55 protein-coding genes and 1 pseudogene (1 of these 56 cut by a window edge) are annotated in these 55,966 nt (G+C 67.4%); 17 read left to right on the top strand and 39 right to left on the bottom strand.

What is annotated here, in order from left to right; all coding sequences use genetic code 11:
- From G3N92_RS01175 to G3N92_RS01110, 14 genes are all read right to left on the bottom strand, one after another.
- Positions 1-225: the start of a PDR/VanB family oxidoreductase gene (locus G3N92_RS01175; RefSeq protein ID WP_206125612.1), read on the bottom strand. It extends 810 nt beyond the left edge of the window; 225 of the gene's 1,035 nt are visible here — the first part of the coding sequence; its start codon is at positions 223-225; its stop codon lies off the left edge, out of view.
- An 83-nt stretch (positions 226-308) separates the two neighbouring features.
- The gene (locus G3N92_RS01170; protein ID WP_206125611.1) at positions 309-1,853 is read right to left on the bottom strand and encodes a Rieske 2Fe-2S domain-containing protein; all 1,545 of its coding nucleotides are present in this window, start codon (positions 1,851-1,853) and stop codon (positions 309-311) included.
- A 257-nt stretch (positions 1,854-2,110) separates the two neighbouring features.
- Positions 2,111-2,818, bottom strand: coding sequence for a GntR family transcriptional regulator (locus tag G3N92_RS01165; protein ID WP_206125610.1), 708 nt, complete (start codon positions 2,816-2,818; stop codon positions 2,111-2,113).
- Positions 2,819-2,889: 71 nt separating this feature from the next.
- On the bottom strand, positions 2,890-3,921 hold the full coding sequence (locus G3N92_RS01160; protein WP_206125609.1) for a proline racemase family protein: 1,032 nt from the start codon (positions 3,919-3,921) through the stop codon (positions 2,890-2,892).
- Between the two features lie 12 nt (positions 3,922-3,933).
- A complete protein-coding gene (locus G3N92_RS01155) occupies positions 3,934-5,415 on the bottom strand; it encodes an aldehyde dehydrogenase family protein (RefSeq protein WP_206125608.1) in 1,482 nt (493 codons plus the stop codon).
- A 60-nt stretch (positions 5,416-5,475) separates the two neighbouring features.
- A complete protein-coding gene (locus G3N92_RS01150; protein WP_206125607.1) occupies positions 5,476-6,765 on the bottom strand; it encodes an FAD-dependent oxidoreductase in 1,290 nt (429 codons plus the stop codon).
- The gene (locus tag G3N92_RS01145; RefSeq protein WP_206125606.1) at positions 6,762-6,965 is read right to left on the bottom strand and encodes a hypothetical protein; all 204 of its coding nucleotides are present in this window, start codon (positions 6,963-6,965) and stop codon (positions 6,762-6,764) included. Before G3N92_RS01145 ends, G3N92_RS01150 begins: the two co-directional genes overlap by 4 nt.
- 52 nt (positions 6,966-7,017) lie before the next feature.
- Positions 7,018-7,896 (bottom strand): dihydrodipicolinate synthase family protein, encoded by an 879-nt coding sequence (locus tag G3N92_RS01140; protein ID WP_206125605.1) that lies wholly within the window; start codon positions 7,894-7,896, stop codon positions 7,018-7,020.
- 33 nt (positions 7,897-7,929) lie between these two features.
- Entirely contained in the window at positions 7,930-8,595 is a 666-nt protein-coding gene (locus G3N92_RS01135) for an amino acid ABC transporter permease (RefSeq protein WP_206125604.1), read from the bottom strand.
- A 10-nt stretch (positions 8,596-8,605) separates the two neighbouring features.
- Positions 8,606-9,277: an amino acid ABC transporter permease gene (locus G3N92_RS01130; RefSeq protein WP_206125603.1), complete on the bottom strand. Its 672-nt coding sequence runs from the start codon at positions 9,275-9,277 to the stop codon at positions 8,606-8,608.
- A gap of 7 nt (positions 9,278-9,284) precedes the next feature.
- On the bottom strand, positions 9,285-9,986 hold the full coding sequence (locus G3N92_RS01125; RefSeq protein ID WP_241014492.1) for an amino acid ABC transporter ATP-binding protein: 702 nt from the start codon (positions 9,984-9,986) through the stop codon (positions 9,285-9,287).
- 287 nt (positions 9,987-10,273) lie between these two features.
- On the bottom strand, positions 10,274-11,104 hold the full coding sequence (locus G3N92_RS01120; protein WP_206125601.1) for a transporter substrate-binding domain-containing protein: 831 nt from the start codon (positions 11,102-11,104) through the stop codon (positions 10,274-10,276).
- Positions 11,105-11,430: 326 nt separating this feature from the next.
- Positions 11,431-11,802: a DUF779 domain-containing protein gene (locus G3N92_RS01115; protein WP_206125600.1), complete on the bottom strand. Its 372-nt coding sequence runs from the start codon at positions 11,800-11,802 to the stop codon at positions 11,431-11,433.
- A 110-nt stretch (positions 11,803-11,912) separates the two neighbouring features.
- Positions 11,913-12,395 (bottom strand): MarR family winged helix-turn-helix transcriptional regulator, encoded by a 483-nt coding sequence (locus G3N92_RS01110; RefSeq protein ID WP_206125599.1) that lies wholly within the window; start codon positions 12,393-12,395, stop codon positions 11,913-11,915.
- Positions 12,396-12,616: 221 nt separating this feature from the next.
- Here G3N92_RS01110 and G3N92_RS01105 point away from each other — a divergent pair, with 221 nt between their 5' ends.
- Positions 12,617-12,988, top strand: a complete 372-nt coding sequence (locus G3N92_RS01105; RefSeq protein ID WP_206125598.1) for a lysozyme inhibitor LprI family protein — start codon at positions 12,617-12,619, stop codon at positions 12,986-12,988.
- 57 nt (positions 12,989-13,045) lie between these two features.
- Here the strand turns inward: G3N92_RS01105 and G3N92_RS01100 are convergent, their stop codons facing one another.
- Together G3N92_RS01100 and argG are read right to left on the bottom strand one after the other, a co-directional pair.
- Positions 13,046-13,594 (bottom strand): hypothetical protein, encoded by a 549-nt coding sequence (locus G3N92_RS01100; RefSeq protein WP_241014485.1) that lies wholly within the window; start codon positions 13,592-13,594, stop codon positions 13,046-13,048.
- A gap of 188 nt (positions 13,595-13,782) precedes the next feature.
- Entirely contained in the window at positions 13,783-15,135 is a 1,353-nt protein-coding gene (gene argG, locus G3N92_RS01095; RefSeq protein WP_206125596.1) for an argininosuccinate synthase, read from the bottom strand.
- Between the two features lie 338 nt (positions 15,136-15,473).
- Between argG and G3N92_RS01090 the strand changes: the two genes are divergently transcribed.
- From G3N92_RS01090 to G3N92_RS01045, 10 genes are all read left to right on the top strand, one after another.
- Entirely contained in the window at positions 15,474-15,848 is a 375-nt protein-coding gene (locus G3N92_RS01090) for a hypothetical protein (RefSeq protein WP_206125595.1), read from the top strand.
- A gap of 116 nt (positions 15,849-15,964) precedes the next feature.
- Positions 15,965-16,888, top strand: a complete 924-nt coding sequence (locus tag G3N92_RS01085; RefSeq protein ID WP_206125594.1) for a LysR family transcriptional regulator — start codon at positions 15,965-15,967, stop codon at positions 16,886-16,888.
- Positions 16,889-16,898: 10 nt separating this feature from the next.
- Positions 16,899-17,573: a response regulator transcription factor gene (locus G3N92_RS01080; RefSeq protein WP_206125593.1), complete on the top strand. Its 675-nt coding sequence runs from the start codon at positions 16,899-16,901 to the stop codon at positions 17,571-17,573.
- 373 nt (positions 17,574-17,946) lie between these two features.
- Complete coding sequence (locus G3N92_RS01075) at positions 17,947-21,192, top strand: efflux RND transporter permease subunit (protein WP_206125592.1); 3,246 nt, start codon at positions 17,947-17,949, stop codon at positions 21,190-21,192.
- The gene (locus tag G3N92_RS01070) at positions 21,182-22,393 is read left to right on the top strand and encodes an efflux RND transporter periplasmic adaptor subunit (protein ID WP_206125591.1); all 1,212 of its coding nucleotides are present in this window, start codon (positions 21,182-21,184) and stop codon (positions 22,391-22,393) included. The genes G3N92_RS01075 and G3N92_RS01070 overlap by 11 nt, the downstream gene beginning before the upstream one ends.
- Complete coding sequence (locus G3N92_RS01065) at positions 22,386-23,903, top strand: efflux transporter outer membrane subunit (RefSeq protein WP_206125590.1); 1,518 nt, start codon at positions 22,386-22,388, stop codon at positions 23,901-23,903. The genes G3N92_RS01070 and G3N92_RS01065 overlap by 8 nt, the downstream gene beginning before the upstream one ends.
- A 303-nt stretch (positions 23,904-24,206) precedes the next feature.
- The gene (locus G3N92_RS01060; protein WP_206125589.1) at positions 24,207-26,588 is read left to right on the top strand and encodes a M23 family metallopeptidase; all 2,382 of its coding nucleotides are present in this window, start codon (positions 24,207-24,209) and stop codon (positions 26,586-26,588) included.
- 3 nt (positions 26,589-26,591) lie between these two features.
- Positions 26,592-27,059, top strand: coding sequence for a hypothetical protein (locus G3N92_RS01055; protein ID WP_206125588.1), 468 nt, complete (start codon positions 26,592-26,594; stop codon positions 27,057-27,059).
- 182 nt (positions 27,060-27,241) lie between these two features.
- A complete protein-coding gene (locus G3N92_RS01050; RefSeq protein WP_206125587.1) occupies positions 27,242-27,670 on the top strand; it encodes a MarR family winged helix-turn-helix transcriptional regulator in 429 nt (142 codons plus the stop codon).
- 74 nt (positions 27,671-27,744) lie between these two features.
- The gene (locus tag G3N92_RS01045) at positions 27,745-29,052 is read left to right on the top strand and encodes a chloride channel protein (RefSeq protein ID WP_206125586.1); all 1,308 of its coding nucleotides are present in this window, start codon (positions 27,745-27,747) and stop codon (positions 29,050-29,052) included.
- 244 nt (positions 29,053-29,296) lie between these two features.
- Here G3N92_RS01045 and G3N92_RS01040 read toward each other — a convergent pair whose 3' ends face one another.
- Positions 29,297-30,472 carry a porin gene (locus G3N92_RS01040; protein WP_206125585.1) on the bottom strand — a complete coding sequence of 392 codons (1,176 nt, stop codon included), beginning with the start codon at positions 30,470-30,472 and terminating at the stop codon, positions 29,297-29,299.
- Positions 30,473-30,804: 332 nt separating this feature from the next.
- Between G3N92_RS01040 and G3N92_RS01035 the strand changes: the two genes are divergently transcribed.
- Both G3N92_RS01035 and G3N92_RS01030 read left to right on the top strand, forming a co-directional pair.
- The gene (locus tag G3N92_RS01035; protein ID WP_206125584.1) at positions 30,805-31,104 is read left to right on the top strand and encodes a DUF4148 domain-containing protein; all 300 of its coding nucleotides are present in this window, start codon (positions 30,805-30,807) and stop codon (positions 31,102-31,104) included.
- Positions 31,105-31,221: 117 nt separating this feature from the next.
- Positions 31,222-31,377, top strand: coding sequence for a hypothetical protein (locus G3N92_RS01030; RefSeq protein WP_206125583.1), 156 nt, complete (start codon positions 31,222-31,224; stop codon positions 31,375-31,377).
- A 97-nt stretch (positions 31,378-31,474) separates the two neighbouring features.
- Here the strand turns inward: G3N92_RS01030 and G3N92_RS01025 are convergent, their stop codons facing one another.
- The 4 genes from G3N92_RS01025 to G3N92_RS01010 form a co-directional block, all read right to left on the bottom strand.
- Positions 31,475-32,167 carry a response regulator transcription factor gene (locus tag G3N92_RS01025; RefSeq protein WP_206125582.1) on the bottom strand — a complete coding sequence of 231 codons (693 nt, stop codon included), beginning with the start codon at positions 32,165-32,167 and terminating at the stop codon, positions 31,475-31,477.
- Between the two features lie 64 nt (positions 32,168-32,231).
- Positions 32,232-33,545, bottom strand: coding sequence for a HAMP domain-containing sensor histidine kinase (locus tag G3N92_RS01020; protein WP_241014488.1), 1,314 nt, complete (start codon positions 33,543-33,545; stop codon positions 32,232-32,234).
- A 97-nt stretch (positions 33,546-33,642) separates the two neighbouring features.
- On the bottom strand, positions 33,643-34,320 hold the full coding sequence (locus G3N92_RS01015; RefSeq protein WP_206125580.1) for a response regulator transcription factor: 678 nt from the start codon (positions 34,318-34,320) through the stop codon (positions 33,643-33,645).
- Between the two features lie 253 nt (positions 34,321-34,573).
- On the bottom strand, positions 34,574-34,816 hold the full coding sequence (locus G3N92_RS01010) for a hypothetical protein (protein ID WP_206125579.1): 243 nt from the start codon (positions 34,814-34,816) through the stop codon (positions 34,574-34,576).
- 336 nt (positions 34,817-35,152) lie between these two features.
- On the opposite strand from G3N92_RS01010, the gene G3N92_RS01005 reads away from it, so the two are divergent.
- Both G3N92_RS01005 and G3N92_RS01000 read left to right on the top strand, forming a co-directional pair.
- Entirely contained in the window at positions 35,153-35,455 is a 303-nt protein-coding gene (locus G3N92_RS01005; protein ID WP_206125578.1) for a DUF4148 domain-containing protein, read from the top strand.
- Between the two features lie 44 nt (positions 35,456-35,499).
- Entirely contained in the window at positions 35,500-35,790 is a 291-nt protein-coding gene (locus tag G3N92_RS01000; protein WP_241014484.1) for a hypothetical protein, read from the top strand.
- Positions 35,791-35,934: 144 nt separating this feature from the next.
- Here the strand turns inward: G3N92_RS01000 and gor are convergent, their stop codons facing one another.
- From gor to G3N92_RS00975, 5 genes are all read right to left on the bottom strand, one after another.
- A complete protein-coding gene (gene gor / locus G3N92_RS00995) occupies positions 35,935-37,296 on the bottom strand; it encodes a glutathione-disulfide reductase (protein ID WP_206125576.1) in 1,362 nt (453 codons plus the stop codon).
- Between the two features lie 223 nt (positions 37,297-37,519).
- Positions 37,520-38,644 carry a porin gene (locus G3N92_RS00990; RefSeq protein ID WP_206125575.1) on the bottom strand — a complete coding sequence of 375 codons (1,125 nt, stop codon included), beginning with the start codon at positions 38,642-38,644 and terminating at the stop codon, positions 37,520-37,522.
- A 532-nt stretch (positions 38,645-39,176) separates the two neighbouring features.
- Positions 39,177-39,545, bottom strand: a complete 369-nt coding sequence (locus G3N92_RS00985; protein WP_206125574.1) for a glyoxalase superfamily protein — start codon at positions 39,543-39,545, stop codon at positions 39,177-39,179.
- A gap of 81 nt (positions 39,546-39,626) precedes the next feature.
- The gene (locus G3N92_RS00980; RefSeq protein ID WP_206125573.1) at positions 39,627-40,154 is read right to left on the bottom strand and encodes a chromate transporter; all 528 of its coding nucleotides are present in this window, start codon (positions 40,152-40,154) and stop codon (positions 39,627-39,629) included.
- Positions 40,151-40,747, bottom strand: a complete 597-nt coding sequence (locus tag G3N92_RS00975; protein WP_206125572.1) for a chromate transporter — start codon at positions 40,745-40,747, stop codon at positions 40,151-40,153. Before G3N92_RS00975 ends, G3N92_RS00980 begins: the two co-directional genes overlap by 4 nt.
- A gap of 102 nt (positions 40,748-40,849) precedes the next feature.
- Here G3N92_RS00975 and G3N92_RS00970 point away from each other — a divergent pair, with 102 nt between their 5' ends.
- Positions 40,850-41,728, top strand: coding sequence for a transcriptional regulator GcvA (locus tag G3N92_RS00970; protein WP_206125571.1), 879 nt, complete (start codon positions 40,850-40,852; stop codon positions 41,726-41,728).
- Between the two features lie 33 nt (positions 41,729-41,761).
- Here the strand turns inward: G3N92_RS00970 and G3N92_RS00965 are convergent, their stop codons facing one another.
- The 13 genes from G3N92_RS00965 to flgB form a co-directional block, all read right to left on the bottom strand.
- Positions 41,762-43,066: a solute carrier family 23 protein gene (locus tag G3N92_RS00965; RefSeq protein WP_206125570.1), complete on the bottom strand. Its 1,305-nt coding sequence runs from the start codon at positions 43,064-43,066 to the stop codon at positions 41,762-41,764.
- A 261-nt stretch (positions 43,067-43,327) separates the two neighbouring features.
- Positions 43,328-44,557 carry a flagellar hook-associated protein FlgL gene (gene flgL / locus G3N92_RS00960; RefSeq protein ID WP_206125569.1) on the bottom strand — a complete coding sequence of 410 codons (1,230 nt, stop codon included), beginning with the start codon at positions 44,555-44,557 and terminating at the stop codon, positions 43,328-43,330.
- Between the two features lie 14 nt (positions 44,558-44,571).
- Positions 44,572-46,563, bottom strand: coding sequence for a flagellar hook-associated protein FlgK (flgK, locus tag G3N92_RS00955; protein WP_206125568.1), 1,992 nt, complete (start codon positions 46,561-46,563; stop codon positions 44,572-44,574).
- Positions 46,564-46,684: 121 nt separating this feature from the next.
- Positions 46,685-47,437: a flagellar brake protein gene (locus G3N92_RS00950; protein ID WP_206125567.1), complete on the bottom strand. Its 753-nt coding sequence runs from the start codon at positions 47,435-47,437 to the stop codon at positions 46,685-46,687.
- A gap of 296 nt (positions 47,438-47,733) precedes the next feature.
- Positions 47,734-48,720 carry a flagellar assembly peptidoglycan hydrolase FlgJ gene (flgJ, locus tag G3N92_RS00945; protein WP_206125566.1) on the bottom strand — a complete coding sequence of 329 codons (987 nt, stop codon included), beginning with the start codon at positions 48,718-48,720 and terminating at the stop codon, positions 47,734-47,736.
- Complete coding sequence (locus G3N92_RS00940) at positions 48,720-49,913, bottom strand: flagellar basal body P-ring protein FlgI (RefSeq protein ID WP_277396128.1); 1,194 nt, start codon at positions 49,911-49,913, stop codon at positions 48,720-48,722. The genes flgJ and G3N92_RS00940 overlap by 1 nt, the downstream gene beginning before the upstream one ends.
- Positions 49,914-49,918: 5 nt before the next feature.
- Positions 49,919-50,602, bottom strand: a complete 684-nt coding sequence (flgH, locus tag G3N92_RS00935) for a flagellar basal body L-ring protein FlgH (protein WP_206125565.1) — start codon at positions 50,600-50,602, stop codon at positions 49,919-49,921.
- Between the two features lie 18 nt (positions 50,603-50,620).
- Positions 50,621-51,409 carry a flagellar basal-body rod protein FlgG gene (flgG, locus tag G3N92_RS00930; RefSeq protein ID WP_206125564.1) on the bottom strand — a complete coding sequence of 263 codons (789 nt, stop codon included), beginning with the start codon at positions 51,407-51,409 and terminating at the stop codon, positions 50,621-50,623.
- Between the two features lie 25 nt (positions 51,410-51,434).
- Positions 51,435-52,187, bottom strand: coding sequence for a flagellar basal-body rod protein FlgF (gene flgF, locus G3N92_RS00925; RefSeq protein WP_206125563.1), 753 nt, complete (start codon positions 52,185-52,187; stop codon positions 51,435-51,437).
- 32 nt (positions 52,188-52,219) lie between these two features.
- Positions 52,220-53,461 (bottom strand): flagellar hook protein FlgE, encoded by a 1,242-nt coding sequence (flgE, locus tag G3N92_RS00920; RefSeq protein WP_206125562.1) that lies wholly within the window; start codon positions 53,459-53,461, stop codon positions 52,220-52,222.
- Between the two features lie 35 nt (positions 53,462-53,496).
- The gene (locus G3N92_RS00915; protein ID WP_206125561.1) at positions 53,497-54,261 is read right to left on the bottom strand and encodes a flagellar hook assembly protein FlgD; all 765 of its coding nucleotides are present in this window, start codon (positions 54,259-54,261) and stop codon (positions 53,497-53,499) included.
- A 74-nt stretch (positions 54,262-54,335) separates the two neighbouring features.
- Complete coding sequence (flgC, locus tag G3N92_RS00910) at positions 54,336-54,761, bottom strand: flagellar basal body rod protein FlgC (protein ID WP_206125560.1); 426 nt, start codon at positions 54,759-54,761, stop codon at positions 54,336-54,338.
- Positions 54,762-54,804: 43 nt separating this feature from the next.
- Positions 54,805-55,293, bottom strand: coding sequence for a flagellar basal body rod protein FlgB (gene flgB / locus G3N92_RS00905; RefSeq protein ID WP_206125559.1), 489 nt, complete (start codon positions 55,291-55,293; stop codon positions 54,805-54,807).
- Positions 55,294-55,505: 212 nt separating this feature from the next.
- Between flgB and G3N92_RS00900 the strand changes: the two are divergent.
- Positions 55,506-55,966, top strand: a pseudogene (locus G3N92_RS00900) (flagellar basal body P-ring formation protein FlgA); the annotation flags it as partial.

The raw sequence follows: 55,966 nt of genomic DNA, 5'->3' as shown, positions 1-55,966 counted from the left end.
CGAATACTGGCGAATCGTGCCCTGCTTCAGATGGACGTCGATATGCGCGCCGGCCTCGAACGGCGGCAGCGGCGCGCCGGCCGGGCTGACCAGTTCGTAGGAGTTGATGCCGCGCCCTTCGTGGCGCACCTGTTTCACCCTCACTTCGAGGGTATCGGCGGCGCGCTGCGCGGCGCCGGCCGCCGCCTGCGCGGGGGCCAGTTCGGCTTCCAGTTCGGTTTCCATGCGATGTCGTTCCTTGTCCCTGGCCGGCGGCGCGCTCGCGCGCGGCGGGCGCGCCGCCGGGAAGGCATTGGCGGAGAAGCGGCTCAGCGCTTCAGCGATTGCTCGAGTTCGTCGAAGCGGCCCCGCACGAACGCGGCGCGCTCGGCGCCCTTCATCGGCTCGCTCTGCGTCAGGATCTCGACCACCGATTTGAGCACCTTGCGGCGGCGCGCCACTTCCTCCTCGACGGTCTCGCCCTCGGCGATCTCGAACACGTTGCCCGAGCAATAGCTGTTCGGCGCGCCGGCCAGCTCGCGGAACCATTCGACGAAGCCCTGCGCCGACGACGGCGGATTGGTGCCGCGCACCGCGTCGCGCAGCATCTTGCGGAACTGGTAAAGGCCCGCGTCGAAGCGCGTCGGATGTTCGAGCGAATGCACGGCGATCGGGCGCTGGCTGATGATCGCCTCGTAGTCGCCCGGCGCGTATTGCGCCTGCTTGTAGTGCGCGCGCTCGCGGTGGTTCGGCGGAATCGGCGGCAGCTCGTCGAGCTTGTACTTGCCGAAGCGCTCGGGGCGGCGCATCGCCACCTGGCCTTCGAGGAAATCGATCGACTCGTAGCCCACCAGATCCTTGTTGCCGACGCCGCGCGTGTCGATGCCCGGCCCCATCACGCGCCAGCCGATCATCTTGCTGTTCTCGTCGTCCACCGGCACCGTCCAGCGAATGATGTGGAAGCGGCTGAACAGCTTCTTCTGCGCGCCGTCCTCGGACGTGTAGGCGTGCAGGCTCAGGTTCGGCAGCACCTGGTGCTGCACGCGCACGAACAGGCGATCCTTGTCGACGCGGCGCGCGCCCGCGCAGGCCAGGCTGCGGCCGCCCTGCACCGGCACGAAATTCATGTCGGGCGCCACTTCCATCGAGGCCGCGCCCACTTCGTCGAACGTGGTGCCCTGGAAGTGTCCGCCCACCACGCTCTTGCCCGCGTGCAGCGCGGCCGTGTGGTAGTTGTCGGCCGCGTTGTCCTGCACCTGCAGCCAGTTGCAATGCTGGAAGTTGCTGTACGGCACCAGTTCGTCGCCGTCCATCACCGTGAAGTCGCCTTCCCACTCGGGGAACGGCGGCTCCTCCTCGGGCGGCCCCATGTAGGCGAACACCAGGCCGTTGCGCTCGACCGCCTTGTAGGCGCCCTGGCGGATCGAACAGGCGAACTTCTCGGCCTGCGTCTCCTCGCCCTTCGGGAACGGCACGTGCAGGCAAGTGCCGTCCACGTCGAACACCATGCCGTGATAGCAGCACATGATGCCGTGCTCCTGGATCGCGCCGTATTCGAGCGACGCGCCGCGGTGCACGCAGTGCGCATGCAGCACGCCCACCGCGCCGCTCTTGTCGCGGAACGCCACCAGTTCCTCGTTGAGGATCTTCAGGAAGCGCGGCGTATCGGTCAGTTCGAGCGACATGCACACCGGGTGCCAGAAGCGCCGCATGAATTCGCCGGTGGGCGTGCCCGGCCCGGTTTCCGTCAGCTCGGGATCGTGATCGGGAATCTTGTTCGTGTAATAGCCGCCGTAGGGAATCAGTTTCTTGGCAACCGGTGCCGCACCGCCCGCGGTGCGCGGCTCGTCCAGTTTGTCCGATTTGACGCTCATGACTTGCTTCCTCCAGTGATTGATGGGGACCGTCCCGCTCGAATTCTTTTTGAACTCTGAACTCTGTATACAGAGCGTAGTGTTCTGAATCCGGAATGTCTGTATGGGTTAACACCGAGAGGCGGCGGAATGCGGGGAACGCGAGCGCGCGACGATTCGCGCGCCGGCGGCGGCGCGCGAGTCAGACAAGGACAGGAAAAAGCGGGCGGGGGAAGCGGAAGAAGCGGGAACGCAGGATCGCGGCGGCGCGCGGCCGCTCAGCGCACCGACATCGATTCGGTCATGTTCTGCCGCATGTAATCGAGGAAGCGCTTCTGGAACAGCATGGTGTGTTCGTGCGCCATCTGTTCGGCGAGATCGGCGTCCTTGCGCTCGATCGCGTCGATCATCTCGGCGTGATCGGGGCCGAGCGCGGTGGCGCTGGCCGAGCTGATCGTGTAGTCGAAATGGAGGTGCAGCAGGCGCTGCCCCTCGCCGAGCAGGCGCTCGTAGTAGCCGACGAAATACGGGTTGTTGGCCGCCTGCGCGATGACCATGTGGAACGCCTTGTTGGTTTCCGACATCGCCTGGAAATCGCCGCTCGCGAGCGCGGCCATGTAGGCGGCGTCGGCCTCGCGGATGCGCGTCAGGTCGGCCGCGCTGCGATGCTGCGCGGCGAGCCGCGTGACGGCGCGCTGGATCAGGTCCAGCGCCGAGATGTACTTCGGAAATTCCTCGATCTCGAACGGCGTGACGAGCGTGGTGCGGTTCGGCAGGATCGTGACGAGCCCTTCGCTGATGAGCCGCGCGAGCGCGTCGCGCACCGGCGAACGCGACAGGCCGAACTGCTCGGCCAGCGACACCTCGTCGAGCGGCGAGCCCGGCTTCAGCTTCAAGGTCAGGATCTGCTTGCGCAACTCCTCGTAGATATATCGCCCGCCGTGCCGGCGCACCGTGGCTTCGGTATCCGCAGCTGCTTTGCTCATCCTCACACCGCCGTCGTCATGCGCCCGAAAGGCCGGGCGTGCGGCGCAGTTTAGCATCCCGCACCCTGGCCTCAGGCGCCCGGAAAGCCGTTGCCCCAGGTGTCGCTGAGCATGAATCCGGCCGCCAGCGGATCGTCGGGATCGACGCCGATCTGCTGGATGCCGTAGATCCACGCGCGGCCCGTCACGCGCGGCAGCACGGCCGGGCGGCCCGCCACGTCGGTGCGCCCGAGCAGCTCGATGCCGAATTCGCCGCCGATCGTCGAGCGCGACGTGAGCCGGCTGCCGGTGTCGGCCAGCCCGCGCGCCGCCAGCGCGGCGAGGTTCGCCGAACTGCCGGTGCCGCACGGCGAGCGATCCACGCGCCCGGGCGGCAGCGTGGTGCAGGTCTGATAGACAGTGTCGCTCACGCGGTGGCGGAACATCACGTAGGCCACCTCGTCGAGCTCGGGCAGCAGCGGATGGCGCACCGCCACCTGCTGGTTGACGCGCTGCCTGAGCGCCACGCCCAGCTCGGCCAGCGCGCGCGCGTGCTCCGGCGCGATCGTCAGCCCCACCTGCGCCACGTCGATCAACGCGTAATACACGCCGCCGAACGCGATGTCGGCGCGGATCGTGCCGAGCGGCCCCGCATCGATCGGCACGTCGAGCTGCTCGACGAAGGCCGGCACCATGTCGAGCGAGACGCCGGTGCAGCGGCCGTCGCGGCACGCCGCGCGTGCCGTGACGAGCCCGGCCGGCGTGTCGAGCACCACGGTCGTTTCGGGCTCCTGCATGTCCACCATGCCCAGTTCGAGCAGCGCCGTCACCACGCAGATCGCGTTGCTGCCCGACATCGGATGCGCCTTGTCGGCCTGCAGCACGATGAAGCCGGCGTGCGCCTCGGGCCGCGTGGGCGGCAGCAGCAGGTTGACCGACATCTGCAGGCAGCCGCGCGGCTCCAGCACCACGAGCCGGCGCAGGCTGTCGTCCACCGCGTTGATGTGGTTCATCTTGTCGAGCAGGGTCTCGCCGGGAATGCCCACCACCCCGCCCGTGATGACCTTGCCGATCTCGCCCTCGCAATGCACGTCGACGAGTTGCAGCGTCTTTTTCCAGCGCATGATCGGTCGTCCTTACTTGATGTACCAGCCCCACGGCTCCGGGCTGTCGTAGCGCGTGATCTGCTTGGTTTCGAGGTAGTTGTTCAAGCCCCACTCGCCCAGTTCGCGGCCGATGCCGCTCTGCTTCATGCCGCCCCACGGCGCTTCGGTGAAGGTGGGCTGCGAGCAGTTGATCCAGACGATGCCGGCGCGCAGCGCGCGCGCCACGCGCTCGCAGCGCGGCAGGTCGCGCGACATCACGGCCGCGCCCAGCCCGAAGCGCGAATCGTTGGCGGCGCGCACCGCCTCGGCCTCGTCGTCGAACGGACGCAGGCACACCACCGGCCCGAAGATCTCCTCGTTCCAGATCCAGCTGTCGGCCGGCACGTCGGCGAACACGGCCGGCTCCATGAAGTAGCCGCGCTCGAGATGTGCCGGGCGCGCGCCGCCCGTCACGAGCCGCGCGCCTTCGGCCACGCCGCGCGCCACGGCGTCCCGCACCTTGGCGTATTGCCCGGCGCTCGCGAGCGGGCCGAGCAGCACGCCGTCGTCCAGCCCGTTGCCGATCGCGATGCGCCGCGCCTCCTCGGCGAGCCGCGCCACCAGAGCTTCGTAAAGGCCGCGCTGCACCAGCACGCGCGAGGTGGCCGAACACACCTCGCCCTGGTTCCAGAAGATGCCGAACATGATCCATTCGACGGCGGCCTCGATGTCGCTGTCGTCGAACACGATGAACGGCGACTTGCCGCCCAGCTCCAGGCTGATGTTCTTGATGTCGCGCGCGGCGGCCTGCATGATCCGGCTGCCGGTGGGCACGCTGCCGGTGAACGCGAGCTTGTCGACGCCGGGATGCTCTGCGAGCGGCGCGCCGGCGTCGGCGCCCAGCCCCGTCACCACGTTCAGCACGCCCGGCGGCAGCCCGGCGTCCGCCGCGATGCGCGCCAGTTCCAGCGCCGTGAGCGGCGTCAGCTCGGACGGCTTCAGCACCATCGTGCAGCCGGCCGCCAGCGCGGGCGCCACCTTCCAGGCCGCCATCAGCAGCGGGAAATTCCACGGGATGATCGCGCCGGCCACGCCCACCGGCTCGCGGCGCGCCACCGAGCTGAAGCGCGCGTCGGGCAGCGCCACCGGCGTTTCGGCCTGCGCGTCGAGTTGCTCGGCCAGCCCCGCATAGAAATCGAAGCAGCCGGCCGCGTCGCCGAGATCCCAGCGCGCCTCGGGCAGCGGCTTGCCGTTGTCGCGCACTTCGATCTCGGCCAGTTCGTCGAGCCGCGCGCGAATGCCGCCTGCGATGCGGCGCAGCACCGCGCCGCGTTCCGCGCCGCTCAGGCGCGGCCACGGGCCGTCGTCGAACGCGCGGCGCGCGGCCTGCACGGCCAGATCGACGTCCTCGGCGGTGGCGGCGGCCACGCTGGCGAGCACGGTTTCGGTGGCGGGATCGACGGTGTCGAAGCGGCCGTTGCGTACGGGGGCCACCCAGCGGCCGTCGATGTGGAGATGCGGATAGTCGGTCATGGTCGGTACGTGGAAAACGGTGAGCAGTGCCGGGTATTCAACCCGATTCAAAAATCCTGTTCAAAACCGGTAGGCGCTGAACGGCGCGAGATCCGTGCCGGGCGCCCGGCCCGCCGCCAGTTCCGCGATCAGCCGGCCGGTGGTGGCGCCGAGCGTCAGGCCGAGCTGGCCGTGCCCGAACGCCATCAGCACGTTCGGCAGGCGGCGCGAGCGGTCGATCACCGGCTTGGTGTCGGGCAGGAACGGCCGGTAGCCCACGCCGTATTCGACGCCGGCCGTGCGCAGTTGCGGCAGCACGCGGCGGGCCTTGCCGAGGATGATGTCGGCGCGCCGGAAGTTCGGCTTCGCGCCCGCGCCGGCGAATTCGATGGTGCCGCCGATCTGCAGGCCGCGCGTCATCGGGCTGAAGCAGAAGCCGCCGTCGGCGTAGATGATCGAATGGCGCAGGTCGACGCCCGGATCGGGCAGCACGGCCTGATAGCCGGCGATGCCCGCCAGCGGCACGTTCACGCCGAGCACGCCGAAGAAGCGCCGCGCGCCGGTGCCGGCGGCCACCACCACGTGCGCGGCGGCCACGCGTTCGCCGTTCGCGAGCGTGACGCCGGTGGCGCGGCCGTCGGCTTCGTCGATGCGGCTCGCCTCGGTACGGACGCGCCGGCCGCCCTGCGCGACGAAGCTGCCGGTCAGCGCAGCCACGAAGCCCATCGTGTCATTGACGGCGCGCCAATCCGGAAACAGCAGCCCGTGCGCGAACTTGCCGGCCAGCGCCGGTTCGAGATCGCCGATCTCGTGCGCGTTCAGCCGCTGCGACGCGAAGCCGAGCGCCGCGCGCAATTCGAGGTTCGCCTGCTCGTGCGCGATGCCGGCCGGATCGTCGAACAGTTCGAGCACCGGCCGCTCGCCGAGCAGCGCGGCGTCGCCGCAGGCGTCGAGCAGCGGCGCGTAATCGGCGTACACGTCGTGCGTCAGCGTGGCCAGCGCCCGCGCGATCGATTCGATGCGGCCGCGCCGTGCATTCAGCACGAAGCGCACGAACCACGGCAGCATGCCGGGCAACGCGCCGGGGCGCAGCGCGAGCGGGCCGGTCTGATCCATCAGCCAGCCCGGAATCTTCATCAGGATGCCGGGCTTCGACAGCGGGATCACCTCGCTGACGGCCATCTGGCCGCAGCTCCATTTCGCGGTGCTGTCGCCGGGCGCGGCCGGATCGATCAGCGTGACGGCGTGGCCCGCGCGCTGCAGATACAGCGCGCAGCACACGCCGACGATGCCGCCGCCGATCACGACGGCCGCTTCGCGCGCCGACGCCTGCGGCGCGGTGCGGGACAGGTCGACGGGAACGGCGCTCACGTCGCGCACTCCGGAAGGCTGAAACGGCGGGCACGGGAATCCGCGCCGCCGATCGCGTACTCGCCGCGGCTCGCGCTCCCGGCGCGACACGCGACGCCATCGACGCAACGCCCGACCAGCGCGGGCGCGCCGCCGGCGATCGTGCGCACCGCCCTGCCCGCGGCGCGCCCCTCGATGCTGCTGAAGCTCTGCTTGCTCATCCTGTGTCCTTGCAGAAAAAGCGGGCCGGCGCGAATGACGCCGGCCCCGCCATCACGCTTGCACGGCCTCGAACACCGCGCGGAATTCGGCCTTTTCCTCGTCGGTCAGCGGTTGCAGCGGCATGCGCGCCGCGCCCACCTTGAAGCCCGCCAGCTCGCAGCCGTATTTCACCTTCTGCACGAACTTGCCGGCCTCCATGGCCGCCATCACCGGGAACAGCGAGCGCATCACGTCCTGCGCGCCGCGAATGTCGCCTGCGCTGAACTTGTTATAGAAGTCCACCACCGGTTTGACAAAGCAGTTCGCCGGCCCGCAGATCCAGCTCGACGCGCCCCACAGGAAGAAATCGAGCGCCTGATCGTCGGAGCCGCACGACAATTGATAGGCATCCTTGTAGTTCTCGCCGATCTCGATCGCGCGCAGCAGGTTGCCGCTGCTCTCCTTCACGCCGATCACGCGCGGGTTGTCGCGGAACGCGTCGAGCACGCCGAAGCCCACTTCCACGTTGGTGCGCACCGGGTAGTTGTAGAGCACCACGTCCACCTCGGGCACCGCGTCGAGAATCGCCTGGTAGTGGCCGATCAGTTCGGATTGCGAAGGCAGCGCGTAATACGGCGGCGCGATCAGCACGGTGTCGTAGCCCGCGTCGCGCACGAGGCGCGTCTGCTCGATCACCTCGCGCGTGCACGAGCCGTTCGCGCCGCCGATCAGCAGGCCGCGCCCGTTCGCCACCTCCTTGACCGTCTTCAGGATCGCGCGGCGCTCGTCGTGCGCGAGCGCGTAGTACTCGCCCGTCGAGCCGAGCGGCACGAAGCCCTTCACGCCCGCGGCGAGCTGAAATTCGACGATGCGCGCGAGCGTGTCGTGGTCGACCGCGCCGGTCGAATCGAACGGCGTCACGAGGGCGGGCAGGATGCCTTTCATCTGCATGGGTTTCTCCAGAAAATGCCGGAACGCACCGGCTCAGTAGCTGTAGCGCCGCAACAGGCGCGACTCGATCACGCCCACCAACCGCGTGAGCGGAAAGGCGACGAGGAAATAGATCAGGGCCACCACGGTCAGGAATTCGACCGGCTTGGCCGTGCTGTTCGATATGTTCTGGCCGACGAACATCAGGTCCGCCACGCCCACGGAAGAAATCAGCGCGCTCTCCTTGAACAGGCTGACGCCGTTCGACAGCAGCGGCGGAATCGCGCGCAGCAGCGCCTGCGGGAAGATCACGTAGAGGATCTTCGCGTGCGGCGTGAGGCTCAGCGCGATGCAGGCGTCGTGCTGTTCCGACGAGATCGACTTGAGCGCGCCGCGAAACGTCTCGCTGGTGATGGCCGCCATGTAGAGCGTCAGCGAGATCACCACCGACGCATACGGCGGGATCGGAATCCGGAACACCACCGGAAAGCAGAAGAACACCCAGAACAACTGGATCAGCAGCGGCGTGCCGCGAAAGAATTCGACGTAGAGCGAGGTGGCCGCCTTCAGCGCGCGCGACGGCGCGAGGCGCAGCAGGCTCAGCGCGAAGCCGGCCAGGCTGCCGATCGCGGCGCAACTGGCGGTGAACGCGATGGTCAGGCCCAGGCCCTTGAGCAGCACGAACCAATACGGCAGCACCGCGGTGAAATCGAGTTGCATGTCGCTCTCCTCAGCGCTCGAGCGCGAGATCCTGCCGCCGCTCGAGCAGGTGCACGAGCCGCGCGATCGGCAGGGACAGCGCGAAATAGATCAGGGCGATCACGGTGTAGGTTTCGAGCGGCCGGTACGCTTCGGTCGCGAGGCTCTTGCCCACGTACATCAGGTCCGCCACCGCCACGATCGCCACCAGCGCGCTCTGCTGCAGGCTGCCGATGCCGTTGGTCATCAGCACCGGCGTGGCGCTGCGCAGCGCCTGCGGCAGCACCACGTACAGCGTGCGCTGCCACGGCTTGAGGCCGAGCGCGATGCAGGCGTCGAGCTGCTCCTTCGGCACCGCCTGCACGCCGGCCCGGTAGGCTTCGGCGTTGAACGCGGTCAGGTTCAGGCCGAGCGCGAGCACGCCCATCGCGATCGGATCGATGAACACGTCGACCATCATCGGGATGCAGTAGAAGAACCAGACGATCTGCAACAGCGCCGGCGTGCAGCGGAAGAATTCGATGAACAACTGCGCGGGCCAGCGCAGCGCGGCCCAGCGGCTCATCGCCAGCAGGCACAGCGCGAAGCCGAGCACGATGCCCATCAGGTTCGAGGCCAGCGCCAGCTCCACGGTCACGCGCAGGCCGCCGAGCAGCGCGCCGGCGCTGCCTTCGAGGAAACGGAAATCGAATTGGTAGTGCATGGCGGCCTCAGTCGAGATGCAGCACTTTTTCGAGGAATTCCCGCGTGCGGGTTTCCTTCGGGCTACGGAACATCTCGGCCGGCGCGCCCTGCTCGACGATTTTGCCGCCCGCGCAGAACACCACGCGCGTGGCGATGTCGCGCGCGAAATGCATGTCGTGCGTGACGATGATCATCGCCATCTTCTGCTCGGCCAGTTGCAGCATCACGTTCTGCACCTCGATCACCATCTCGGGATCGAGCGCCGACGTGACCTCGTCGAACAGCATCAGCTTCGGCTCCAGCATCAGCGCGCGGGCGATCGCCACGCGCTGCTTCTGGCCGCCCGACAACTGGCTCGGATACGCATGCAGCTTGCTTTCGAGGCCGAGCCGCGCGAGGTACTGCCGCGCGCGCTCGATGGCCGCCGCCTTCGACAAGCCGCCCACCTTCACCGGCGCGAGGATCAGGTTGCCGAGCACCGACAGGTGCGGAAACAGCGTGTAGTGCTGGAACACCATGCCGATCTGCTTTTGCAGCGCGGCGTCGATGCGCTTCGCGCCGCGCACGTTCGCGCCGTGGATATACGGCCGGCCGGCGAAATCGATGCGCCCGCCCTGAATGCCTTCGAGGCCCATCATCACGCGCAGCAGCGAGCTTTTGCCGCTGCCGCTCGGGCCGATGATCACGAGCCGGTCGTCGGCGCGCATGTCGAGATTCATGTGATCCATCACGACGAGGTGCTCGCCGTAGGATTTGACGACGTCGCGCAACTGCACGAAATCGGCGGCCGGCTGGGCCGGGAAATCGAGCACGGCCGGCGCGGCGGCGGGCCGCGCCAGCGCGGATCGGGATGACAGCATGATGAGTCTCCAGCAGGGCGCGCCTGGGGCGCGCGGGCCAATCGGGAAACGGTCGGATTCGGCCGGACCGCGGTCGGAACGCGTCTGCCGCGCGCGGCGCATGCGTCGCAGTCCGAAGCATGTCCGGCGGGCCGGCGCGATGCGATGCGGCGCGCCTACTTCTTCGGCAGCATCGCCTGCACGGATTGCTGGATCAGCGCCGCCATCGCGCCCGATTTCACCTGCTCGGTCACGTAGCGGTTCAGCACGGCCAGATCGGCGGGCGGCGTGTCCTTGCGCAGGCCGAAGCCGATCTCCTGTTGCGCCACGGCCGGCTCGGGATGGATCACCGCGGCCCAATCGGGATGCGCCTCGGTCAGCAGCATGTTGGTGATGTTCGCGTCGGCCAGCAGATCCGCGCGCTTCGACATCAGCGCGAGCCGCGTTTCGTCGTTGCCGGGCAGGCGCATGATCTGCGCCTGCTTGAGCAGCGCCGTGATCGCCTTGTCCTGCGCGGTGCCCGACATCACGGCCACGGTCACGCCCGGCTTGTCGAAATCGGCCAGCGAACGCGCGCCCTTCGGGATCTTCGGGTTCTGCCGCTGGTAGACGAACGAGACGTTGTAGCTGGTGGCCGGCGCCGAGAACGCAATCGCCTGCTCGCGCTCGGGCGTGTCGTTGAGCGCCATCGACAGATCCCATTTGTCCGATTGCAAGCCGGCCACGATGTTGTCCCAGCTCGTGTCGACGAACGCCACCTTCACCTTCAGGACGTTCTGCCCGAAGTTGCGGCACAGCTCGGAGAAGAAGCCGCTGTACCGGCCGGTGATCGGGTCGCGCATCACGTAGGGCGGCGCCACCGCCGCGCCGCAGCGCAGCACGCCCGCTTTCCTCACGCCTTGCCAGGCGCTCGTGTCGTCCGCGTGGGCGGGGCCGCCGAACGCGATGAAGCCGGTTGCCGCCAGGCACGCGAACGCGCGGCGAGTGATGCGGGACAGCCGAAGCATGGTCATCTCCGAAACCAGGGAACAACACGTTGAACGCCACATCGAAACAGCACGCAATTCTGTGCGTTTTGATGTGTGCAAAGTTGTATGCAGTGTAGAGAAACAAAAATCGGGCTGTCAACTAGGCGATTGCACCGAGTTCGGCGAAAGGGAAAATCGGCGATGACGCGCGCGGGGGCGCGTCGCGCCCGGGCGGGGAGAGGGGAATCAGACGGAATGCGGCGGAACGGCGGGAACGTGCCGGCGCGGCGGCGCGCGAGCGGCCGCCGGGGGCAAACGACGTGGGAGATGAAACGAACGTAGCCGGCGGGCGCGCCGGCCCGGTGCTAGCGCAGCGCGTCGAGCCGGCTCAGCTCGTCGTCGGTGAACAGCCGCGAGCGCGTCAGGAAGCGCAGGCCGCTCGTGCCTTCGAGCGAGAACATGCCGCCGGTGCCGGGAATCACGTCGATGATCAGCTGCGTGTGGCGCCACGACGCGTACTGCGCGTCGCTCATGTAGAACGCCATGCCCTCGATCTCGCCGAGCCGCACGTCGCCGCTGCCGACGATCAGTTCGCCTTCCTGAAGACACATCGGCGCGCTGCCGTCGCAGCAGCCGCCCGACTGGTGGAACATCAGCTGGCCGTGCTTGCGGCTCAGTGCCTGGATCAACTGGCGGGCGGCGTCGGTGGCGACGACGCGCGGCGGCGAATCGGACATGGTGTCTCCTCCCGGCGCGATGCGCCAACGGTGGCGGGCGGCGCTGTCCAGCGGTTCAGCCGCCCATCCGTCCGATAGTAGGCAGCGCGGCCCCGGCTCGACAGGCGGGGTTAACCCGCTGGATCGGCCGCTGGGTCGGCCGCTGGGTCGGCTGGCTCGGCCGCCTCGTCCGAATGCGCCTCGTGAAGCGCTTCGAGCGCCTGCACGAGCTGCTTGCTGGCCGTGCCGGCCAGGTACTTCTGCACTTCGCCCGCCACGCGCGCCTGCGCCACCTGCCAGTGTGGCTCCGCGCTGCGCAGCTTGGCCACGCCGCTGTCGCTGAGGCGCGCGACCTTGAAGCGCGCGTCGCCTTCGGAAAACACGCTCACCCAGCCCGACTGCACCAGCACCTTCATGTTGCGCGAGATGGTGGTCTTGTCGAGCTTGGTGGCGGCGGCGATCTCGGTGAAGGTGGCCGACTCGAGCCGCGCCAGCACGCGCAGCAGCGCGAACTGCGTGGCCTTGAGGCCGGTGGGGCGCAGCACCTGATCGTAGATGCCGGTCAGCGCATTGGCCGCGCGCCTGAACTGCGTGCAGTAGCAATCGGGGAGCATGGGTCGGCACGTCGGCGCCGCCGCGGGCGCCGTGAACGGACGTTGGTGAAGTTGCGCCGACGTTACACGCGATGCCCGAGGGCGTCAAAGCGGAATGTCGTTCGGCGGCGAACCGGCACTCGCGGCACTCGCGGCACTCGTGGCACTCGTGGCACGGGTCGAACTCGCCGCGGCGCGCGCAGTCTCACCTCACCGATCCCGCATCCTCGAACGGAGCCGCCATGCCCCCGCCTTCGCGCCCCCTCGCCCGCCCCCTCCGCCGCGCCTGCCTGGCCGCCCTGCTGGCGCTGTCGTCCGCCGCGAGCTACGCCGCCAGCTTCGACTGCGCGCAGGCCAGGCAGCCCGACGAGCGGGCGATCTGCGCCTCGCGCAGCCTCAGCGAGCAGGACGTGGAGATGGCGGTGCGCTTCCAGATGCTGAGCGGGCTGGTGGCGATGGGCACGCGCGGCGACATGGGCGTGGCGCAGCGCGACTGGCTGCAACGCCGCGCGCGCTGCGGCGCGTCGCAAAGCTGCCTCGCGGCCGCGTATCGCGACCGCATCGCGGTGCTGAAGCAGGACTACGAGCAGTTGAAGCGCCGCGGGCCGTTCTGAGCGCCACGCCCAGGCCCCGGCAAAACAGCGAGGCCGCCTTGCCGGCGGCCTCGGTTCTCACATCATCTCGGCCAGCACGGCCGGGTCGCCCGTCTGGATCCGCAGCCGCCGCGCCTGACGCGGCATCACGACGTACATCGCGGCGACGATGCCCACCACGAACAGCGCGAGCTGCAGCAGCAGCATCCCGCCATGCGACGCGAGCGCGGCGTGCCTGACCGGGTAAGTCAGCAGATTGGCGACGACCGACACGAGCATCGACCAGCCCAAGGTGGTCAGCCCAAGCATCACCGCCTGCCAGAAGCCGTAGCGCTCCGGTACGGTCAGCCCGTGCCTGGCGAACCCGCGGCGCGTCATGTAGCCGAACACCGGCAGGCTCAGCACCACGATCAGCGCGACCGACGCGATCACCAGCAGCAGGCCCAAGCCGAACGCGCCGTTGGGCCCGAGCTTCGACAACAGGCCGCCGCTCCGGCCGGTCAGCACGTAAAACACCACCACGATCACAATCACGCCGATCGTGATCGGCACGGTCGCCAGCGTGACGCGCCAGAAGCACGACCACCACACGGCGAGACGCTGGGAAAACGACAACGGGGGAGTCATGGTGAACATCGTGGCCTCGGTTTCATTCTGGTTGGAGTCGGACAGCCTGATGCAGTGCGCCGCGCACGCGCGCGGCGCCACGCGAAACCGGCGGCGCGCACCCCGTGCCGCGGCCTCACGCGAACCGGCCCGGCGGCGCGTCTCTCGTGCGCGCCGCCGGGCCGGGATGCTACGAACGGCCAGCGGGCTTATTCGCCGGCTTTCTTGTCCTGCACGTCCTGCTTGATCTGCGGCAGCGCCGACGCCTCGCCCGGCGTCAGCAGCCCGACTTGCGCGTACACGCGCAGCTTGTCGCGCGTATCGGTGATGTCGAGGTTGCGCATCGTCAGTTGGCCGATCCGGTCGCGCGGCGAGAACGTCGAGGCCACCTTCTCCATCGACAGACGCTCCGGCGCGTACGTCAGGTTCGGCGAACGCGTGCTGAGGATCGAGTAGTCGTTGCCGCGGCGCAGTTCGATGCGCACTTCGCCCGTGATCGCGCGCGCCACCCAGCGTTGCGCCGTTTCGCGCAGCATGATGGCTTGCGGATCGAACCAGCGGCCTTGATACAGCAGGCGGCCGAGGCGGCGGCCGCTTTCGCGGTACTGCTCGATCGTGTCTTCGTTGTGGATGCCGGTGACGAGGCGCTCGTAGGCGATGTACAGCAGCGCGAGGCCCGGGGCTTCGTAGATGCCGCGGCTCTTCGCCTCGATGATGCGGTTCTCGATCTGGTCGCTCATGCCGAGGCCGTGGCGGCCGCCGATGCGGTTCGCTTCGAGCAGCAGTTCGACCTGGTCGGCGAATTCCACGCCGTTCAGCGCGACCGGGCGGCCTTCCTCGAAGCGCACCGTCACTTCCTCGGCGGCGATCTTCACGTCGTCGCGCCAGAACGCCACGCCCATGATCGGGTTGACGATCTTGATGCCCGAATCGAGGCTTTCGAGATCCTTCGCTTCGTGCGTCGCGCCGAGCAGGTTCGAATCGGTCGAATAGGCCTTCTCGGCCGACATCTTGTAGCCGAAGCCGGCCTTCGTCATGAATTCCGACATTTCGGCGCGGCCGCCCAGCTCGTCGATGAACTGCTGGTCGAGCCACGGCTTGTAGATCTTCAGATCCGGGTTGACGAGCAGGCCGTAGCGGTAGAACCGCTCGATGTCGTTGCCCTTGTAGGTGCTGCCGTCGCCCCAGATGTTGACGCCGTCTTCCTTCATGGCGGCCACCAGCATCGTGCCGGTCACGGCGCGGCCGATCGGGGTCGTATTGAAATAGGTGACGCCGGCCGTGGAGATGTGGAACGCGCCCGATTGCAGCGCGGCGATCCCCTCGGCGACCAGTTGCGCGCGGCAATCGATCAGACGGGCGTTTTCGGCGCCGTATTCGCGGGCACGCTGCGGAATCGAATCGTAGTCCTCTTCGTCCGGCTGGCCGAGGTTCGCGGTGTATGCGTACGGCACGGCGCCCTTGATGCGCATCCAGTGCAGCGCGGCGCTGGTGTCGAGGCCGCCGGAGAACGCAATACCGACCTTCTGGCCAGTCGGGAGATTTTCAAGAATCGTGGTCATGACGGAAAACCGTTAAATCGTGATCGAAAGGGAATGCGCGTAACCCGTAAGTATCGGCGGTGCCTGATTATGAGGCAAGTTTTGTCGCCGCCCGGCGAAACCGCCGAAAACCGGGGCAAATCGGCCGAAATCGCGCGAAATCGGCCCCGGCCGCGCATGATTCACCGGATTTTCGCCGATTTCCGGCCCGCGAGCCGCCGGCGCGCCCGTTCGGCGTCGCGTGCCGGCCCGCGCATTCTCCTTAAACAAAGTTTCATCCGACGATACGGTTGTTTCAGAAATGGAGCCAGGACGCGGCCAGATAATTGGCCCATCGTGATCTCGACAGGGAGCCGGGAATGACGCGTCCGATGAGCATCGAACTGATCAACGAGTACGGCAAGAGCGCCGTGCTGGTGTCGATCGAGAAAGCCTCGGTGATCCTCGATCCGGCCGACGTGGACGCCGTGATCCAGTACCTGAGCCTGCTGCGCGCCTCGATGCAGCCGCCGGTGCCGGAGGCGCCGTCGCGCTCCGAGCAGTACGTGGTCGAAATGGACCCGTGCTGGTACACCGAGCAGCATGCGCTGTACGGCGGCGCGGTGCTGTTCCTGCGCCACACGGGCCTCGGCTGGAGCGGCTTCGCGCTGCCGCCGCTGAGCCTGGAACGCCTGCACGAATCGCTCGGCCGCCATCTCGAGGATGCGCGAGAGGCGACCAGCCTGCCCAACTGAGCCGGCCGCGGTTGTCACCCGCGCCCCGATTCTGAAAAAAGCTTCATGTTTCGGGCGCGGTGTTGTTAACGCGCGCCGCCGATCATGACCGCACCGCAAATGTTGCCCGCACACCCATGAACCAGCTCCAGGCGATGCGCGTCTTTACGCGCGTAGTGGATCTCGAAAGCTTCAACCTGGCCGCGCGCCAGCTCGGCATGTCGGCCGCGGCCGTCACGCGCAGCGTCGGCATGCTCGAGGCGCACCTGAACATGCGCCTGCTGAACCGCACGACGCGCAGCCTGTCCCTCACCGAAGCCGGCCGCGAATATCTCGACGGCTGCCGCGTGATCATCGAAAAGCTCGACGAGGTCGAATCGAACCTCGTGCGCGCCACCCGCGACCCGCGCGGCACGCTGCGCGTGGCCGCGTCGATGAGCTTCGCGGCCGGGGGCCTCGGCGAACTGCTGGCCGCCTACCGGCTCCAGCATCCGCGCGTGGGCTTCGACGTGACCACCTTCGACACCCACATCGACATGGTCGAGGGCGGCTACGACGTCTGCTTCTCGGACGACCGCCGGCTCGTCAGCGCCACGCTGGTGTCGCGCTCGCTGACCACGGTGCGCGAGGTGCTGGTGGCCTCGCCCGACTACCTGGCGCGCCACGGCACGCCGGCCGATCCGGCCGCGCTCAACGATCACAGCCTGCTGACGGTGTCCGACGGCGCCGCGCGCACCTGGGAATTCGCCGATCACGACGGCGTGTGCCGCGTCTACACCGGCCAGGCGCTCGCCTCGAGCGGCAGCGCGATGGTGCGCGTGGCGGCGCTGAGCCACATGGGCATCGCATTGCTGCCCGAGCCGCTCGTCACGCCCGACGTCGAACGCGGCGAACTGGTCACGCTGCTCGACCGCTATGCGGCCAACGGCGGCCCGCGCAACATCTCGATCCTGTATCCGGGCCGGAATTATCTGTCCATGAAGGTGCGCAGCTTCATCGATTTCTCGGTGGGCCGCTATCGCGGCGCCGACCGCGCCGCCCCGCTGCGCGCCGTCGCCTGACCCGTCTCACATGTCGAAAATCCTGACGATCGAGGACGATGTCCTGATCGCCGACAGCATCGCGCGCCAACTGAACGCGCAAGGCCATACCGTCGACGTGGCGCGCACCGGCCGCGAAGGCATCGCCAAGGTGATGGCGGGCGAATACGACGCCGTCACGCTCGACCGCATGCTGCCCGATCTCGACGGGCTGACGATCCTCTCGACCATGCGCGGCGTCGGCCTCGACACGCCGGTGCTCGTGATGAGCGCGATGTCGGAAGTCGATCAGCGCATCGCCGGCCTGCGCGCGGGCGGCGACGATTACCTCGTCAAGCCGTTCTCGCTCGACGAGATGGTGGCGCGCCTCGAAGTGCTGATGCGCCGCCGGCCGCGCAACGCGCACGCCGAAACGGTGCTGCGCGCGAACGGCATCGAGCTCGACCTCGTGCGCCGCAGCGCGGCGCTCGGCGCGCGCGAGCTGGACCTGCTGCCCACCGAATTCCGCGTGCTCGAATTCATGATGCGTCACGCCGGCCGCGTGCTGACGCGCACGATGATCTTCGAGGGCGTGTGGGGCTGCCGCTTCGATCCGGGCACCAACCTGATCGACGTGCACGTGGGCCGGCTGCGCCGCAAGATCAACAAGCCCGGCGAAGCGCCGCTGATCCGCACGATTCGCGGCGCGGGCTACATGCTCGGCTGATCGTCCTTCCAATTTTTTTGCGGCCCGGCTTGCGGCGGATCGCGGCGCCGGGCGCATCCGCGCTCGCCGGTGTTCATCCGCTGTCATCCTCTGTCATCCGGTTGCGCACGCAACCATCTGCCTCAACGTCGCCGGGCCACGCGCGAGCAGCGATTTCCACGCGTGTTTTCACGCCCGCTTCATGTTCGCGTGCCAGCGAACGCCGCGCCGCCGCGCCCGGCGCGGCGGCCATGAAACTTCTTTCATGTTTTTAGCGACCGGCTGTTAGGGCGTGCTCCCCAGAATGCAGTCGTCGGCGCCTGTCCGCGTTTTCCCGAATGCGGCGGCGCCCGCGCCATTCAACCGAACGACGCTTTCTACGGAGCAGCATCACATGCTGAAAATCGTCCGGCTCGCCCTTGTCAGGCCCTACACGTTCATCGTGCTGGCGCTGCTGATCTTGCTGGCTGGCCCGCTTGCGGCACTACGCACGCCCACCGACATCTTCCCGGACATCCGCATCCCGGTGATCAGTGTCATCTGGAACTACTCAGGCCTGCAGCCGGACGATATGTCCGGACGGATCGTGACGTACTACGAACGCACGCTCGGCACGACCGTCAACGATGTGCAGCACATCGAATCGCAGTCGTTCCGCAGCTTCGGCATCGTCAAGATCTTCTTCCAGCCGACCGTCGACATCCGCACCGCCACCGCGCAGGTCACCTCGGTGTCGCAGACGGTGCTCAAGCAGATGCCGCCCGGCATCACGCCGCCGCAGATCCTGAACTACAACGCCTCGACGGTGCCGGTGCTGCAGATCGCGCTGTCGAGCAACACGCTCGACGAGCAGAAGCTCGAGGATTACGCCGAGAACTTCATCCGCCCGCAGTTGCTGTCGGTGCCCGGCGTGGCGATCCCGACGCCGTACGGCGGCAAGACGCGTCAAGTGCAGATCGACCTGAATTCGCAGGCGCTGCAATCGAAGGGGCTCTCCGCGCAGGACGTAGCGCACGCGCTCGCCCAGCAGAATCAGATCATCCCGGCCGGCACGGAGAAGATCGGCCAGTTCGAATACAACATCACGCTCAACAACAGCCCGCTCGCGCTGGACGAGATCAACAACCTGCCGATCAAATCGGTGGGCGGCGCGACCATCTATATCCGCGACGTGGCGCACGTGCGCGACGGCTTCCCGCCGCAAACCAACATCGTGCGCGTGGACGGCCACCGCGCGGTGCTGATGAGCATTCTGAAGAACGGCTCGGCCTCCACGCTCGACATCATCTCCGGCGTGAAATCGAAGCTGCCGCTGATCGAGCAGACGCTGCCGCCGGGCCTGAAGCTCGTGATGCTCGGCGATCAATCGACGTTCGTGAAGGGCGCCGTGAGCGGCGTGGCGCGCGAAGGCGTGATCGCCGCCGCGCTCACCTCGCTGATGATCCTGCTGTTCCTCGGCAGTTGGCGCTCGACGCTGATCATCGCGGCCTCGATCCCGCTGGCCGTGCTGTCGGCCATCGCGCTGCTGGCCGCCACCGGCGAGACGCTGAACGTGATGACGCTCGGCGGGCTCGCGCTCGCGGTGGGGATTCTGGTGGACGACGCCACGGTGACGATCGAAAACGTCAACTGGCACCTGGAGCAGGGCAAGGACACGCGCACCGCGATCATCGACGGCGCGCGCCAGATCGTGATGCCGGCGCTGGTCGCGCTGATGTGTATCTGTATCGTGTTCGTGCCGATGCTGATGCTCAACGGCATCTCGCGCTTCCTGTTCGTGCCGATGGCGAAGGCGGTGATCTTCGCGATGATCTCGTCGTTCGTGCTGTCGCGCACGTTCGTGCCGATGCTCGCGCAATACCTGCTGAAGCCGCACGCATCGGGCGGCCACGCCTCGGGCGAGCTGGCCGCGATCATGGATCCGCACGGCGGCCATCATCACGCGCCGCCGTCGCGCAACCCGCTGGTGCGCTTCCAGCGCGCGTTCGAACACCGCTTCGAGCGCATCCGCGGCGGCTATCGCGTGCTGCTCGGCCTCGCGCTGACGCGCCGCAAGCCGTTCGTGATCGGCTTCCTCGCGATCGTGGCGGTGTCGTTCCTGCTCGCGCCGTGGCTTGGCCGCAATTTCTTCCCGACCATCGATTCGGGCGAGATCTCGCTGCACGTGCGCGCGCCGGTCGGCACGCGCGTGGAGGAAACCGCCGCCGAATTCGACCGCATCGAGAACACGATCCGCGGCGTGATTCCGCCGTCGCAACTGGTCAAGGTGCTCGACAACATCGGCCTGCCGAAGAGCGGTATCAACCTGACCTACAACAACAGCGGCACGCTCGGGCCGCAGGACGGCGACATCCTGATCACGCTGTCGAAGGATCACGCGCCCACCGCCGGTTACGTGAAAAAGCTGCGCGAGCTGCTGCCGCGTGCGTTCCCGGGCACCACGTTCTCGTTCCTGCCCGCCGACATCACGAGCCAGATCCTGAACTTCGGCGCACCCGCGCCGGTGGACCTGCAGGTGTCCGGCCCGAACCAGGCGGCCAACCTGCAATACACGCAGGAACTGCTGCGCAAGATCCGCCTGATTCCCGGCATCGCCGACGCGCGCATCCAGCAGGCCACCACCTATCCGCAGTTCAAGGTGTCGGTGGATCGCACGCGCGCCGATCAGCTCGGCATCACCGAGCAGGACGTGACGAACTCGCTGGTCGCGTCGCTGTCCGGCACGAGCCAGGTCGATCCGACCTACTGGCTCAATCCGAAGAACGGCGTGTCGTATGCCGTGGTCGCGCAGACGCCGCAGTACCGCATGACCTCGTTGTCGGCGCTGCAGAACCTGCCGGTGACGGGCTCGGGCGGCCAGTCGCAACTGCTCGGCGGCCTCGCCACGATCCAGCGCGGCATGACCGACGCGGTGGTGTCGCACTACAACATCAAGCCGCTGTACGACATCTACGCGAACACGCAGGGCCGCGACCTCGGCGCGGTGGCGACCGACATCAATCACATCATCAAGGCCACCGCGAAGGACGTGCCGAAGGGCTCGACGGTGACGCTGCGCGGCCAGGTCTCGACCATGAACGATGCGTTCGCGGGCCTGCTGCTCGGCCTCGCCGGCGCGATCCTGCTGATCTACCTGCTGATCGTCGTGAATTTCCACTCGTGGGCCGACGCGTTCGTGATCGTCTGCGCGCTGCCCGCCGCGCTGGCCGGCATCGTCTGGATGCTGTTCGTCACGCACACGCCGCTGTCGGTGCCGGCGCTGACCGGCGCGATCCTCTGCATGGGCGTGGCCACCGCCAACGCGATCCTGGTGATCAGCTTCGCGCGCGAGCGGCTCGCCGAAACCGGCAACGCGCTGGTGGCGGCGATGGAAGCCGGCTTCACGCGGTTCCGCCCGGTGCTGATGACGGCGCTGGCGATGATCATCGGCATGGCGCCGATGGCGCTCGGCCTCGGCGACGGCGGCGAGCAGAACGCCCCGCTCGGCCGCGCCGTGATCGGCGGCCTCGCCTGCGCCACGCTGGCGACGCTGTTCTTCGTTCCTGTCGTGTTCAGCATCGTGCACCGCCGCGATAAGAAACCGCACGACGCCCCCAGCGATTCCTCCCCTTCCGCGTCCGGAGCGCAACATGTCCACTGAGATCGATATCAAGTCGCCGAAACGGCTGCCCAACCTCAAGCTGATCGCCGCGATCGCCGCGCTGGTCGCGATCGGCACCGCCGCGACCGGCATCGTCGACCGGATCCATGCGAAGCAGGAGATGACGACCTGGTCCGCCACCCAGGCGGTGCCGACGGTGGTGGCCTACACGCCGTCCACCGCCGCCGCCGGCTCGGCGCTGGTGCTGCCGGGCCATCTGTCGGCGTTCGAGAACGCGCCGATCCACGCTCAGGTGTCGGGCTACCTGCACGCCTGGTACGCCGACATCGGCGCGCACGTCAAAGCGGGCCAGTTGCTCGGCCTGATCGACACGCCCGAGCTCGACCAGCAGCTCCAGCAGGCGCGCGCCGATCTGCAGAGCGCGCAGGCCAACGAGAAGCTCGCCGCCTCCACCGCCGCGCGCTGGACCAAGATGCTGCAGCAGGATTCGGTGTCGCAACAGGAAACCGACGAGAAGACCAGCGACCTCGCCGCCAAGCAGGCGATCGTCGCGGCCGCGCAGGCCAACGTCGGCCGGCTGGACGCGCTCGAGGGCTTCAAGCGCATCACCGCGCCGTTCGACGGCGTGGTGACGGCGCGCAAGACCGACATCGGCCAGTTGATCTCGGCCGGCAACGGCGCCGGCCCCGAGCTGTTCGCGGTGTCGGACGTGCATCAATTGCGCGTGTATGTCAGCGTGCCGCAGAGCGAGGCCGCCGCGATCCACGCCGGCATGAGCGCCACGCTGACGGTGCCCGAGCATCCGGGCCAGACGTTCCAGGCGAAGCTGGTGGACACCGACGATTCGATCGCCGATTCCACCGGCACCCTGCTCGTGCAGCTGATGGTGGACAACAGCGACGGCAAGCTGATTCCGGGCGAATACACCGAGGTGCATTTCGCACTGCCGAAGGACGGCCACACGCTGACGATCCCGGCCAGTTCGCTGATCTTCCGCCAGAACGGCCTGCAGGTCGCCGTGGTCGGCAAGGACAATCACGCGATCCTGAAGAACGTCACGATCGGCACCGATCTCGGCACCCACGTGCAGATCGCCACCGGCCTCGATGCCGACGACCGCGTGATCGACAACCCGCCCGACTCGCTGTCGTCGGGCGACCCGGTGCGGCTGAGCACGCCCGGCGGCAACGGCTCGGCGACCGCCTCGGCCGCCGCCTCGACGGAGCATGCGAATGGCTAAACGCCGGCTTTGCGCGGTGCTGGCCGGCATCGCGTTCCTCTCCGCCTGCTCGTTCGCGCCGACCTATCACGCGCCCGCCACCGCGCTGCCGACGCAGTTCAAGGAGGCGGGCGGCTGGCAGACGGCCCGGCCCGCCGACCGCATCGCGCGCGACGGCTGGTGGCAGGCGTTCCGCGATCCGGTGCTCGACCGGCTCGAGGTGCAGGTGGCCGCCGCCAACCCCGACGTGGCCGCCGCGATGGCGCGTCACGACGAGGCGAGCGCGCTGTTCGATCAGGCCCGCTCCGGGCTGTTCCCGACCATCGGCCTGGGCGGCGGGATCTCCAGCAACCGCGCGTCGAACACGCGCCCGCTGCGCGGCGCGACGCAACCGGACATCTACGGCAACAACACGCTGGAAGCCGGCTTCGACTACGACCTCGATCTGTGGGGCAAGGTGCGCAACGAGGTGGCCGCCGGGCGCGCCACCGCGCAGGCCAGCGCCGACGATCTCGCCTCGGTGCGGCTGAGCCTGCAGGCGAGCCTCGCCAGCGCCTACTTCAACCTGCGCGGGCTCGATCAGCAGCAGAAGCTGCTGGCCGACACCATCGACACCTACCGGCACGCGCTGAAGCTGACCATGAGCCGCCACGCGGGCGGCATCGCGTCGGATCTCGACGTGTCGCGCGCGCAGACGCAGCTCGATGCCGCGCGCGCCTCGGCCGAGGACGTGCGCGCGCGCCGCGCGCTGTACGAGCACGCGATCGCGACGCTGACCGGCGTGCCGGCCTCGTCGTTCTCGCTGGCGCCCGATCTGGGCACCGCGCACCTGCCGTCGATTCCGGCCGGGCTGCCCGCCACGCTGCTGCAGCGCCGGCCCGACGTGGCCGCCGCCGAGCGCCGCATGGCCGCCGCCAACGCGCAGATCGGCGTGGCGCGCGCGGCGTTCTTCCCCGACATCACGCTCGGCCTGGTGGGCGGCTATCAGAGCTCGGGGCTGGGTCACATGCTCAGCGCGCCGAACGAGATCTGGTCGATCGGGCCGAGCCTGATGCTGACGCTGTTCGACGGCGGCCGCCGCCAGGCGATCACCGACCGGGCGCACGCCAAGCTGGCCGAGAACGGCGCGCAATACCGCGCCGTGGTGCTGCAGGCCTGCCAGCAGGTCGAGGACAACCTCGCGCTCACGCATCACCTCGGCGACGAGGCGGATCGTCAGCAGGAAGCGCTCGACGCGGCGGAGCGGACCTTGCAACTGTCGATGTCGCGCTACCGGGATGGGGTGGTTAGCTATCTCGACGTGGTGACGGCGCAGACCACCGAACTCAATACGAAGATCGCGATGCTGGAGCTGGATACGCGTCGGCAACTGGCTGCCGTGGGGTTGATCGCGGCGCTGGGGGGCGGGTGGTCGGCGAACGGCGGCGGGGCGGCGGTGGCCGGGGCGCCTGCGGGGGCATCGAGTGCGGCTGCGGCTGCGGCGGTGCCGGTGGCGGCTTCGGCCGTTCAGCAAGGCCCTGCGCGAACCTGAATCTTTCACCTCCTGCGGCATGTGTGGTGCATGCCGCGCTTTGAGCGTCCGCCGGGTTCGGCGGACGCTTTTTTTTCTCCTAAGGCCACGATGCCAGGCAAAAACCGGTTCAAACATTGCGCTGACGCAATCTGGATCGATAGCAGTGCAACCAAGTCGCATTGCGGCGACGCGTCAGCTTACGTACCTTAGCCCGCACTCGAACTGCTGCGTGTTACAGGCAAGTTCAAGCAGGCGAACTTCGCAGGCCGTGCCGTTTGGCAGATGTAGCGATCGAGCTTCAAGTCCGCCTTGCTACCTTCGATGAAGCAGCGCTACGACAAGGACTCCTGCACCATGATCATCAGCCCTCCCTTTTTGCCGGAGTCCGGTCTCTGGTCGGATGATGCGTCAAGAACGGACCCGATGATGGATGTCGTCGACGGGTTCGAATGCGTCCATGGCATCTATCCAATTGCACACGATCGAGATTGGCACTGCGGCGTACACCTGGCTCCTGACATTGGCGGCCCAGTTCATGCGATTGCCGATGGGGAGGTCATCGCATATCGCGTCTGTCAGCATGCAATCGCTTCAGGTCAAGGGAATGCGGGATTTGTGCTCCTTAAGCATTCGACAGAAACCGGCCACGGTCGCGCCCTGACGTTTTACTCGCTTTATATGCATCTGTTGGCGCTTTCTGAGTATCACGAGCTTGGGTTTGACGATAAAGGAATGGCCGGCTTCCTGCGTCTGCCGTCCGGCCCCAATGTCAAAGGAGGCGTGACTTCTGCGGCTCCCGGAAGCGGTGAAAAGGTTCGTCGCAAAGACGTCTTGGGATATTTGGGCAGGTATCAGGGCGTCGGGTATCTGCATTTCGAAATATTCATGACGCCGCCGGACTTCGAAGCGTATTTCGACGGCACGCAAGTCGCCAACCTTACGCCAAGCGCGCCCGTTGTTGCCGAGAGTTGGGGGCACACATATCACCTCATCCCTGAAGGCCAGCAGTTCCGTTCAACGCCACCGGGAACGGATGCACGCGGAAAGCTGAACGGGTTGCATATCGAACCGGGAGTGAATGGCACCACACCCGTGCCGCTTGTCGTAGAAACTTACTTCAACAAAGGCAGCAAATACACGAATGTGTGGAAGATCGAGGCAGACGGTTCTCGAACTTTGACGACACCGGCCCCTGTACGCCACCGTGACTACGAATACGAGCTTTATCGACGCGCCACCGCACTCTACGACGCTTGTCCGAGTGACGGCCTCGACCTGCTTCGCTTCGGCCGCATCACTTCGCCGCAGGCCACGCTGATCGACGCCACGCTTACGAACTGGGCGAGTGTCACATACGACGAAGCCACAATGGGCTACGTCAACATGAACAGCCCGCTGATCGCTACGCGTTCCGATGCCGATTTTCCGTGGTTCATGGGATGGCAAACGATCGACAATCAAAATGCCCCGTTTGATGAGGCCGGTCTCTTCGAAATGGATGCACTCAAGGCACTCGTCAAAGATTCGTCGAATTATTGGGAGCGACTCGACGAGGACGAGCCCGAGAAAAAAAGAAAAGCGCTAGAGCTTGCTCACTACATCACGCTGCAAGATAGCACCAGACAAAGGCTCCGCGGCTTCATCTGCCATGCGCCCAGCGAGTGGGACAGCACCCATAACCAGACACGCTACGGCAGGTTGCTCGACGAAGGAGATTTCTACGATGGAAATATCGACGGCTATCACGAATTTTTGGTTTATCTGGACAGTCTGCAGTTCTGGGGTGCAACGGGCCTGCCCGCTGGCCAAAAACTGTGGTTCTTCCATCCTCTATCGTTCATACGTCACTTTAGACGGTGTGGATGGCTGACAGAAGCCGAGCTTGCCGCAACCTTCCCTCGCCACCTGTTTTACACGCAGAGCGGCAGTCCGAGAAAAGCCATTACCACGGACAACGACACCTATAGCTTGACCATTTCAGCGGCCCGGGATCGCATCCGAAATTTCGTCACGCCACTCAATAAATGTCTACAAAAATACATGGGAAGCAACCCGCAGCGCATCGCCCTGTTTTTGGCGCAAACCCTTTGGGAAACCGCGCAGTGGAGACATCTCGGTGGTACCAAGCGGCGCTTGCACGAATGGGGCTTCGGAAAATATTCGGCCGCGAACCCGGCAACACAATACTACGGACCATTTTACGGGCGCGGCATCATGCAACTGACCTGGGCTGGCAACTACAACACATATGGCGTGTACAGATCGATTCCAAATAACGACATGCGAACCTACATCGAACGTCTCACAAGCACGCCGCCTCGCCTGACGGACATCTCCCAGCACTATTCCGTCAACCCAAACGACGGAGGAAAACTGATGCAGTGGTATCCACGTTACGATCCCGACCAGATTGCCGAGGATTTCGATCTGGCGTGCGATTCAGGCGGCTTTTATTGGGTGTCCAAATCGTTTTCCCGAGGCACGAACATCAATCGGGTTTGTGATGAGCGTTACTCCATCCAGTCCGTTGGATTTATCAACAGGCTCGTCAACGGCGGAGCGAACGGGTATTACGAACGGCAAGCTTATTCGCGATACATCTTGAATGTACTGAACGATGAGGTCATTCCTCCCGGAACATCCACGATCACGCTTCCCACGCCGCGAGCGAGCGTGATCGTATCCATGCGTGCCCCGGAGTAGCCCATGAAATCGTTCATGGCATTGTTGTTGCTGACAACGCTCATGCCTGTCAGCCGTGCCGCCGACAGCCCGACGACATCATTTCACCCCGCGCCCGGCGTGTCGGCAAGTATCTCGATACAGTCGGACGACTTATGCTGGGAAATCACGCGCGATGCGATACCTGCGCGAGATTGCATCAAGGTGCGATCCGAGGCGGTTCCTCACATCGACATCCAGGATTTCGATTTCAGCGGCATGCCAGGATTTTCCATTTGGCAGATGGACGAGGGTAAGGCTACCTATTCGATATATCGAATCTTCACATATTCGAGGATCAGGAACACGTTCATTGAACGCACCCCGAACCCATCATGCGGCGACGAATTCATCAACCTTCGAGTAGACAGACATAAGCGGCGCCTACTCAGCACGTTCTGGAATCAAAACACGCCGGAACTCTGCATTACCCGCTTACGCCGAATCAAGTAGACGGCAAGAGAGCGGCCCTCGTGCCCCGTCAAACATGTCCGAGGCCATGTCGGTAGACTAGTGACCTGTTTGACAAAAAAGCCACAGACCCGGATGAATCGAACCGCTGCTAGCCGCGAAGTCGGCTTGAACGCAGGGATCTGCGCATCGACTCCCACCCATCGTACCGAGCGGGAGCAGGCATGAACGCTCACCCTGATGCTGGGAGCTCGACCGCTCCGCCCCCCGACAAGCTCGACCTCGAGGCCATGTCCTCGTTCCGCCACGAACTGCGCAAATTCCTGCGGGCGTCCGAGGAAATCGCCAACGCGGCCGGCATCACCACGCTGCAATACCAGTTGCTGCTCCATGTGCGCGGCTTTCCGGGCCGCACCTGGGCCAGCGTCGGCGAGCTGGCCGAGCGGCTGCAGGCCGCGCCGAACGGCACCGCCGCGCTGGTGTCGCGCTGCGAGAGCGCCGGGCTGGTGGAGCGGCGCGCCAGCGAAGCCGACCGGCGGCTCGTGCAAGTGCACCTGACGCGCAAGGGCGAGCGCTGCCTGCTCGACCTCGCCGCGCAGCACAAGGCGCTGTACGGCGCATTCGGCTGGGTCTTCTCGCATCGCGAAAACTGACGCCGAGTCAAGCCCATTCTGGCCGCGCGGGCATTTATGTCACAATATGCCTCTTTTTCTGGCCGGCCCCTCCCATGCGCTTACCTGCCCTTTTCGACCGCCGCAAGATCGTGCGCGGACGACGCCGATGGCTGCATTTCGGCCTGTTCTGGATGGGGGCGGTGGCCACCGGGCTGGTCGCGGTGCTCTACGCGCGGCTCATCGATCTCGGCTACGACCTGTTCCAGCACATGCACGCCGAGCATTTCTGGCTGCCGCTGCTGGTCACGCCGGCCGTCTCCGCGCTCGGCGTGTGGCTGACGCGGCGCTGGTTTCCCGGCTCCGAAGGCAGCGGCATCCCGCAGGTGATCGCCACCCTCCACGATGTGCGCGGGCTCGGCCCCCGGCTGCTGACGCTGCGCATCCTGATCGGCAAGATCGGCATCTCGTTCCTGGCCATGCTCGGCGGCTTCACGATCGGCCGCGAAGGGCCGACGATCCACGTCGGCGCGTCGCTGATGTATTCGCTGCGGCGCTTCTACCCGGCGCGGCTGCGCACCATTTCCGGCGTGGCGATCGAGCACAAGCTCGCGCTGGCCGGCGCGGCGGCCGGGCTGTCGGCCGCGTTCAACGCGCCGCTGGCCGGCGTGGTGTTCGCCATCGAGGAGCTGTCGCGCAGCTTCGAGCAGCGCACCAGCGGCGTGCTGATCACCGCGATCATCTTCGCGGGCGTCGTCTCGCTGGCGCTGCAGGGCAATTACGTCTATTTCGGCACGATCGCCATCGACGGCCACCTGCCGAACCTGCTCGCGGTGGCGGTGGTGCTGGTGGGCGTGCTGACCGGCGCGCTCGGCGGGCTGTTCTGCTGGCTGCTGCTCAACACGCCGCGCTGGATGCCGGGCCGGCTGCTCGCGCTGCGGCAGGAGCGGCCGGTTCAGTTCGCGGCCGTGTGCGGCTTCTTCATCGCGGTGATCGGCGTGGCCAGCAGCGGCCACACGTTCGGCAGCGGCTACGCCGAGGCGCGCGGCATGCTGGAAGGCCATGCGCAGGTGTCGGCCGTCTATCCGCTGATCAAGATGGCATCGATGATCGGCTCCTACCTGCCCGGCACGCCGGGCGGGCTGTTCGCGCCGTCGCTGGCGATCGGCGCGGGCGTCGGCAACACGCTGCACCTGGTGTTCGGCCAGATGCAGTTGCCGATGCTGATCGCGCTCGGCATGGTGGGCTATCTCGCGGCCGTCACGCAAAGCCCGATCACGGCGTTCGTGATCGTGATCGAGATGATCAACGGGCACGCGCTGGTGATCTCGCTGATGGCCACGGCGCTGATCGCGAGCCAGACCTCGAAGTTCTTCGCGCCGCCGTTGTACGAGGCGCTGGCGCAGCGGTACATGAAGCGCTGAGCGCCTCCGCGCGCCCATAAAAAAACCCCGCGACGCGCTACCGCGTCACGGGGCCGAAGATCACCGCCTTCCGCTCGCCCGGCCGATGCTGCCGACAAAACAAGAGGGGCGGAAACCGCACTACCGGCGCAGCCGGTCGCTCACCGGATACGCCGCCACCTAAGCGCGCGAATCGATCGACCCTCGCGCAACGCGAGGCCGGGCGGCACACGCCGCCCGGCCCGCCTCAACCGGCGAGGACCGGTCAGAACTTGTGACGAATGCCGGCTGCCACGACAGCCTGGCGGTTGTTGCTCGATGCCGCGAAGTTGAAGATGCCGGCCTGGCCCAGCACCGACACGCCGTCGGCGCCGCTGACCTTGCGATAGACGCCTTCCAGATACAGATCGGTGCGGCGCGACAGCGCGTAGTCGGCCTGCAGCATGAACTGGTTCCACTTCGGCGCCAGCGTGCGGCCGGCATTGTCGAAGCGGCCTTGCGTGTAGGTGTACGAACCACCCAGCGTCAGGGCCGGCGTCAGGAAGTAGCGCGCATTCAGTTCATAGTTGCTGAACGTGAGGAGCTGGCCGTTCACGCTGCCGTACGAGCCGCCTTCCGAAATTTCGTTCGGATTGTTGAGGATCGTGCGCGTGTAGACGAAGCCCACGCTCGCCTTGTCGAACGCGTAGCGTGCGCCCGCGCCGAAGGTGCGCCAGCGGCCGCCCACCAGCATCGAGTTGCCGTCCGAGCTGCTCAGCGAACCGCCCGTGTTGGCCGGCGTGTTCACGCCGCCCGGGTTGTTCGATTGCAGGTAGCCGACGCCCAGGCTGACCGGGCCGTTCGCATACGCGGCGCCGACGCTGTACGCGTTGTTGTTCGACATCCCGCCGCCCATGTTGCTGAAGCCATAGGCGCCGCCGAACGAGAATCCACTGTAGTTCGCGCTGCGGAACTTGATGGAGTTGTTCATGCGCGTGTCGTTCGCGAGGTTGTCGTTGTCGAACGGGTGGTCGGCGATATTGCCGCCGAAGCCGGAGCCGGTCGCCGACAGCGGCGCGACGTAGTCGACGATGAAGTCGTACTGACGGCCCAGCGTCACGGTGCCCCACTGGTTGCTCGACAGACCGACGAACGCCTGACGGCCGAACTCGTCGCCGCCGTTGCCGAACTTGCCGGTGTTCACGCTGAAGCCGTTTTCGAGGGTGAACACTGCCGACAGGCCGCCACCGAGGTCTTCATTGCCGCGCAGGCCCCAGCGCGAGGTGCTGACGTTGCCGCTTTGCACGCCGTAAGCCGGGCCGCTCACGTTGCCCGACTTCTGGTTGCTGATGTAATCCAGGCCTGCGTCGATGGTGCCGTAAAGCGTCACGCTGCTCTGCGCATGAGCGGCGGTCGAAAGCAGGCACGCGAGCGCTGCCGGGATTGCCAGATATTTCTTCATGAGATTTTCGCTAGAGTGGGTCGGTCTTCTCGCACCGCAAGCCCCGTGTGTGGAATGGCCAATCCTTGCACGGTGCGATGGCGCACAATTTAGGCAGCCCGCGTGACAGGGCGGTTATGAAAACGGCCTGAAAAATGAAGCCTTTTTCATCTTCGCGATACCCGCACTTCATGTCGATCCCGACAGCCTCGCCGCAACGCATGAAGATCTTTTCACGTTGCGTATGCCGAACCGCTATCGCCCCCCCTCTATGCTTGTCCTCAACCCGATGCGCAACGCGATGGAGATTGCGCAGGGGATCAACCCAGTCATCGATCATGAGGATAACGAACATGAATTCCGCGAAGATCGCCGCCGCCGCGCTGCTCGCCGCGCTTGCCGTTCCCGCCTTTGCCGCGACCGTTTCGACGCAGGCCGCCCCGTCCACCCAGATGGTGCCGGCCGCCAGCAAGGACGGCGTGCCCGGCGGCGCCGCGAGCACCTGGACCGCGCCGCCGGGCGGCCAGACCTATGCGCAGTCGTACGGCCAGCAGGCGCCCGAAAAGACCCGCGCGCAGGTGTATCAGGAGCTGGTGCAGGCCGAACAGGACGGCCAGCTCAAGTATCTGAACTCGACGCTCTATGCACACTGACGCAGGCCGCCCGGCCGGCCTGCATCGCGCGCCGCGTTCGGCGCACGCACCGGCCGGGCCGCAGGCATCGCATCCACGTCACGTCTTCCGCTCCCGTCTCTGCACGATTCGCTCAACATGAAGCTTCGTCCCCTGCTCGTTCGCACCGCCCGCCTCGCGCTCGTCGCGATGGCCGCCGGCGCCATGCTGTCCGGCTGCGCCGCCGCGCGTCCCAATGGCCCCGGCGATTGCGTCGGCCCGCCCGATTTCTGCGTGCCGTTCTTCGGCTCCTGATCATCGCCGCCCATACAACAAGGGCGCACTGCCGGCTGGCGGTGCGCCCTTGTCGTTTCTGGCGGGACGATGCGTGCGATCTGAAGCGTGTCGTGCGTCAGGCGTCCGGCAGCGTCACCTGATAGCCGTAGCGGCTGACGGTATCGATCTTCACGTCGGGCAGGTGGCGTGAGAGCTTGCGGCGCAGCCGCGACACCACGAGGTTCACGCTCGACGGATCGACATCCTCCTTGTCCTGCCACACGTAGCGGATCAGCTGATCGCGCGGCACCGGCGCATTGGGGCTGCGCATCAGGCATTCGAGCAGCAGGAATTCGCGGCGCGTGACGGCCAGACGCAGCTTGCCGTCCTTCAGCTCGCGCGACAGCGCATCGAACGTGGAGCTGGCGGCCGCGGCGGCCAGCGGGCCGTCGGCTTCGCGCGGCACGCCGAGCCGTTGCAGCGCCTGCAGGCGCTCGTGCAATTCGAGGAACGAATACGGCGCGCCGAAACAGGCGTCGGCGCCGGCGCGCAGCGCGCGGATCCGCTCGCTGGCCGACGCCTGGCCGAGCAGCACCACCAGCGCCGCGCCGCCGCCGTCGGTCGCGAAACGCGGCAGCGCGTCGATCAGCGCGGCATCGCTGCCGGATTCGAACGCGGTGGCCACGATCGCGTCGAACGCTTCCTGCGAGGCCAGGAACAGGCCGTCGCGCAAATCGTCGGCGCGTTGCAGGCTGTGGCCGCTTTCCTGAAGCGCCTTGTGCAGCCAGGCGGCTTCCGGGTGCAGCGAGGTCACGAGCAGGATGCGCACGATCGGCGGCCCTCCGCACCTGAAAAATGCCGTGGCAGCGCACGCTGGCCGATCGACGCTCGCGTCATACGAGCGTCCTCGGCCAGCATTCGATCGTGACGCGCGTGCCCGGATCGGCGCTGCCGATGCGCAGCGTGAAATCGTGCACGTTGATCACCGTCGAGACGATGCTCAGGCCCAGCCCGTAACCGGCCTGATGCCCGGTGCGGGTGCTGCGGTAGCGGTGCTGGAGCACGGCCTCGCGCTCGTCGGGGGCGATGCCGGGGCCGTCGTCCCACACGTCGATCTGCGGGCCTTGCAACCGCTGCCGCACCTCGAGCCGCACGGTGCCGCCCGACGCCGAATACTTCAGCGCGTTGTCGAGCAGGTTAGTCAGCGCCTCGAACAGCAGCGCGCGATCGCCGTGCACCGGCGTCACGCGTTCGGTCAGCACTTCAAAACGAATCTCGCGGCTTTCGGCGAGCGGCTCGAACAGATCGCCGACATCCGCCACCAGCGCTTCGAGATCGACCTCGCCGAAGCCGCCGCGCCGTTGCAGCGAGCCGATCTCGGCGATCCGCAGCATCGCGCGGAAGCGCCCGAGCAGCGCGTCGGTTTCGTTGCGCGCGCGCGAGACGAGGCTGGCGAGCGCCGCGTCGTCGTAGGCGCCGGCGCGCTCGGCGGCATGCGCGAGCAGCGTGTGAACGTGCGCGAGCGGCGTGCGCAGGTCGTGCGCGATGCCGTCGCACACGCCCTTGACCTCGTGCATCAGCCGCTCGACCTCGGCCAGCATGTGATTGACGAGGTGCGAGAGCATGTCGATCTCGTCGCGCCCGCCCACCGGCAGGCGCTGCGCGAGATCGCCGCGCGCGATGTGCTGCGTGACCTGGCGGATCGCGCGGATGCGCCGCATCTGCCGCACGCTGAGCACCAGCCCGCCGAGCAGGCCCGCGCCGAAGCACAGCACGCCGCCCACCACCAGCGCGTTGATGATCGCGGTGCGGATCGCGAGGATATGGGTCAGATCGCGCGCGAGCACGAGCCGGTAGCCGTTGGGCCGCAACTCGGCCATCGCGCGCACCACCGGCGCGATCTGATCGCCGGCGATCTTGAGGCTGTGCGCGAGCGTCTGGCCGTTGCGGTCGGTGGCCAGCCCGGCCGGGAATTCGAGCACGTCGCCGGCCACGTGCCGGCCGTCCGGCGCGAACAGCCCGTAGTAATTGGTATGCATGCGCTCGTGTTCGAGCCGGCGATGGATCGCGCCCGGCAGATCGGCGTCGGCCATCGAATCGAAGTAGATCATCTGCCAATCGATCACGACGTCGGTTTCGCTCTTCATGTCGTGCGTGGTGCGCGAGGCGATCACGCCGAGCAGCAGCATCACCGACACCGAGAACATCACCGCGTAGACGATGACGAGCCGGAACGTACTCGAATACCAGCGCAGCGCGCCCGATCCGCCGGACGCGCGGCTTGCTTGTTCGCTCACGATGGGCTCACGACAGGATGTAACCGGCGCCGCGCACGGTTCGGATCATCGGGGCGGCGTCGGACGGATCGATCTTCTTGCGCAGGCGCCCCATGTGGACGTCGATCAGGTTCGTGCCCGGATCGAAGTGATAGCCCCACACGGCTTCGAACAGCATGGTGCGCGTGATGGTCTGCCCGGCATTGCGCATCATGTATTCGAGCACGCGGTATTCGGTGGGCAGCAGCGAGATTTCCACGCCGTCGCGCATCGCCTTGCGGCCGATCAGGTCGAGCGTGAGGCGGCCGACCGACAGCGTGGTTTCCGATTGCGCGGGCGCGGTGCGGCTGCGGCGCAGCAGCACTTCGAGGCGCGCGGCCATTTCCTCGGGATCGAACGGCTTGGTGAGGTAGTCGTCGCCGCCGGCGCGCAGGCCGCGCACGCGTTCGTCCACGTCGCCGAGCGCGCTGAGCATCAGCACCGGCGTGCGCACGCCGATGCTGCGCATGGTGGTGACGATGGTCAGGCCGTCCACGCCCGGCAGCATGCGGTCGAGCGTGATGACGTCGTAATCCTCGGTGAGCGCGCGCGCCATGCCGTCGCGGCCGTTGGCCACCCATTCCACGGCGAAGCCGCGATCTTTCAATTCGCCGACGATTTCATTCGCAGTGATGTCATCGTCTTCGATAGTCAGGACTCGAAACATTGTCGTCCCGCCGGCCGCAAGGGAACGCGGCGGCGGCGATTCGTGATGAGAAGAGAGGGATGTTGCCATATCCGGCCTGGGCGTTGAGTGGCCGTCGTGCGTCGACAGCTCTCAGCGCAGGCTACACGCGCGCGCGTGGCAAAGGGGTATCGGCTTCATTAAAGATTCTTCATGCGGCGCGCACGCGCCGCCGCCGCGCCATGGCCGGCGCGGTTCGTCCGCTCTTCGTCGACGGGGCGCGGCGCGCCGCGTTTCAGCCCGGATCGGCCGCGAGCGCAGCGTCGCCGGGGCGCCCTTCTGCGACGTTGCGTCGCATATTTCCGGCGGCGCGGCGGCGCGCGTCCTCGATCGCCCGATATTGGCGCTCGACCCTCGCGTGATCGAGCACCACGTCGGCCACCGGGCCGCCGCTGCCCTGCACCTTCGCGTCCGCCACCGCGCTCACGCACAGCGCGACGGCCGCCAATCCGATCGATCCGATGGTGCGTCCGTTCACGCCCGTCTCCTCGTCTGTCCAGTCGTTCAGGCCGGCGATGCTTCGGGATGCTTGCGGTTTCGCCAAGTCATTCGATGTGCGCCGGTTGCCTCGGCCCTTGCTTCCATCACGATCCGAACGATACGCGAGCGCACCTGAACCAACGCTGGCAGACACGTGAAAGTTATTTCAGCGAGATGGCGGGGGCGACGATGAAGGAAGTTTCATGTGCGCTCCACCGTTTCGACAAACGCCCTCCACTAGTCTGCATTCCGTGGTCTCGGCGATGCGACGCCGGACCGGACAACCCCGCCGGCGCGGATGCCGCCGGCGCAACCCGAATCAAGGAGCGAACTCATGAACAGCCAAATCAAGAACCTGAAACGTGCCCTGCTGTGCGCCAGCCTGATGGCCGTCGGCGTCGCCGCGCACGCCGCGCCGCTGACGACGCAGCAATGTCACGACTACCCGTTCGTGAAGACGAGCGCGCCGGTCACGCACAAGCAGATCGTCAACGAGCTGTCGGAACTCGAATCGGTCGGCTACCAGCCCTCGGCCGGCGACGACAACAACTACCCGGACGACATCGACACCGCCCAGCAGAAGCTGATGCAGAAGTTCCAGCGCGACTGCGTCAAGCACACGGGCGCGGCATCGTGAACGCCGCGGCGCGTATCGCGCGAGCCGGCGCAGCGGCGTGCCTGATGGCCGCCGGCGCGGCCGCGCATGCGCTGCCCCTGACGGCCGCGCAATGCGCGCGCTATCCGTTCGCCGCGCCGCGCGCGATGCGCACGCAGGCGTTGACCCGCCACGACGTAACCGGCGAGCTGGCCGAGCTGGAAGCCGTGGGCTTCTCGCCGGCCCAGGTCAACGGCAGCGATTTCCCCGACGACGTGCGCGCCGCGCGCCGCAAGCTGGCGCGCGAATACCGGCGCGACTGCGGCGGGACACAGGCGACGAATTCGTCCGCACGCGCGTCCTCGCAGTTGCGCTGAACGCCTGGCTGGCCGCCGGCTTTCTGTCGCCCGAAATACTTCGCTGTGCGAAGCATCGGCAACGGGCGCGTGCCGGATCGAAGGCCGCGCACCACGCCGCGGCGCGGCGCGCGCACGGCGCGCCCCGCCCTTCCCCTCGCCGCGTTACGCCGGATCCGGCGATTTCGTGCGCAGCGTCACGAACTCCTCGGCCGCGCTCGGATGAATGCCGATGGTCGCATCGAACTGCGCCTTGGTCGCGCCCATGCGCACCGCGATCGCGATGCCCTGGATCGTTTCGGCTGCATCCGGGCCGATCATGTGCGCGCCGAGCACGCGCTGCGAATCGCGCGCCACCACGAGCTTCATGAAGATCTTTTCGTCGCGGCCCGTCAGCGTGTGCTTGAGCGCCCGGAACGAGGTCTTGTAGATGTCGACCTCGCCATGTTCGGCGCGCGCCTCGTGTTCGCTCAGGCCCACCGTCGCCAGCTCGGGATGACTGAACACCGCCGACGGAATCGCGCGGTGATCGGCCTCGACGCGCTGCGCGCCGAACAGGTTCGCGGCCAGCAGCGCGCCGTCGCGCGTGGCCACCGGCGTCAGTTGCGGGCGCGAGGTCACGTCGCCGATCGCGTGGATCGACGGCACGTTGGTGGCCGAATAGGCGTCCACGTGGATCGCGCCGCTCGCCTCGCAGGCCACGCCGGCCTGCTCGAGGCCGAGGCCCTGCGTGTTCGGGTGACGGCCGGTGGCGTACAGCACCGCGTCGTACGGCCCGTGCGGCGTGCCGCCGACGTCGAGCGTCAGCGCGCCGTCGGCGCCACGCACGATCGCATCGACCTGCGCATGGGTGTGGATCGCCACGCCGTGCTTGCTCATTTCCTCGTGCAGCACGCGGCGCAGATCGTCGTCGAAGTGGCGCAGGATTGCCTCGCCGCGATAGAACAGATCGACCTGCGAGCCGAGGCCCTGGAAGATGCCGGCGAATTCCACCGCGATATAGCCGCCGCCCACCACCGCCACGCGTTTCGGCAGTGCCGGCAGATCGAGCGCCTCGCGCGAGGTGATCGCGTGCTCGATGCCGGGGATCTCGGGCAGCGTCGGCCACGAGCCGGTCGCCACGCCGATGTGCTTTGCCGTGATGCGGCGGCCGGCGATCTCCACCGTGTGCGGATCGACGATCGTCGCGCGCCCTTCGTGCATCGTCACGCCCGCGTCGGTCAGCAGCTTGACGTAGATGCCGGACAGCCGGTTGATCTCGCGATCCTTGGCGGCGATCAGCGTGGGCCACGAGAATTCGCCGGGGCCGAACGTCCAGCCGAAGCCGGCCGCATCCTCCACCTCGCCGGGGAAGTGCGACGCGTACACCAGCAGCTTCTTCGGGATGCAGCCGCGCAGCACGCAGGTGCCGCCGATCTGCTCCACCTCGGCGATGCCGACGCGCGCGCCGAGCGAGGCCGAAATCCGCGCGAGCCGCACGCCGCCGGAGCCCGCCCCGATCACGAACAGGTCATAGTCGTAGTCCATCGAAACGCTCCCCAGTTTGTCGAGCAGGCACGATAGCAAGTTTTGGCGGCGCGCGTGCGACGTGCCCGCGAAGCGGAATGGATGCCGACATGAGGCATACATGCACAACGAACGCGGCCGTAAACGACACCGCCCCGGTGCCGGCGCGATGCGTATCGCGTGGAACCGGGGCGGCGCGGCCGAAGCCGCGGCGGAAACCGAACCGGCGCGAGGCCGGCCGGAATCAGAAGATGTTGCGCAGGCCGATCGAGATGCCGGTCTGGTTGTTGCGGCCCGGCAGTTCGACGGTGGCCGCGCCGGTGGCCTTGTTGAAATCCACGGTGCCGTAGATTTCGGTGCGCTTGGACAGCGCGTATTCGGCCACGCCGACGATCGCATAGCGGTTGCCGGTGCCGAGCACGCCGGTCGACACCGTTTCGTTGCGGCCGTGGTCGTAGTAGAACGCGCCCGTCAGCGTGACGGTCGGCGTGGCTTGCCACGCCAGGCCGGCGTACGGGCCGTCGTCGATCCGGCCGGTGCCCTTCAGCGAGGCGATGCCCGGCACCACGGCCTGTTGCGCCAGCGTCGAATCGACGAAGCCGGTGTCGTCCTTCGAGCGCAGGTAGCCCGCGTACAGCTTCAGCGTGCTGAACGCGTAGACGGCGCCCGCGTGGAAGATCGTCTGCTTGTGGCTCGAGTTGTCGCTGTTCTGCTGCATGTCGGCGACCAGGTTCAACGGGCCGAACGCGTAGCCGAGCGAGAAGCCGTACATGTTGCCCGCGCCGATGTGGCCCGGGATCTGGCCCGAGAAGCCGTTCGCGCCGGACGCGGTGGTGTCGGTGCCGAACGAATACATCGCGCCGACCGACAGGCCGCCGAACTTGCCGTTGTACTTGACCGAGTTGTCCGCATAGAGCCCCGCGCCGAGCGCGACCGGCAGCCATGCGTTTTCGAAGTAGTTGCCCACCGTCAGCGGATCGAACGTATCGGCAAGCAGATCGAACAGCAGCGTTTTCTGGCGGCCGAGCGTGACGGTGCCGTACTGGCTCGACAGGCCCACGTAGGCCGCGCGGTTGAACAGGCGCGAGGAACCGGCGCCGCTTTGCAGATCGAAACCGCTTTCGAGGTTGAAGATCGCCTTCAGGCCGCCACCGAGATCCTCGGTGCCCTTCAGCGCGAAGCGGCTGTTGGTGATCGCGCCGTTGGTCATGTAGAGACGGTTGTCGTTCTTCGCGTTCGAGTTCGTCAGGTAACGCAGGCTGACGTCGGCGACGCCCCACAGCGTGACCGAGCTCTGTGCGTGTGCTTGCGTGCCGACGAACGCCAGCATCAGGCCCCCAACCAATCCCGCGATTTTGGTCTGCTTCATGAGCGATCCTTTTCTTTATCGTTGACGGTGTATTTGTGGTCCGGCGCCGCGCTGGCGGGCCGGATGCGCATCGCGCGCTTCTGGCGCGGACGGCGTGGGCCGCATCATAAGGTGGCGTCTGTAAGGAACAAAAAAGATTCGCTGGATGGCGGGCTCGGCTGTCGCCCGCGCGCAACGCTCAGGGCGCGTGCGGATTGCGACGCGCGCGGATGCGCGTCAGGGCGGGGGGAGTGGGGTCTCGCGCTGGGGTTGGGCGCTGGGGTTGGGCGCTGGGGTTGGGCGCTGGGGTTGGGCGCTGGGGTTAGGCGCTGGGGTTGGGCGCTGGAATCGAGCGCGGGAATCGAGCGCTGGCGTTGCGTCCTGGAATCGAGCCCTAGATTCAAGCCCTGGCGTTGCGCCCTGGAATCGAGCCTTCGCGTCAGGCCGTTGCATTCGAACCGTTGAATTCGGGCCATCGATTCGAACCGTTGAATCCGAGCCATCGATTCAAGCCGCCGAATTCAAGCCGCGGAACCGGGCCGTCGATCGCGCTTCAGCCCGGCCCATTCAGCTCGGCGAAACGCAGCCGGTTGCCGAACGGATCCGCCACCGTCAGCTCGCGCCCCCAGGCCTGCACGTCGATGCCGGGCCGCGCGTAGCCATAGCGTTTCGCGCTCAGTTCGGCGTGCAGCGCATCGATGCCCTCCATCGGCACGAACACCGTGGAGCCGGGCGTGGCGTCGCCGTGATGCTCGCTCACGTGCAGTTCGAGATCGCCGCGCTTGAGCGCCATGTAGAGCGGCAACGCCGGCTCGAAGCGGTGTTCCCACAACACCGCGAAGCCGAGGAAATCGACATAGAACTCGCGGGCCTTGGCCTCGGAGAAGCTGCGCAGAACCGGAATCGCGGGATGGATCTTCATCGGGGCCTCGAACGGTGGGAGCGGATGCGGAATGCGCCGGCCAGCCGGCGCGCCGTCACGCATCGTACCGCCGCGCGCCCCTCAGAACCACGCGCTCGCCAGCCCGATCAACGCGCCGCCGCCCAGCAGCCACAACGGATGCACGCGCGTGCGCCAGGCCAGCACCGCGCAGGCGACCGTGATCCCCCATTGCAGCGCGGTGCCGTTCGAGGCCTGCGAGATCAGCAGCGCGCTGGCCGCCACCAGGCCCGCCGTGACGGGCATCATGCCCTGCTGCACGTAGCGCCGCCACGGCCGGTCGCGAAAGCGCTCCCAGGCGTGCAGCACCAGCATCGTCACCACCGACGACGGCCCGAACTTGGCCAGCGACGCCACCAGCAGCCCCGACCAGCCGGCCACGTGCCAGCCCACCAGCGACACGATCATCATGTTCGGCCCCGGCGCGGCCTGCGCCAGCGCGAACAGCGCCGTGAACTCGGTGGCCGGCATCCAGTGATGAACCTCCACCACCTGCCGCTGCATCTCGGGCAGGATCGTGTTGCCGCCGCCGAACGCGAGCAGCGAGAGCTGCGAGAAGATGGCGGCCAGTGCGCCCAGCGTGTCGCTCATCGCGCACCTCCCGCCTGGTTGGCCTTGGCCTGCATGTGGCCGCGCGAGGCGAGCCAGATGCTGATCGGCGTCAGCACCAGCATGGTGGTCAGCAGCGGCAGCCGCACCAGCGCGATCGCCACGAACGCCACCAGCGCCACGCCGGCCGCGGCCGGCACCTGGCGCAGCGGCTTGGCGACCTTGATCGCCATCGCCACCAGCAGCCCCGCCGCCGCCGCGGCCAGCCCGCCGAACAGGTGCTGCACGCGCGGATCGCCCTGCGTCTTCGCGTAGATCACGCCGAGCGCCACCACCACCAACGTCGGCCCGGCGATCAGCCCGAGCAGCCCGGCGAGCGCGCCCGGCACGCCGCGAAAGCGCATGCCGATCGCCACCGACAGGTTGATCACGTTGCCGCCCGGCAGGAACTGGCACAGCCCGAGCAGATCGGTGAATTCATCGGGCGTGAGCCAGCGGCGCTCCTCCACCACGGCGCGCCGCACGAACGGCAGCGCGCCGCCGAACGACACCAGCCCGAGGCCGAGGAATCCGAGAAACAATTCGGCGATGCCGACCGCGCGCGGCGGGGCATCGTGCGAGACGGGGGTAGACATGGGGCGTCCTGATGAGGGGAATCGATGCGGCGAGATTACGCCGGTCGGCGGCGCCGGCAAAACGATTTCTCGGCGCGCGCTTTGTGACCTACACTCACAAGCATGACACGCCAACTGCCCCCGTTCCCGGCGCTTCGGGCCTTCGAAGCCGCTGCCCGCCACGAAAGCTTCAGCGCCGCCGGCGACGAACTCCATGTGACCCACGGTGCGATCAGCCGGCAGGTCGCCGCGCTCGAAACCTGGCTCGGCCGGCCGGTGTTCCACCGCCACGGCAAGCGCGTGCGCCTGACGGACGACGGCCGCCGCTATCTGGCGTCGATCTCCGACGCGTTCGACCGCATCGCGCTCGCCACCGAAAAGATGCGCGACACCTCGCCCGCCCACGTGCTGCGCATCAACGCGCTGCCCACGCTCGCGATGAAGTGGCTGCTGCCGCGCCTCTCGCGCTTCCAGCGCGACATGCCGAACGTGGAGCTGAAGCTGTCCACCTCGAACGCGCCGCTCGACACGCTGGAGGGCCAGTACGACGTGGCGATCCGCACCGGCCCGGGCCGTTGGCCGAACCGCGCGGTCGGGCACTTTCTCGACGAAACGCTGCTGCCGGTCTGCACGCCCGCGCTGCTCGCGCGCATGCCGATCGCGCAGCCCGACGATCTCGCGCGGCACGTGCTGCTGCATTCCGATACGCGGCCGAGCGCGTGGCGCGACTGGTTCGCGGCCGCCGGCACGCCGATGCGCGGGCGCAAGAAGCAGTCGTTCGACCACTTCTATCTGGCGCTGCAGGCCGCGGTGGATGGGCTCGGCGTGGCGCTCGGCCCGCTGCCGCTGATCGACGACGAGCTGGCCGGCGGCCGGCTCGTCACGCCGCTCGACGGCCCGCGCATCGCCACGCGCAGCTACTGGTGGATCGCGGCGCGCGATGCGCCGCCGGTGGTGGCGAAGTTCTGCGCGTGGCTCGACGCGCAGGCTTCACGCCATTGAGGAACCCGAAACGCAGGCGCGCCGGGCGGCCGCTCAGACCACCGGCCCCGGTTCCTTCTCGCGCCGCAGCAGCGCGTACAGGATGATCGCGCCGAACGTGGCGGTGCCGATCCCGCCCAGCGCGAAGCCGCCGAGCTTCAGCGAGAAATCGCCCGCGCCGAGCACCAGCGTGACGGCCGCCACGATCAGGTTGCGGTTGTCGGAGAAATCCACGCGGTTCACGACCCAGATCCGTGCGCCCGTCACCGCGATCAGCCCGAACACGACGATCGACACGCCGCCCAGCACCGGCCCCGGAATCGTGCGGATCAGCGCGCCGAACTTCGGCGAGAAGCCCAGCCCGATCGCGATCAGCGCGGCCACCGCGAACACCAGCGTCGAATAGATGCGCGTGACGGCCATCACGCCGATGTTCTCGGCGTAGGTGGTCACGCCGGTGCCGCCGGCGCTGCCCGACACCACCGTGGCGAGCGCGTCGCCGAGGAACGCGCGGCCCACGTAGCGGTCGAGGTTGTGGCCCGTCATCGCGCTGACGGCCTTCAGGTGGCCGAGGTTTTCGGCCACCAGGATCACCGCCACCGGCACCAGCAGCAGCATCGCGTGCGGCTCGAACACCGGCGCGGTGAAGCTCGGGATGCCGAACCAGCCGGCCTGCGCCACCACCGAGAAATCGATCGGCTTGCCAAGCCCCAGGCCGTTGGCGACGACCGCGTAGATCGCATAGGCGATCAGCAGCCCGATCAGGATCAGCAGGCGCTGCATCATGCCGCGCGCGAACACCGCCACGCCGCCCACGCACAGCACCGTGACGAGCGCCATGACGCTGTCGAACGTGCTGCCGCTCACGCCCTTCACGGCGATCGGCGCGAGGTTCAGGCCGATCACGGCGACGATCGCGCCGGTCACCACCGGCGGCATCAGCGCCTCGATCCAGCGCGTGCCGACCGCCGACACCACCAGCCCGATCGCGCCGTAGGCCACCCCGCACGCGATGATCCCGCCCAGCGCGACGGGGATGTTGGCGTTCATGCCGCTGCCGCCGTAGCCGGTCACGGCGATCACCAGGCCGATGAACGAGAAGCTCGAGCCGAGGTAGCTCGGCACCCGGCCGCCCACCACCGCGAAGAACAGCAGCGTGCCGATGCCCGACATGAAGATGCAGAGGTTCGGATCGAAACCCATCAGCAGCGGCGCGAGCACGGTCGAACCGAACATCGCCACCACGTGCTGCACGCCCATCGCGACCATCTGCGGCCAGGCCAGCCGCTCGTCGGGCGCCACCACGCCATCGGCGCCGCGCGCCGCGACGCGCCAGCGCGGGAAATAGGAATCGGCCATCGCCGGCTCTCCTGTCGGTTGTCGGTTGCGTGTCGCGCTCGCGTGTGCCGGTGCGACATCGGGAATCGGCGGCCAGGCACGGCGCGCCGGATGCGGATCAGGCGCGAGTGTACGAAGCGGAAACGGGCCTGACAAGCCGGGGAGACTGCGAGGGGCAACAGCGGGAAAAGCGGCGGGGGGGTGCAGCGGAAAACGCGGAACGGCGGAGAAGGCGCCGCGGGCGGCCCCGGCATCGCCGCCGGGCCGCCCGCGCGCCGCCGATCAGTTCAGATACTGGAACAGCGACAGATTCGATACCGCCGAGAACGCCTTCTGCGCCGCCGTCAGCGAATTCTGCACCTGCAGCAACTGCGTGATGGCGGTCGACATGTCGGCTTGCGACAGATCCGACAGCGCGTTGGTGGTGATCGTCGCGTTGCTCGCGGTGACGGTCTGCATCGCCTTCACCTCGGATTCGCGGCCGCCCACCGACGCCTGCACGGTGGTGATGTTGGTCAGCGCGTTCTGGATCTTCGCCATGCCGGTGGACACCGCGTTCTGCAACGTGGCGTTGGCCGTGGCGTCGCTGCCGGTGGGCTGCTTGAGCGCGGCGATCACCGCGTCGAGCGTGCCGAACAGATCGGTGCCGGCCTGCGGCGCGGGCGTCAGCGAGAACGTGTCGCCGGCGGCCGGGCTGCCCGAGATCACGAGGCTCTGGCTGCCGACCGTGATCGCGGTGCCGGCCGTATACGCCTGGGCCGCGCCGGTGGTGGCCGGCGAGGTGGAGTTGTCCGTCACCGTATAGGTGGGCGCCGCCGACGTGCCGCCGAACGTGATCGTGAAGTTGTGGGTGTTGGTGGCGTCGCCCGGCTTGCCGGCCGTGACCGTGCCGATCGTGCCCGAACCGGTGTTGCCCGCGCCGCTGGCGGGCACCGCCACGCTGCCGACCGCCTGCACCGACAGGAACACGCTCACGCCGCTGTCGCCCTGCGACACGCTCTGCGTATCGGAGATCTGCACGTTGCGCTGGCCGGTGTCGCCCGAGAACGACACGCCGCCGGCCGACGAGTTGGTGAACGGCTGCGCCGAGCTCTGGAAGCCCGCGAAGATGTAGTTGCCCGCGCCGTCGGTGGTGTTCGCGAGGTTCAGCAGCGTGTCGCGCTGGCCTTGCAGTTGCGCCGCGAGCGCCGCGCGGTCGCTGTCCGACAGCGTGCCGTTGATCGCGTTGCTGAGCTTCGGCACGATCGCGTTCAGCGTGCTGGTCACGCTGGTCAGCGTCGAATCCTCCAGTTGCAGCGCGTTCAGCGCGGTCGACTGGTTGGTCGAGTATTGCGACAGCGTGGCCGACGACGCCGACAACTGCACGGCCTGCGCGGCCGCCAGCGGATTGTCGGCCGCCGTCTGCAACAGGTTCCCGCTCGCCACCTGCTGATACAGGGTGGAGATCTGGGATTCCTGGTTGTTCATCATCTCGATGTTCTGCGTATAGAACTGCGAAGTCGCGATGCGCATGATGATCGATTCCGTCAGTTGAAGATGCCGAGCAGCGTGGTGAACAGGGTCTGGGCGGTCTGGATGACCTTGGCGTTGGCCTGGTACATCTGCTGGTACTGCACCAGGTTCGCCGCTTCCTCGTTCTGGTTCACGCCCGACACGGATTGCTGTTGGGTGGTGATCTGGCTGACCACGCCCGTCTGCGCCGAACTGGCCGCGCTCAGACGCGCCGCGGTGTTGCCGACGTTGTTGACGTAGCTGCTGTAGGCGGTGGTCAGCGTGGTGCTGCCGCCGTCGAACGCCTTCGAGGTGGCCAGCGACGACAGCAACTGCGCGTTGCGGCCGTCGTTCGAGCCGCCGCCGGGGGCGATCGTGAACGTGTCGCCGTTGGACGGCGTGCCCGACAGCGTGACCGACACGTTGTTCATGACGCCCGACGGCGCCGGCTGCGTGGTGCTCGCGATGGTCAGCGTCGCGCCCGCGGTGCCGTCGTACGGCACCTGCGTCGTGCTGTCGGTGATCGCCACCGTGGTGGGCGGCGTGGTGCCGATCGTCACCGTGGTGCCGGCCGGGAAGCCCGTCAGCGATTTCGACGCCGAGTTGTAGGTCAGCGTGGTGGTGGTGGTCGGCACCTGATAACCGGCCGTGACCGTGCCCTGCGTGATCTTGCCGCTGCCGGTATTGGTGGCGGTGGCGCTGGCCGTCACCGGGGCGGCGGCGGCGATCGCCGAGCCGTCGGTGGCGGCCACGGCGAAGCCGTTCAGCGCGCCGCGGGTCGGCTCGATGGTGAACGAATCGCCGGCGTTCATGGTGCCGGTGGCCGACAGCTTCAGGCCGCCGAGCGTGGCCGGCAGCGAGGGCGCCGTGCCCACCACGTCGCCCGAGGTCTTGTTCTTGAGCGTGTAGGTGGTGCCGTCGTACGACAGCGTGTAATCGCTGGTCGGCGGCTGCTGGGCGTTGTCGAAGCTCGCCGTCAGCACGCCGGTGCCGGTGTTGTTCAGGTTCGTGATGGTCGTGGGCGCGGGCACCGTGAACAGGTTGCCGCCGGCCTTGCCGTTCGCGTCGATGCCGAGCGCGTTCTGCGCGTTGGTCTGCGCCGCGAAGCTGACGGCGATCGCGCCGAGCTGCGCTTCGGCCGGATCGAGCGTCTGGCTGCGGAACTGCAGCGCGCCGCCGATCGAGCCGCCCGTCACCGTGCTGTCGGCCAGCACCTGCGGCGTGCCGCCGGTGGTGGTCGAGCTGCTCTGCACGGCCAGCGACAGTTCGCTCGGGTCGGACGCCGACGGCACCGTGGTCATCTGGTAGCTGTTGTTGCCCACCACCAGCGGCTGACCGTTGCCGATCGTCACCGTGTAGCTGCCGTCGCTTTGCGTGGTGACCGTGGTGCCCACCAGTTGCGACAGGCTGGCGACCGCCTGGTCGCGCGAGTCGAGCAGCTGGTTCGGGGCCTGGCCCGACGAGCCCGCCACCGCGATCTGCTGGTTCAGCAGCGCGATCTGCGAAGTCAGCGCATTGACCTGGGTGGCCGAGTTCTGCAGTTGCGAGTTGACCTGGGTGCGCAGCGCGTCGAATTGCGCGCCGGCGGAGCTCAGCTGGTTCGCGAGCGTCTGGCCGGCGCTGTACGCGGTGGCGCGGGTCGCCGCGCTCGCGGCGCTGTTGGCGACGTTCTGCAAACCGGTGAAATAGCTGGAGATGGCCGCGCCGACGCCGCCCGTCGGGCTGCCGACGTAGTTGTTCAGCGTGGCGACCAGCGACGAATACGAGCTCAGCGCGCTGCTGGTGGTGTTCGCGGCGTTCAACTGCGCCGACAGGTACTGGCTGTACTGGCGCTGCACCGTGACCGTCGACACGCCGCTCGGCAGATAGCCGCTCGAGGTGTACTGGCCGTCGGTTTCGGCATACACGGGGCGCTCGACCGAATAGCCGGCGGTCGCCTGGTTGCTGATGTTCTGGCCGGTGACGTTGATACCCCATTGGGCAGCGTTGAGGCCGCTGAGTCCAATGTTCAGGAGATTGTTGGACATGAATGCCGGCCGCGTGCGGCCTCCGGGAAAGGGACACCCGGTATAACGGCCGCGGCCGGCGGAAATTGAGGCCGCGCGCGCGAATTTCGGCGGCGGCCCGCGGGCCGGAAAGCGGCGTGCGTCAGCCCCGGGCGAGCTGGCGGCGCTTGACTTCGAGTTGCGTGATCAGACGTTGCAGCGTGTTCTCGGCGGCGCCCGGCAGCGATGCGAAACGGAAGCCCGCCTGATAGCGGCGCACCCCGTTCGGCACGTCGATGCTGCGCAGCGACACCAGTTGCAGATCGAGCGAGAGCTTGCCGTGCGTGGCCAGGCTCAGTTCGACGTCGAGCAGCGTCACGCCCGGATCGAGCGCGGCCGCGCGTTCGTCGGTGGTGCGCAGGCCGATGCCGCCGAGCGAGATGTTGTCGATCTCGAACACGAACGATTCGCCTTCGGGCAGCTTGCCGCGCGCCATGTACGGATCGAGCACCGGCGCGTCGACGCGGAAATACTCGCGGCGCTGCACGAAATACAGCACGTCCGGAAACGACGCGAGGAACGCCGGGCGGCCCTCGAAATCGATCTGGGTGGGCGTGCCGATCGAGAATTCCACGCGCACGCCGTCGGGCAGCGCCTCGAACGCGCCGCGCTTGGCGGCCAGCAATTGCGCGTTCTGCGCCTCGAGCGCGCCCCAGTCGAACGTGAACGTGCCGCCGCGCACATCGACGGCGAGAATGCGCGTGACGAGCTGCCCGCCCGCATAACGGACCGTGAGGAAATCCCCGCGATTCAGGAGGTTGCGCAACTGCACGCCGATTTCCAGCGGGTTGCGACGTCCGTAATCGGGAAGGGCATCGTCGTCCTCCGACGTGGCGGTCTGTGCTTCGGTGTTCATGGTGTTGGCTTGCCGGATGTCATCTGCCTGGCGCCGGCTTGCCCGGTCGCACGGAGTGCCTGCGGCGTGCACGGCCGCGGCTTGCTCGACGCGGACCACGATCGGCCCGCAACGTCAGCGCAGAGTGTAGATCGAAATCGTCCGTAATTCTTTGGCTAAAAGTAAATTCGACAGGAGATATACCCAAAAACAGGTAGAAAATATTGCCGAATTTCGCTCTGAATAGGTGTTAACCCTCAGCAAATTATTCATTTACGTTGCGTGTCGCGACATAAAGCGCCAGCGCGTTGCGTAAATCACACGATTTGACGCAATATCGAGATCAGCTTTTTGGCGTAATGCGGGTCGGTCGCGTAACCGGCGCGCTGCATGCCGTTCGCGAAGCCTTCCGGGGTGTTCGCCGTGCTCAGCACGCCGGCGTAACGCGGGTTGCTCTTGAGCATCGTGGCGTAGTCGGTCATCGCGTGCTGGTACGAATCGTAGGCGCGGAACTGCGCCACCACGCGGTGCGGCTGGCCGTTCACGTATTCGGTCGTGACGGCCGACACGGTGCGCCCGGTCCAGTTCTTGGTGGCCTTGATGCCGAAGATGTTGTAGCTCGACTGGCCGTCGCGGCCGCGGATCTCGCGCTTGCCCCAGCCCGATTCGAGCGCGGCCTGGCCCACGATGAAGCGCGCCGGAATGCCGGTGGCGGCGCTCGCCGCCTGCGCCGCATCGGCCACCTTGCCGACGAAGCCGTCCTGATCGGGCGAGACGCCGTTGCCCTTGACGGGCGGCGTCAGCGCGCTCTCCGCCGTGTAGCCGTTGCCGCCGAAATGGTTGTTGGCCTTCGCGTTGGCCAGCGCCTGCGCCAGCGCGTTGCTGGCCACGAGGCCGCCTTCGTCGCCGCCCATCGCGTTCATCGCCGCGCTCATGCCGCCCGCCCCGCCCGCACCGTTCTGCGCGCCGTCGAGATGCTCGTTGCGCATCAGTTGCTTCATCAGCGCGTCGGCCACGCCGAGGCCCTTGCTGGCCATCTGCTGCGAAAGCTGCTGGTCGAGCATCGACGTGTAGAGCTTCGAGGTGTTCGAATCGAACACGCCGTCCTGCGGCGTCGCATCGCGCATGCTCTTGAGCATCATCTGCGCGAACATCGCGTCGAACTGCGTGGCGACCTGCTTGAGGCCCGCCTTCGGCGAGGCGGTCGCGTCGCGACGCATCGCGTCGAAGCCTTGCAGGTCGAGCGCGAAGCGCTGGGTCAGGTCGTCTGCGCCGGACGCGCCGGCGGTCGGAAGATTGGCCATCAGATGATCTCCAGGTCGGCCCGCAGCGAGCCGGCGGCCTTCATGGCCTGCAGGATCGACATCAGGTCGGCCGGTGTCGCGCCGAGCGAGTTCAGCGCCTTGACCACGTCGGCGAGATTCGCGCCGGCGGTCACCATGCGCAGCGAGCCGTTATCCTGCTTGAGCTGGATCTGCGACTGCTGCGCCACCACGGTCTGTCCGTTCGAGAACGCGCCCGGCTGGGACACGACCGGTTGCGTATTGACGACCACCGACAGATTGCCGTGCGCCACCGCGCAGCTTTGCAGCGTGACCATCTGGTTCATCACGATCGAGCCGGTGCGCGCGTTGAGGATGACCTTGGCGGCCGCGCGGTCGGGGCTCACGTCGATGTTCTGCAGGCGCGCCATGAACGCCACCTGCTGCGCCGGATCGGCCGGCGCGGTCAGTTGAATCGTGCGGCCGTCGAGCGCCGTGGCGATGCCCGGGCCGAAGTTCGAATTGACCGCCGTGACGATGCGCTCGGCGGTGCCGTAATCCATGTCGTTCAGTTGCAGTTGCAGCATGCCGTTCATCTGCGCCAGCGCGTTCGGCACCGAGCGTTCGACGATCGCGCCGCCGGCGATGCGGCCGGCCGCGAGCTGGTTGACCTGCACGCGGCTGCCGTTGGCGCTCGCGCCCGCGCCGCCCACGGCCATGTTGCCCTGCGCCAGCGCGTACACCTGGCCGTCCGCGCCCTTCAGCGGCGTCAGCAGCAGCGTGCCGCCGCGCAGGCTCTTGGCGTTGCCCAGCGACGAGACGGTCACGTCGATCGCCTCGCCCGGCCGCGCGAACGGCGGCAGCGTGCTGGTCACCATCACGGCCGCGACGTTCTTCAGTTGCAGGTTCGACAGCGAGGCCGAGCCGCCCGTCGAGGTGCCGTTGTTGATCGAGATGCCGAGGTTCGCGAGCATGTTCGCGAGCGTCTGCGTGGTGAACGGCGTCTGGGTGGTCTGGTCGCCCGTGCCGTCGAGGCCCACCACCAGGCCATAGCCGATCAGCGGGTTGTCGCGCACGCCCTGGATCTGCGCGAGATCCTTGAGGCGCTCGGCGTGGGCCGGCTTCGGCAGCAGCAGCATCACGCAGGCGAACACCACCAGCGCCAGCACGGCGGGCAGCGGCACGCGCGGCGAACGCGCGCGCGACAGGAAACGAAGGTTGGAGCGGCGGGGCATCGTCATCACCACGGCGAGACGTTGAGGAAGAAACGCTGCAGCCAGCCCATCGTTTCGGCTTCGTTGATGTAGCCCTTCGCCGAGTATTCGATACGCGCGTCGGCCACCTGGGTCGAGTAGACCGAGTTGGCGCCCGAGATCGAATTCGGATTGACCACGCCCGAGAAGCGCACGTATTCGTTGCCCTGGTTGATCAGCATCTGCTTCTCGCCGCTGACCATCAGGTTGCCGTTCGGCAGCACGTTGGTGACGGTCACCGTGATCGTGCCGCTGAACGTGTTGGCGGCGGTCGCGCCGCCCGTCGAGGTGAACTTGTTGCTGCCGGTGGCCGACAGGTTCGCCTTGTTGAACAGGCCGCCCATGAAGCCGGCGGTCGGCACGTTGAAATCGGTGCTGCCGCCGCGGTTGGCGTTGGCGCCCGACGATTTCGTGGCGTTCACGTTCTCGGCGATCATGATCGTCAGGATGTCGCCCACGTTACGCGGCCGCTGATCCTCGAACAGCGGCCGGCCCGCATAGCCCGGATTGAAGATCGAGCCGGGCGCCTGCATCTGCGGCGGCACGGGCGGCGTGGCCGTCATCGGCTGCTGCGTGAGCGGCGGGCGCGGGATCTGCGCGCAGCCGGCACACAGCGCCGTCGCGGCGAGCGCGGCCAGCGTGACGGAACGGAAAGGACGAACCTGCTTCATGACAACCTGCCGTACTCGTTAGCTCTTCATCTGCGTGACGGTCTGCAGCATCTGGTCGGACGTCGTCACGGCCTTGCTGTTGATCTCGTAGGCGCGCTGGGTCTGGATCATGTTGACCAGTTCCTGCACCACGTTCACGTTCGAGGATTCCACATAGCCCTGGTTCAGCGAACCGGCGCCGTTCAGGCCCGGCGTCGTGACGTTCGGCACGCCCGACGACGAGGTTTCGGCGAACAGGTTCTGACCGAGCGCCTGCAGGCCTTCCGGGTTGATGAAGGTGGCCACCTGCATCGCGCCGATCTGCGTCGAATTGGCGTTGCCCTGCTGCGTCACCGTCACCACGCCGTCCGAGCCGATCGTGATCGAGGTGGCGTTCTGCGGCACGGTGATGCCCGGCAGCACCTGGTAGCCGCTCGACGTGACGAGCTGGCCCTGCGCGTTGGTGTGGAACGAGCCGTCGCGCGTGTAGGCGTTGGTGCCGTCCGGCATCAGGACCTGGAAGAAGCCCTGGCCGTTGATCGCGACGTCGCGCGAGTTGCCCGTCTGCTGCAGGTTGCCCTGCGTGTAGAGGCGCTCGGTGGCGACCTGCTGCACGCCGGTGCCGAGCTGCAGGCCCGACGGCAGCTCGGTTTGCTGCGTCGAGTTCGCGCCGGGCTGACGCACGGTTTGATACAGCAGATCCTCGAACACCGCGCGCGAGCCCTTGAAGCCGTTGGTGCTCACGTTCGCGAGGTTGTTCGAGATCACGTCCATCTGCGCCTGCTGCGCATTCATGCCGGTCGCGGCGATGTAGAGAGAGCGGTTCACTGATTTTCTCCTGGGGGCGCCGGACTCAGCTGAAGCTGAGGATCTGGTTGGCCGACTGTTCGTTCTGATCGGCGCTCTTGATCAGGTTCGTCTGAAGCTGGAAGGCCCGCGCGTTGTCGAGCATCGACACCATCGCGCTGACCGGGTTGACGTTGCTGCCTTCAAGCGATTCCGCGGCCACCTGCACGCTCGGATCGGGATCGGCCGGATTGCCGTCGCTGGTACGGAACAGGCCGTCGTCGCCGCGCGTCAGGGTGTTCGGATCCGGGTTGACCAGCTTGAGCTGATCGACCATCGCCACGGCCTGCGGCGGATCGCCGGCGGCCAGCACCGATACCGTGCCGTCGTTGCCGATCGTCACCTTGGCGTTCGGCGGCACGGCGATCGGGCCGCCCTGGCCGAGCACCGGCAGGTTCGAGGCGTTGACCAGCTGGCCGTTCTCGTCCACGTGCAGGTTGCCGGCGCGCGTGTAGGCTTCGCTGCCGTCCTTGGCCAGCACCGACAGCCAGCCCGGGCCTTGCACCGCCACGTCCAGCGGGTTGCCGGTGCGCGTGATCGGGCCGGCCGCGTAGTCGGCGCCCGGCGTCGAGCTGAGCACGAAGGTGCGGGTGGTGACCGGGTTGCTGGCGTCGCCGAAATTCATCGGCACCGCCCGGTAGGTCGCGAGTTGCGCGCGAAAACCCGTCGTCGACGTGTTCGCGAGGTTGTTCGCGATCACGGACTGCTGGTCGAGGGCCTGGCCCGCGCCCGTCATCGCCGTATATATCAGTCGGTCCATGGTCGTCCGTCAGGGAAGTCGCGCGCCGCGCGTTACAGGTTGATCAGCGTCTGATCGACGGTCTGCTGGGTCTTGATCGTCTGCGCGTTCGCCTGGTAATCGCGTTGCGCCGTGATCAGGTTCACCAGCTCGCCGGTCAGATCGGTGGTCGACGCTTCCGTCGTGCCGCCCTTCAACTGGCCGTGGTTGGTGGTGCCCGGCACGCCGATCTGCGGCACGCCCGACGCGGTCGTCTGGATGTACTGATTGCCGCCGACGCTGGTCAGCCCGTTCGGGTTGTTGAAGTTGACCACCACCACCTGGCCCAGCGTCATCGTCTTGCCGTTCGAGTAGATGCCGCTGACGGTGCCGTCCGTGCCGACCGAGTACGAGGTCAGCGAGCCGGTCGGGTAGCCGTCGGCCACCAGGTTCGTCGAGGCGCTCTTGCTGGTCGAGAACTGCGTCGAGGTCGACAGGTCCAGCGAGATGACTTGCGGCGTCACCGCGCCCGTGCTGTTCGGCACGCTCAGCGAGAACTTGCCGAGCGAGGTCGTGGCCGCGCCGCCGGCGGTCGAGCTGACCAGCTTGCCCGACGAGTCGAACGTCATCGAACCGACGTCGGTCGGCGTGGTGTTGTCGGCGCCCGCGTACACCTCCCAGGTGCCCGCGGTGGTCGACTTCACGAAGTACAGGTTGACGTTCTGCTGGTTGCCGAGCGAGTCGTACGTCTGCACCGGCTGGCGCAGCGTGTAGGTGGTCGAATCGGTGTAGTTGAACGGCGTGCTGGTTTGCGTCGTGTCGGTCTGGCTCAGGTTGAACTGGCCCGTGATCGCGGTCGATGCCTTCGGCGCGATGTTGCCCTGCGGCGCCGACAGCGCCTTCAGCGAGGCGGTGTTGATGGTGCCGTCGGCGTTCACGCCGTAGCCCATCAGGTTCGCGCCGGCCGAATTGATGATGTTGCCGCTCGCGTCGGCGTGGAATTCGCCGTCGCGCGTGTAGGTGGTCGTGCCGTTGCTCGACACCTGGAAGAAGCCGTTGCCCGAGATCGCCATGTCGAGCGGGTTCTGCGTGCTCGTCAGCGAGCCCTGCTGGAACACCTGCGCGACGGCCGCGAGCTGCGTGCCGATGCCGATGCCGTTCGCGACGGCGGTCGACACCGAGTTCGCGTACAGATCCGAGAACTGTGCCGTGGCGGCCTTGAAGCCGACCGTGTTCGCATTGGCGATGTTGTTGCCGATCACGTCGAGATCGTTCGACGCGCCTTGCAAACCGCTCAAACCCTGTTGATAACCCATGTTGGTCTCCGTCGGCCGGTGGCCGGATCAATCGATTAGGAAGAGGTGGTGTTCGAGCCGCTCGACGAGCCGGAGCTGCCGGAGCTGGAACCGCTCGAGGCCGAGGACGACGACGACGGGAAGATCGCGCCGATGTCGGACAGGCCGACCGTCGAGCCGTTCGACAGGGCCAGGCCTGCCGTGCCGTCGGCCTGGCGAACCACGCCCTGCACCTGGGCCACCGTCAGCGTGGTGGCGTTGGCGGTCGCGCCGGTCGAATCCGTGTACGTCGCGCTGATCGTGTACGTACCGTCGGCCAGCGGCACGCCGTTCGAATCGGTCGGCGTCCAGGTCAGCGGCACCGTGCCGGCCGCCTGCGCGCCTTCGTTGACGGTGTTGACCACCTTGCCGGTCGAATCCTTGACCGTGATGGTCAGGTTCGAGGCGGCGCTCGTGAGCTGCACGCCGAACGCCGTGGTGGCGCCGCTCGACACGTTCAGCGTGCTGCCCGGGGCGAGCACGTTCGAGCCGACCAGCAGGGCGGCCTGGGTCGACTGGCCGGCGGTGATCTGCGACGACAGCGAGGTCAGCGACGAGTTGAGCTGGGCGATGCCGCTCACCGTGTTGATCTGCGCGAGTTGCGAAGTCATCTGCGAGCTGTCGACCGGGCTGGTCGGATCCTGGTTCTGCAGCTGGGTGACCAGCAGCGTCAGGAACGTCTGTTGCAGATCCGCCGCCGACGTGCCCGTCGAGCTGGCGTTCATGGTGTCGGTCGGCGTGTTCGTGACGGTGGTGCCGCTGCCGCTGATGGTGGTACTCATATCCGGGTTGCCTTTCGCGAATGCGCTCGCGGATCGCTATGTCAGTTACGGGATTACGCGGAAAGCGTCGGCCTTCAGGTGCCGATCGTTAAAGTCTTCAGCATCAATTGCTTGGCGGTGTTCAGCGTCTCGACGTTGGCCTGATACGAGCGCGAGGCCGAGATCATGTTCACCATTTCCTGCACCGGGTCGACGTTCGGCAGCGTCACGTAGCCGTTCGCGTCGGCCGTCGGGTTGGTCGGGTCGTAGCTGGTCTTCATCGGCGTCGGATCGTCGATCACCTGCTTGACCTGCACGCCGCCCACGCCCTGCCCCGAGCCGGTGCGCGCGCCGCCGATCGGCTGGGTCTCGAACACGACCTGCTTGGCGCGGTACGGCTTGCCGTCCGGGCCGGTCACGCTGTCCGCGTTCGCCAGGTTCGACGCGGTCACGTTCAGGCGCTGGGATTCGGCGGACATCGCCGAACCGGCGACGTCGAAGATATTCATCAGCGAAGGCATGGTGTTTCCTCGTGTGCGGCGTGGATGACGGGCGGCGGGCGGCTTAGCTGCCCGACTGGATCGCGGCGAGCATCGCCTTGATCTGGCCGGTGATCACCGTCATGCCGGTCTGGTAATGAATCGTGTTGTCGGCGAACTGCACGCGCTCCGCGTCGAGATCGACCGTGTTGCCGTCCAGCGACGGCTGGCGCGGGATCCGGTACGACGCGCGGCCGTAGTCGTCGCTCGGGCCGCCGGTGGCGCTCAGCGTGGTCTTGCCGCTCATGTGGCCGGCCTCGGTGGACACCAGCGTCATGCCGCTCGTCACGCCGGCGGGCTGCGTCATCGGCAGTTGCGACGCGTTGTCCGCGCCGGCCTGGCCGCTCTGGTGCGACAGCGCGCGGCCCAGCGCCGCGCCGAAATTGACGTCGCGGGCCTGGTAGCCCGGCGTGTCGGCGTTGGCGATGTTCGACGACAGCAGTTCCTGCCGGTACGCGCGCACGTCGAGCGCCTGGCGGTTGAACGCGAATTCGGAATCGAGTTTGTCCAGCATCGGGCATTCCTCCATCGGAAGCGGAGCGGCGTCCCGTCGCCGCGCGCGGGACGCGGCAGGCACAGAGACGCTTTTCGATGACAGGCATCGTAGGCGGGAGACGCAAGCGGCAATCGGCGGAATAACCGGCAAAGCCCCCCTCTATTCATCGTTTGTCCGACGAACCGCCTCCCTAGAATGCGTTCCGTACCAATGGTTTTCAGGAGGCGGCGATGGCGACAGCAGCAGGCCGTGTGCGCGGATTCGGCGCACGCGCCGCACGCCGCATGGCGGCCGCGCTCGGCTTGGCCGTGCTGTTGCCGGCCGCCGCGCTGGCCCAGACGGCTAGCAGCGACGGGATGATCGTGATCCCGGGCCGCGGCGAATCGGCCGAAACGGCGCTGTCGAACGCCACCGCCCACGGCATCGCGAACCCGGCGCCGCGCGGCCCGTCGAGCCTGAACGCCTACAGTTCGGCCGACTTGCGCAACGCTTACGGCGGCGGCAGCGCCGCTTCAGGCGGCACGCCGTCGCACGACATCGTCCTGAGCGGCGATCCGAACGCCGCGACCGGCGTGGTGACGGGCGGCAACGCCGCGATGCGCGCGGCCGCCACGGCGCCGATGGCCGAACCGCCGTTGTACCCCCAGTCCCCCGATAACCGCGCCGCCGCGCCGCAAGGGCAACCGGCCCG

Origin of the sequence: Burkholderia sp. Ac-20379 (assembly GCF_017104645.1) — a bacterium.
Classification (GTDB): Bacteria; Pseudomonadota; Gammaproteobacteria; order Burkholderiales; family Burkholderiaceae; genus Burkholderia.
The sequence above is the reverse complement of the archived record's forward strand: the minus strand, read 5'-3'. Positions and strand labels throughout refer to the sequence as shown.

Coding starts and splice junctions, on each gene's coding strand:
- G3N92_RS01170 (WP_206125611.1), bottom strand. CDS start 1,853: ATGAGCGTCAAATCGGACAAACTGGACGAGCCGCGCACCGCGGGCGGT.
- G3N92_RS01165 (WP_206125610.1), bottom strand. CDS start 2,818: ATGAGCAAAGCAGCTGCGGATACCGAAGCCACGGTGCGCCGGCACGGC.
- G3N92_RS01160 (WP_206125609.1), bottom strand. CDS start 3,921: ATGCGCTGGAAAAAGACGCTGCAACTCGTCGACGTGCATTGCGAGGGC.
- G3N92_RS01155 (WP_206125608.1), bottom strand. CDS start 5,415: ATGACCGACTATCCGCATCTCCACATCGACGGCCGCTGGGTGGCCCCC.
- G3N92_RS01145 (WP_206125606.1), bottom strand. CDS start 6,965: ATGAGCAAGCAGAGCTTCAGCAGCATCGAGGGGCGCGCCGCGGGCAGG.
- G3N92_RS01140 (WP_206125605.1), bottom strand. CDS start 7,896: ATGCAGATGAAAGGCATCCTGCCCGCCCTCGTGACGCCGTTCGATTCG.
- G3N92_RS01135 (WP_206125604.1), bottom strand. CDS start 8,595: ATGCAACTCGATTTCACCGCGGTGCTGCCGTATTGGTTCGTGCTGCTC.
- G3N92_RS01130 (WP_206125603.1), bottom strand. CDS start 9,277: ATGCACTACCAATTCGATTTCCGTTTCCTCGAAGGCAGCGCCGGCGCG.
- G3N92_RS01125 (WP_241014492.1), bottom strand. CDS start 9,986: ATGGATCACATGAATCTCGACATGCGCGCCGACGACCGGCTCGTGATC.
- G3N92_RS01120 (WP_206125601.1), bottom strand. CDS start 11,104: ATGCTTCGGCTGTCCCGCATCACTCGCCGCGCGTTCGCGTGCCTGGCG.
- G3N92_RS01115 (WP_206125600.1), bottom strand. CDS start 11,802: ATGTCCGATTCGCCGCCGCGCGTCGTCGCCACCGACGCCGCCCGCCAG.
- G3N92_RS01110 (WP_206125599.1), bottom strand. CDS start 12,395: ATGCTCCCCGATTGCTACTGCACGCAGTTCAGGCGCGCGGCCAATGCG.
- G3N92_RS01105 (WP_206125598.1), top strand. CDS start 12,617: ATGCCCCCGCCTTCGCGCCCCCTCGCCCGCCCCCTCCGCCGCGCCTGC.
- G3N92_RS01100 (WP_241014485.1), bottom strand. CDS start 13,594: ATGACTCCCCCGTTGTCGTTTTCCCAGCGTCTCGCCGTGTGGTGGTCG.
- argG (WP_206125596.1), bottom strand. CDS start 15,135: ATGACCACGATTCTTGAAAATCTCCCGACTGGCCAGAAGGTCGGTATT.
- G3N92_RS01090 (WP_206125595.1), top strand. CDS start 15,474: ATGACGCGTCCGATGAGCATCGAACTGATCAACGAGTACGGCAAGAGC.
- G3N92_RS01085 (WP_206125594.1), top strand. CDS start 15,965: ATGAACCAGCTCCAGGCGATGCGCGTCTTTACGCGCGTAGTGGATCTC.
- G3N92_RS01080 (WP_206125593.1), top strand. CDS start 16,899: ATGTCGAAAATCCTGACGATCGAGGACGATGTCCTGATCGCCGACAGC.
- G3N92_RS01075 (WP_206125592.1), top strand. CDS start 17,947: ATGCTGAAAATCGTCCGGCTCGCCCTTGTCAGGCCCTACACGTTCATC.
- G3N92_RS01070 (WP_206125591.1), top strand. CDS start 21,182: ATGTCCACTGAGATCGATATCAAGTCGCCGAAACGGCTGCCCAACCTC.
- G3N92_RS01065 (WP_206125590.1), top strand. CDS start 22,386: ATGGCTAAACGCCGGCTTTGCGCGGTGCTGGCCGGCATCGCGTTCCTC.
- G3N92_RS01060 (WP_206125589.1), top strand. CDS start 24,207: ATGAAGCAGCGCTACGACAAGGACTCCTGCACCATGATCATCAGCCCT.
- G3N92_RS01055 (WP_206125588.1), top strand. CDS start 26,592: ATGAAATCGTTCATGGCATTGTTGTTGCTGACAACGCTCATGCCTGTC.
- G3N92_RS01050 (WP_206125587.1), top strand. CDS start 27,242: ATGAACGCTCACCCTGATGCTGGGAGCTCGACCGCTCCGCCCCCCGAC.
- G3N92_RS01045 (WP_206125586.1), top strand. CDS start 27,745: ATGCGCTTACCTGCCCTTTTCGACCGCCGCAAGATCGTGCGCGGACGA.
- G3N92_RS01040 (WP_206125585.1), bottom strand. CDS start 30,472: ATGAAGAAATATCTGGCAATCCCGGCAGCGCTCGCGTGCCTGCTTTCG.
- G3N92_RS01035 (WP_206125584.1), top strand. CDS start 30,805: ATGAATTCCGCGAAGATCGCCGCCGCCGCGCTGCTCGCCGCGCTTGCC.
- G3N92_RS01030 (WP_206125583.1), top strand. CDS start 31,222: ATGAAGCTTCGTCCCCTGCTCGTTCGCACCGCCCGCCTCGCGCTCGTC.
- G3N92_RS01020 (WP_241014488.1), bottom strand. CDS start 33,545: ATGTTCTCGGTGTCGGTGATGCTGCTGCTCGGCGTGATCGCCTCGCGC.
- G3N92_RS01015 (WP_206125580.1), bottom strand. CDS start 34,320: ATGTTTCGAGTCCTGACTATCGAAGACGATGACATCACTGCGAATGAA.
- G3N92_RS01005 (WP_206125578.1), top strand. CDS start 35,153: ATGAACAGCCAAATCAAGAACCTGAAACGTGCCCTGCTGTGCGCCAGC.
- G3N92_RS01000 (WP_241014484.1), top strand. CDS start 35,500: ATGGCCGCCGGCGCGGCCGCGCATGCGCTGCCCCTGACGGCCGCGCAA.
- gor (WP_206125576.1), bottom strand. CDS start 37,296: ATGGACTACGACTATGACCTGTTCGTGATCGGGGCGGGCTCCGGCGGC.
- G3N92_RS00990 (WP_206125575.1), bottom strand. CDS start 38,644: ATGAAGCAGACCAAAATCGCGGGATTGGTTGGGGGCCTGATGCTGGCG.
- G3N92_RS00985 (WP_206125574.1), bottom strand. CDS start 39,545: ATGAAGATCCATCCCGCGATTCCGGTTCTGCGCAGCTTCTCCGAGGCC.
- G3N92_RS00980 (WP_206125573.1), bottom strand. CDS start 40,154: ATGAGCGACACGCTGGGCGCACTGGCCGCCATCTTCTCGCAGCTCTCG.
- G3N92_RS00975 (WP_206125572.1), bottom strand. CDS start 40,747: ATGTCTACCCCCGTCTCGCACGATGCCCCGCCGCGCGCGGTCGGCATC.
- G3N92_RS00970 (WP_206125571.1), top strand. CDS start 40,850: ATGACACGCCAACTGCCCCCGTTCCCGGCGCTTCGGGCCTTCGAAGCC.
- G3N92_RS00965 (WP_206125570.1), bottom strand. CDS start 43,066: ATGGCCGATTCCTATTTCCCGCGCTGGCGCGTCGCGGCGCGCGGCGCC.
- flgL (WP_206125569.1), bottom strand. CDS start 44,557: ATGCGCATCGCGACTTCGCAGTTCTATACGCAGAACATCGAGATGATG.
- flgK (WP_206125568.1), bottom strand. CDS start 46,563: ATGTCCAACAATCTCCTGAACATTGGACTCAGCGGCCTCAACGCTGCC.
- G3N92_RS00950 (WP_206125567.1), bottom strand. CDS start 47,437: ATGAACACCGAAGCACAGACCGCCACGTCGGAGGACGACGATGCCCTT.
- flgJ (WP_206125566.1), bottom strand. CDS start 48,720: ATGGCCAATCTTCCGACCGCCGGCGCGTCCGGCGCAGACGACCTGACC.
- G3N92_RS00940 (WP_277396128.1), bottom strand. CDS start 49,913: ATGCCCCGCCGCTCCAACCTTCGTTTCCTGTCGCGCGCGCGTTCGCCG.
- flgH (WP_206125565.1), bottom strand. CDS start 50,602: ATGAAGCAGGTTCGTCCTTTCCGTTCCGTCACGCTGGCCGCGCTCGCC.
- flgF (WP_206125563.1), bottom strand. CDS start 52,187: ATGGACCGACTGATATATACGGCGATGACGGGCGCGGGCCAGGCCCTC.
- flgE (WP_206125562.1), bottom strand. CDS start 53,461: ATGGGTTATCAACAGGGTTTGAGCGGTTTGCAAGGCGCGTCGAACGAT.
- G3N92_RS00915 (WP_206125561.1), bottom strand. CDS start 54,261: ATGAGTACCACCATCAGCGGCAGCGGCACCACCGTCACGAACACGCCG.
- flgC (WP_206125560.1), bottom strand. CDS start 54,761: ATGCCTTCGCTGATGAATATCTTCGACGTCGCCGGTTCGGCGATGTCC.
- flgB (WP_206125559.1), bottom strand. CDS start 55,293: ATGCTGGACAAACTCGATTCCGAATTCGCGTTCAACCGCCAGGCGCTC.